We start from the raw sequence: 55,116 nt of genomic DNA, 5'->3' as shown, positions 1-55,116 counted from the left end.
GCTGGGCCGCGAATGCCTTGCCATCGAAGGTCGGGACAGGAACAACGGTCATTCGCTGATCGGCACTTCGCTGAGCACGCCGCTGTCAGGGTCCAGGCGCAGTACGGTGTGGGAATCGGTTTCGGCGATCCACACCGCGCCGGCACCGACGGCCAGGCCGGCCGGGCCATGCAGGCGCCGCGGCAAGGGCTGGGTGGTCAGTTCGCCGCCGCCCAGGCGCAACGTGCGCAGGCGGCCATTGCCGGTATCGGCGATCCACAACAACGGGGCATCCGGGCTCAATGCGATCGCCTGCGGGAACTGCAGGCTGGCCTGCGCACGCGGGCCATCGTCCTCGCCGAAACGCCAGGTGCCCTGCCCGACCAGGGTCTGCACCAGGTCACCGCGCAACTGCAATGAACGGATCGAAGAGCCCAGCGCATCGGCCACGTACAGCACCTGCTGGACCACGGCCACGGCGGTGGGCTGGGCGAACGCGGCCAGATGGCCACTGCCATCGCGCTCGTCGATGGCGCCGCTGCCGGCGCGCCACTGCAGGCTGCGCTGGCCGAGGTGGTAACTCCAGATGCGGTTGTCGCCGGCCATGGCGATGTGCAGCTGGTTTTCGGCGATGGCCAGGCCCACCGGATGATCCAGCGACACCTGCCGTGGCTGCGTCACCGGCCCTTCCACGGGGGCGCCCGGACGGCCGTTGCCGCACAGGGTGTCGACCAGCCCGGTCAGCAGGTTGATGCGGCGCACCGCATGATTGCCGGTGTCGGCCACGTACAGCGACTCGCGCTCCAGCGCCAGCGCCTGCGGCCGGTGGAAAGCGGCTTCGGCGAGGTTGCCGTCCATGAAGTCGGCGGTACCCAAGCCGAACTGACGCAGCACGCGGCCGCCATGACTGCATTCCAGGATGCGGTGGTGGCCGCTGTCGGCGATGTACAACCGTTCCTGGTTCACCGCCAGACCCATCGGGAATCGCAGCGCCTGGCGCGGTTCGGGGTGCAGCTCGCTGCCGCCACGCGAAGGGGCTGACGGCGCACCCTCGCAGAGGGCATTCAGGGCCCGCTCCAGCTCGCCGGGCACGCCCTGGCCGATCAAGCGCTGCTGTTCGCGACCCTGCGCGTCCAGCAGCACCATGGTCGGCCAGGCGCTGACGCCGAAGCGGCGCCAGCCATCCCAATCGGCATCAAGCAGCACCGGCATGGTCAGGCCCTGGCGGCGCAGCAGTTTCAGCGCAGCCGTGGCATCACGCTCGAAGTCGAAGCGCGGCACCTGCAGCACCAGAGGTTGCAGCTTGCCGGGGTGGCGTGACAGCCACTGGCTGAACTCGGCCAGCCGTTGCGCGCTCCATGCGGAAGCCGCGTTGACGAACAACAGCGCGACCGGCCGGCCACGCAGTTCGGTCAGGGTGCAGGGCGCGGCATTGAGCCAGGCGGCGAACTCGGGCAGGTCCGGGACGGGCTGGATGTTCATGACCCGATTATGCCGGAGTCGGCGTGATGCAACAGGCGTGCCACGGTGCGTTCGGCAGCAGCGTCGACCAGCGACCAGACCTGTTCGAAATGATCGCTGCCACCGGTATAGGGATCGGGAATCGCACGTTCGCCCTGCCCGCCCGACCACGGCAGGTACAGCGCCAGGCGCTCGCGCTGGGTGGCAGTGGCGAGGCGTGCGGCGTCACGCAGGTTGGCCTCGTCGGCGCACAGGATCCAGTCGAAAGCGTCGAAGTCCTGCCGCTGCAACTGCCGCGCGCGCAGGCCGCCAAGGTCCACCCCGTGTCCGGCCGCGCATGCAATGGCACGCCGGTCGGGTGGCTGGCCCACGTGCCAGTCGCCGGTACCGGCCGAATCGACCTGTACCCGCCCAGCCAGCGCCGAGGCATCCAGGCGGGCACGCAGCGCGCCTTCGGCCATCGGCGAGCGGCAGATGTTGCCGAGGCAGACGACCAGCAGCCTCATCGCGCGGCCATCGCCTGCAGCAGCGTTTCGGCGCGCTGCAGATCTTCAGGGGTGTCGATGCCCGGCGGGAAGGGTTCGGGCGAGATCGCCACGGCAATCGGGTAGCCCGCTTCCAGCACGCGCAACTGCTCCAGCGATTCCACCTGTTCCAGCGTGCCCGGCCGCATCGAGGCGAACTGCTGCAGGAAACCGGCACGGTAGCCATAGATGCCGATGTGGCGCAGCCACTGATGGCCTTCGGGCAGGGTGTCGCGGCTGCGGGCGAAGCCATCGCGATGCCAGGCGATGGGCGCACGGCTGAAGTACAGGGCCTCGTTGCGCACGTTGCGCACCAGCTTGACCACGTTGGGGTCGAACAACGTGTGGGCATCCTCGACCGGCGTGGCCAGGGTCGACATCGGTGCGCTGCCCGCCACCAGTGCCTCGGCCACGGCGCGGATGCCGGCAGCCGGCGCGAACGGTTCATCGCCCTGCAGGTTGACCACCACGGTGTCATCGGACCAGCCCGCGATGCGCGCGCACTCGGCCAGGCGATCGGTACCCGAGGCATGCGAAGCAGCGGTCATCGCCACTTTCACTTCCGCCAGGCCGGACAATGCGTCGGCAATGCGCTGGTCGTCGGTCGCGACCCATACCTCACCTGCGCCGGCCTGCAGCGCGCGGCGGGCCACATGCAGCACCATGGGCTCTCCGCCCAGCAGGCGCAGCGGCTTGCCCGGCAGCCGCGAAGCGGCATAGCGGGCCGGGATGGCAACAACGAAGTCGGTCATGCGGGCGGTACTCGGCAGGCGCGATACAGCAGGAATGCGGCCGGCGGCGTCCATTTGCAAGCGCCGCACGGCCCCTCAGTTCGGTCGCAGCTTGTCCAGGCGATCGGTCAACGCGATCCAGAAAGCAGCAGGCATCTCGGCACGCAGCGGCACCGCGTACTGCCAGTCATTGGCGAACGCGCGGCACTTCACGGCATCCTTTTCGGTCATCAGCACCGGCAACTGGCTGCCAAAGGACAGATCCTGCGGCTGGTAGGCATGATGGTCGGCGAAGGCGTGCGGCACCACGCCGATCGCACGCGCGCGCAGCATGTCGAAGAAGCGTTGCGGATGGGCGATGCCGGCCACGGCATGCACGCGCTGGCCCGCGAAGTACGAAAGGGGACGTGCGCGCCCGCCGGCCAGCGGCTGTGCACTGTCGATGTGCAGGGCCATCGGCCATTGGCCGAAGCCACAGGCCTGGGCAGCCGCCGCTCCATCCGCCTGGCCCAGGTTGACCACCCGGAAATCGCATTCCGCTGCGCGGCTGACCGGCTCGCGCAGCGGGCCGGCGGGAATCATCCGGCCATTGCCATAGCGGCGCTGGGCATCAACCACCTCGATCTCGATGTCGCGCGCCAGCCGGTAGTGCTGCAGGCCGTCATCGCAGACGATCACGTCGCAGCCGGCGGCGATCAGCGCCTTGCCCGCTGCCACGCGGTCACTGTCCACGCGTACCGGCACGCCGGTTTTCCAGGCGATCAGCACCGGCTCGTCGCCCCCCAGGGCGGTCGGCGTATCGGCTTCCACCCAACGTGCCTTGTCCGCTTGCTCACGGCCGTAGCCGCGGCTGGCGACACCGGGCTTCCAGCCTGCGGCCCGCAGGCGCTCGACCAGGGCGATGGTCAGCGGCGTCTTGCCGGTGCCGCCGGCGGTGATGTTGCCAACCACGATGACCGGCACCGCCAGCGCATGGCGCTTGCGCCAGCCACGCCGGTACAGGCGCCGGCGCAGCGCGGTGACACCGGCATACAGCGGCGCCAGCAGTCGCATCGGCCACGGAGCCGGGCTGCCGTCGTACCAGTACGGCGGGGTCTGGGTACCTTTGCCCGCCATCAGTCCTGCCTTTCGCGGAACTGCATGTTGTGCAGGTGCTGGTACAGGCCGCCCATCGACAGCAGCTCTTGGTGGGTGCCGCGTTCAACGATGCGGCCATGGTCCATCACCAGCACCTGGTCGGCATGCTCGATGGTCGACAGGCGATGCGCGATCACCAGCGTGGTGCGCTCGGGCATCAAGCGCTGCAGCGCATCCTGCACCAGGCGCTCGGATTCGTTGTCCAGCGCCGCGGTGGCCTCGTCCAGGATCAGGATCGGTGCGTCGCGCAGGATCGCGCGGGCGATCGCCAGGCGCTGGCGCTGGCCGCCGGACAGCAGCGCGCCATTCTCGCCTACCGGCGTCTGCAACTGCTGCGGCATGCGTGCGATGAACTCCCAGGCATTGGCCGCCTCGGCAGCTGCACGGATCTGCTCGTCGGTGGCATCCATGCCGTAGGCGATGTTGGCCGCGATGGTGTCGTCGAACAGCATGACCTTCTGGCCGACGATGGCCACCTGCCGGCGCAGATCGGCCAACGGATACTCATCCAGGGCAACGCCGTCGAGCAGGATGCGGCCACCGTTGGGTTCGTAGAAGCGCGGCACCAGCCGGATCAGGCTGGTCTTGCCGCTGCCGGAACGACCGACGATGGCGGTGACCGTGCCCGGCCTGGCAACGAAGCTGATGTCGTCCAGGGCGATGCCACTGTCTTCACGGTAACGCAGCATGACGTGCTCGAAGGCCAGTTCGCCGCGTACGCGCTGCACCGCGTGCTTGCCCTCGTCGCGCTCGACCGGCATGTCGATGATGCCGAACAGGCGCTCGGCCGCAGCCACACCGCGCGAGATCGAAGTCTGCACGCTGGTCAGCCGCCGCAGCGACGGAATGATGGCCATCATCGACGTCATCAGGCCCATGAACTGGCCCGCATTGAGCTTGCCGGCCAGTGCCTCGCGGGTGGACACCCAGACGATGACTGCCAGCGCCAGCGCCGCCAGGAACTGGACCACGCTGGAGGCCGCCGCGCGGGTCACTTCCACCTTCATGTTCAGCGCCAGCATGCGGTTGGCCAGGCGCGAGTAGCGCGAGATCTCGTGCTGCTGGGTGCCATGCACCTTCACTTCCTGCTGCGCGGCCAGCGACTGCTCGGCGGTCTGCGCCATGGTGCCCATGCCGTCCTGGATGCCGCGGCTGATGCGCCGGTAGCGCTTGCCCACGTAGGACACGATCACGCCGATCAGCGGCACCACCACCAGCATCGCCAGGGTCACCTTGACGCTCATCTGCAGCATCACCGCCAGCATGGCGATGATGGTCAGGGTATCGGCCACCACGGTCTTCAGCGCGTCGGCACTGGCCTGGGTGACCTGTTCGGTGTCGAAGTTCAGGCGGCTGACCATCACCGGCGTCGCCTCGGCATCGAAATGCGAGGACGGCAGGTGCAGGTACTTCTGCAGCACCTGTTCACGCAGGTCGCGGACCACGCTGCGGCCGGTCTTGGCCAGCGTGTAGTCGCTGACCCAGGTGGCCACGCTGCGCATCAGGAACAGGCCGAGAATGGTCAGCGGCAGGATCACCGCCATGCGCGGCTCGGGGTTGACGAACCCGCGGTTGACCAGCGGCTCCATCAGCTTGGTGAAGTGATAGCCGGCCAGGGCTTCGACCACCATGGCGATGACCGCGCCGATCATGAACACCCAGTAGGTGCGGGTATAGCCCAGCAGTCGTTTGTAGATCGGCCACACTGGCGCGTGATGGGAACTCATGGACGCACCTCTGGCGCTGTTGCAATGGCGATACGGCGGAAGCCGAGCTGGCCCAGCGCGTCCTGCGCGGTGACCACGGCCTGATAGGGAGTGCGCGCGTCGGCACGCAGCAGCACGGTCTGTTCGCGGTCGCTGCCGGCGACGGCCGCAATGGTCTGCTTGACCGACTCGACGTCGCTGCGCAGCACTTCCTGATCGTTGACGAAGTAGCGGCCGTCAGCGTTGATCAGCACGCTCAGCGAGCGCGGCGGCTCGTTGGTCTGCTGCTGGCTGGCGGTCGGCAGCTGCACCTGCAGGGTCGAACGCGCGTCGAAGGTGGTGGTGACCACGAAGAAGATGATCAGCACCAGGATGACGTCGATCAGCGGCACCAGGTCGATATGCGGCTCATCCTGGGACCGGTCGTTGCCGATACGCATCGATCAGGCCTTTGCCGTAGCGGCGGAAGACGCGCGCGCAGCGGGGGCCGGGGTCATCACCCCGGGGCGACCGTCCAGCGTATCCAGCAGCGCGCTGGCTTCCTGCTCCATCTCCACCACGTAGCCGTGGATGCGGCCCTTGAAGAAGCGGTGGAACATCAGCGCCGGGATCGCCACGATCATGCCGGTGGCGGTGCACACCAGTGCCTTGCCGATACCGCCGGCAAGCTGGTTCACATCACCCACGCCGTGGTCGAGGATGCCCAGGAACATCTGGATCATGCCGACCACGGTGCCCAGCAGGCCCAGCAACGGGCCGGCCGAGGCGATGGTGCCCAGCGCGTTGAGGAAACGCTCCATGCGGTGCACCAGATGGCGACCGGTGTCCTCGATGCGCTCGCGGATCTGGTCGCGCGGGCGGTTGCGCGCTTCCAGCGCGGCGGCCAGCAGGGCACCCAACGGTGAATTGGCACGCAGGGTCTGCAGGTGCGCCGGGTCCAGCTTGCCGCGCGCGGCCCAGTTGCGGACCTCCTGGCCCAGGCCAGGCGGCAGCACCTCGTTACGCCGCAAGGACCAGAAACGCTCCAGGACGATCGCCAAAGCCAGTACGCCCAACAGCAGCAGCGGCACCATCGGCCAGCCACCGGCCTTGACCAGTTCCCACACGTTTCAACCCTCCGGCCCAGCGGCCGCTTGTTCGATCGGCGATAGGATAGCAGCCGACCGAGCTCGCCCAGCGGCATCCCACCACCGGGCGGCGTGGATACGCTGTTCACGCAGCTGCAGGCCTTGTGCGCCAAGCCATACGCGGATCGCGCCCGACTCGGCGGTGGACAGCACTTCGGCGCCCGCCGCCTGCCAGCGCCGCACCACGTCACGTTTCGGGTGGCCAAAGTGGTTCCGGTGCCCGGCCGAGACCAGCGCCAGCCGCGGCGCCACCGCCTTCACCCAGTCCGGCGTGGAACTGCCTCCGCTGCCGTGATGGGGCACCAGCACCACGTCCGCACGCAGCATATCGGCAGCGCCCGCCAGCAGCGCCTGCTCGCCTTGCCGGCCGATGTCACCGGGCAGCAGCACTACCCCGTGCGCGCCAGCAACCCGCAGCACGCAACTGGCTTCGTTGTCGGCGCCCTTCCCGCCAAAGGCAGGGAACGCGGCGGGCGGATGCAGCACCTGGAAATCGACCCCGTCCCATTGCCAGCGCAGGCCCTGTTGGCAGCTGCCGGTCGTGGCAATCGCACTGCCCGGTGGAGCCAGGACGTGCAGTCCCGGCAGTTGCTGGCGCAGCGCGGCGAGGTTGCCGCTGTGGTCCAGGTGGTCGTGACTGATCATCAGCTGTGCCGGCGGCTCCTGTCCCAACGCCCGCAACGTCGGCAGCAGCATCCGCTCCTCGCCCCCGCTGCCGGCTGGCGGGCCGACGTCATACCAGAGTGCGTGCCGGGCGGTCCGCAGCAGCACCGCCGCGCCCTGGCCGACATCGTGCACCACCAGTTCCAGCTCACCCTGCTGCGGCCCCGACCGTGCCGGCCACAGCAACGGCAGGCACAGCAGAGAACCGGCAAGCCCGGCCCCGGCACCGCGTGGCAACAGCCACCAGAACACCCCCAGCAAGGCCGCCGGCAACGCCCAGGCCGGCCCCTGCGCCAGCCACCACATCGCCTGGGGGTGCTCGGCCAAGGGTTGCAGCAGCTGCCAACTGGCCTCGAACACCCAGGCAGCCGTGCGCCAAGGCCACTGCCCTGCCCCGGTGCGCAGGGCCTCCAGAGCGGTTCCCAGCAGAGCCAGAGGCACCACCAGCAGGCTCCACAGTGGAATGATCGGCAGGTTCACCAGCGGCCCCAGCCGTGCGCTGCCACCGAACAGTGCCACCGCCAGCGGCAGCAGAGCGACGCTGGCCACCCCCTGCCCTGCCAGAGCGCCGCGCAGCATCGCGGCGAACCCCTTCGGCCGCCCCTGCGGCAGGCACCACAGCAACCACAGCACCCCACCGAAACTGAGCCAGAAGCCCGCAGACAGCACCGACAGCGGTGCCGGCAGCAGCATCGCCAGCGCGGCCAGCGCCAGCCCCTGCGCTACCGTCACAGGACGGCGGGCAACGCGCGCCAGGGCCAGCACCGCGATCATCAGCGCAGTACGCACGGTCGGCAGCTCGCTGCCTGCAACAACGGCATAGCCGGCTGCTGCCGCCGCCGCCGCACAGGCCGCCGCCTGCGGTCGTGGCCAGAACCGGGCAAGCCCCGGCCAGGATCGCCAGAGCGCAGAACACAGCAATGCGGCGAAGCCCGCGACCAGGCCGACATGGAAGCCGGAGATGGCGATCAGGTGGGTCAGGCCCAGCGCGCGCAGCTGCGCCCAATCGACGTCGGACATGCCACGCGTATCGCCCAGTGCCAAGGCCTGGATGAACCGCGCCGACGGGTATGCGATCTGCCTGGCAATGGCGGCACTGGTGCGCTCGCGCCACGCAGGTAGGCCATGCGCAGGACGCAGCTGTCGCGTGGAATTCGAATCGCGCACGCTGGCGTTCCCTGCCAGCCCACGCAGCAGCGCTTGCCGCTCGCCATCGAAGCCCCCCGGGTTGATGCGTGAACGTGGCGGTCGCACGCGCAGCGACAGCTGCCAGTCAGCTCCGGCGTGCAGGTGATGTCTCTGATCAACCTCGGCCTCGGTCGGCCCACCGCGTGGCGCGTGCCAGAGCACCTGCAGCCGCTTTCCACGCAGCGTCGGCATCGCATCGGACGCATCCACCCGGAACTCGAAGCGGGTGTATGCAGGCGTTTCCTTCGGCAGATCGATGACCTGCCCCCGGACAAGTACATCCTGCGCGGCAGAACCGGCCGGCAGCTGCGTCTGCATTGCCCAATACCCGTGGCAGCAAGTCCAGGCCAAGCCGAACAGCAACACAGCCGCCGCGCGTCCGCGCCAGCGCAACACCCAGCCCAACGCGGCCACGACGGTCGCCGCAACAGAAGCCCACAGCGGTGGCAAAACCGGCAACAACACGCAGACCAACGCACCGGCAACCAGAGCGGCAGCGCACGCGGGGCCAAACAGGGGCGACAAGGTCCGATCGGCAGCCATCGACACAGCGTGCCGAGGCGCGGCCTCACCCAACCATCAGGCAACGCCGTGCAGCGTTGTCAGCGCCCGGCTAGCGACGCACGCTGCCGCGGTGGAAGTTGACCCGGAAGCTCGCGCCGCCCCCAACGGCCTCGCCCACGCTCACCGTGCCGCCGTGGTGCTGCACGATCTCCTTGACCAGATGCAGGCCGAGGCCGCTGCCACTGCCAGCAGCACGCAGGCGGTGGAACGGCTCGAAGATCGCCTCGCGGTCACCGACCGGCACGCCGGCGCCCTGGTCGCTGACTTCCAGCAGGCCCTGCCGGTCCAGACGCACGCAGATGGTGCCGCGCCCGCCGCCATGGACGATGGCGTTGTGCACCAGGTTGGCGATCACCCGCCCCAGGGCGAGGCCATCGCCATGGATCCATACCGGCGTCTCCGGCGCATCCACTTCAAAGCCGTAGCCGGCGCCAACGACCAGAGGCGCAAGGTCGGCGGCCGCTTCGCGCACGACATGCGCAAGGTCCAGGCGCTGCAGCGCTGCGACGTTCCGGTCCAGGCGCTGCAGGTCGAGCAGGTGCTCGGCGACGTTGCCGAGACGGGCGACATCGGTCAACAGCTGCGATTTGAGCTCCCCCTGCGGCAACTGCGACAAGCGCGCCTGTACCACCGCAATCGGTACCCGCAGTTCATGGGCGGCGTCGGCCAGGAATTTATCGCGTGCTGCGTAGCCCTGCTGCACCTTGTCGATCGCATCGTTGAACGCTTCGACCAGAGGCGCGACCTCGGTCGATACCAGCTGCGCGTCCAGGCGCGCACCGGGCTGGCCGATATCCAGCTCCTTGGCCTGCTGCGCGGACCGGCGCACGCCACGCATGGCGCGATGGATCACCGTCGGCATCACCAGCAGCGTGACCACGATCAACGGCAGGAAGAACCACAGGCCGATCAGCCGCAGCACCATCAATGCGCCATCCAGCAGGCCGCCCTTCGGCGCCCCGCCCACCATCACCGTGATGCGGCGGCCGTCTTCGTTGCGGATCATCACCCGCGCCACATCCAGGTACGGCGGTACCAGCGAACCCAGCTCGGTGGCACCCAGTGTCGGCAGGCGGGCCAGCAGCGGCGCGTGGATGGCAGGCAGCGTGCCGCGCTGCAGCCATGCACCGCGATCGTCCACCGCCGCGAACCACAGGTTGCCACCGGCACGCGCATCGAGCTTCTGCCAGCGTGCTTCGTCCAGCACCAGACGGCCGCCTTCGCTGTGCACCGCATTGGCTGCGCTCTCGGCCATGAACATGTCCATACCCCAGGTGTCCTTGTCGCCCCAAGTCAGGATCAGCGCGACGACGGCGAACAACACCGTGAAGGCCTGCGCCAGGAACAGCCGCCACGCCAGTCCAAGGGTGATCGAACGAATCGGTCGTGCCATCTCAGGCCTCCGCCAGCAGATAGCCGACGCCGCGGATCACGTGGATCTCCACGCCTGCCCCGGCCTGCTGCAGCGCCTTGCGCAGTTTTGAAATATGCGCATCGAGCGCATTGGACTGGATCTCATCATCGAATCCGTACACCGCCGATTCCAGCGCGCTGCGGGTGACCGTGCGCCCCTGCCGCATCGCCAGCGCCTGCAGCACCAGCACCTGCCGCCGCGGCAGCGCAACCGGCTGGCCGTCCACCTGCGCCTGCAGCGATTCGAAATCGAACTCCAGCCGGCCCAGCCGCAACCGGGGGGTCACCATCGCCGACGGTCGACGCGAGACGGCGCGGATGCGCGCCATCAGCTCTTCGATCGCCACCGGCTTGACCAGGTAGTCATCGGCACCGACATCCAGCCCCTCCACCTTGTCCGACAGCCCACCCTTGGCAGTGAGCATGATCACCGCCAGGTTCGGCCGCAGCGCACGGGCAGTCGCCACGAAGCCCACGCCATCACCATCGGGCAGCTGCCGATCGAGCAGCATCAGCTGATGCACCGGCTCACGCAGGGCGAGCGCAGCCTCGGCCAGGCTGCCGACCACGTCGGCGACCACACCCTGGCGCTCAAGCCCGGACTGCAGGGCTCGCGAGAGATCGGGGTCATCTTCGACCAGGAGAATGCGCATCGGGGGCTCGGCAACCGGAAACGGTGCCGATCATAGTGCCTTCGGCGTGCAGGTGGCGGCGATGCCAGCAGATTGCGCCTGCGCAATGTTCCGACAATGTTGCGCGCGCAGCATGCATCGCCATCCCTGCAACGCACTACATCGATGACCTCACTGTCCCCCGCCCTGCTGCGCCCCCTGCTGTGCACCGTCGCTCTCTCCACGCCGCTGCTGGCCACCGCGCAGGAACAGGCTCCGGGGGTACAGGCCGGCATCACCTTCGGCGCGACCACTGGCGCCTACGCGCACTATGACGACAAGCCGCTGGTGCTGCCGGCGCTGTCCTGGCAGGGCAAGCGATTCTTTGCCAGCCCCGGTTCGCTTGGCATGAACCTCTACAAGGCCGACGGCCTGCGCCTGTCGGCGGTGGCGACGCCCTACACGTTGCGCTTCAAGACCGACGACGTGAACGATCCGCAGCTGCGCCGCCTGCACAGCCGGCAGATGTCGGCGATGGTCGGCATCAATGCCGACTACAGCGCCGACTGGGGCGCGGTGGCGGCCAGCGTGAAGCGCGAGGTGAGCGGACACGGCGGCGGCGTTGAATCCAGCCTGCATTACAGCTATCCGATCCAGGCCGGCCGCTTCACCTGGGTGCCGCGCGTGGGCGTGGTGCATTCCAGCGCCCGCCTGCTCGACTACTACTACGGCATCAGCGACGAGGAAGCACTGCGCTCCGGGCTGGCGGCCTACAAGCCCGGCAGTGCCACCTCGCCGAGCCTGCAGATCGCGGTCAGCACGCCCCTGGGTACGAAATGGCGCGCAACTGGCGTCGTCGCCAACCAGTGGTTCGGTGATGCCGTCGAAGACAGCCCGATGGCACGGCGCAGCAGCCAGACCTCCGCTTTCATCTCGCTGATGCGCGCGTTCTGACCGAACCTGCATCCGCCCCACGGACAACAAGGATCCCGCATGGCCGCTGTCACCCCCACCGCCGATGCCAACGCGATCCTGCGCGCGCCGGATCTGGACAGCGCCGAGCGCGCCTACCTGGGCCTGCTGCCGGACATGGATCATGTGGACGCGTTGACCCGACGTGCACTTGGCCTGTCACGCGCTGCCGATGCTGCGCGCGGATACGCACTGTCGATGACCCTGGTCGGCCTGCGCCTGCAGGAGCTGGAAATGGGCGAGCCGTGTGCGGCCGAATATCGCCAGGCGACGCTGCGCAGCCTGCGCCAGGCCTTCACTGCGGCCTGAGCGTCCCGTCAGCGGAAGGTCGTCCAGGCCAGCACCGCAGACAGCAGTGCGACCCAGATCACGGCCTAGAAGGTGCCTTCCAGCATGTTGCCGCCGAACAGCAGTTCGATGATCGGGTTAGGCCGGGAAACGGGAGCATGGTCACTCATGGTGGCGTCCTGAGGTTTGGGAACTGCGTCACCGATGATACAAAAGCTTGACATTCCTGTTGCTGTTTCCGGTATGGTCGATGCAACGCGGCGTTCAAGGATGATCGATGCTCAAGCGTGCACTGTTTCCCGTAGTCGCCCTGCTGCTGGCCGCACTGGTCATCATGCTCTCCTGGCAGAACCGCCAGTTGCGGCAGGTCAACGAACAGATGGCGGCGCAGCTGCAGCAGACGCAGCTGGACGCGCATGGTCTTGCCACCGGCACCCGGCCTGAACTGTTGACCCTGCGGACGACGCAGCAGACCCATGTCGATATCGGTGGCGCGCGCGGCGTGCCGCAGATCCTCTACTTCTTCTCTACCGCCTGCCGTTACTGCCTGGCCTCGGTGCCACAACTGCAGCAGATCGCGGCTGCGCGAGGCAGTGCCGAGCTGGTGGGCGTGGGCCTGCCACCGTACGACCAGCTTGCCGACTACGCAGGCAAGCACGCGCTGGCGTTTCCGATCGCCGTCGACGATCAGGGCGAAGTCTCCAAGCGCTACCGCGCCACGCTGACACCGATGCTGATGGTGCTGGCCGCAGATGGCAGCATCGCCTACAAGCATGTCGGCCAGCTCGACACCGGGACGGTGCAGGCCGTCGCCAACGCAATGAATCCGGGAAGCCACACCAACTGAAGGAGATACACATGATCGGGAAGAAAACGCTGTTCTCGTCCGTCGCCGGTATCGTCATCGTTGCTGCAATGTCATTCGGGGCCGCACAGGCCTTCGCCACACCGGTGAAGACCGGCTTTGCACCGGGTTGCGTGGATACCCCCGGATGCATGTTCGGCGGCAATGGCCGCGCCGGCGGCACGCGCATCTGCTGCGTCGCCAACTGATCCCGCTTCGACACCGCCCCGCACGCGGTGACTTCATGTTCCATCGCCATTCCAAGGAGATACACATGATCGGAAAGAAGAAGCTGTTCTCGTCCATTGCCGGCATCGTCGTGGTGGCCGCCATGTCATTCGGCGCCGCGCAGGCCTTCGCCACTCCGGTGAAGACCGGCTTCGCGCCGGGCTGCAAGGAACATCCGAGCTGCCCCTATGGCAACGCAGGCTCCCACGGCCTGCTGGTCTGCTGCGACCCCATGTAACCCGCCTCGAAGCTCTGCAAAGGAGATACAGATGATCGGAAAGAAGAAGCTGTTCTCGTCCATTGCCGGCCTCGTCGTGGTGGCCGCCATGTCATTCGGTGCCGCGCAGGCCTTCGCGACCACCCCGGCCAAGGCCGGGTTCGCACCGGGCTGTGAGTACACGCCGGGCTGTCCTTACGGCGGCAACGGCCGCTGGAGCGGCGGACGCGTCTGCTGCCAGGTTCCCTGATCCACCCCATCCAGCGCAGGACCTGACTTCGGCTTCCCGGCCACAGTTCCTGCATGGATGAGGCGCCCCATCTGCACTGGGCGTTGCACCGGGCCGTCCGATTGGGCGGCCCTTTTTTCTGCGGCCCGGATTCATCCTTGCAGACGGCACTTGGCACGCGCTTTTCCGGTCTTCGTCGCATGCCGATTTCACAGCGCAGGCCACAGTGCAACGCTGGGCTCCCTTCTCCGGAGCACCGTGCCATGCCGATGCTTGCCCTGCTGCTGTTGATGGCCGGTCTGTGCAACCGCGACGGCGGTACCGGAAGCGATTCGCTGCGGATGCAGATCCTGCAGGCCGACGCCCAACGTGCCGCCCGCGCGCCTGCCAGCTACGGCCAGACGGACAGCCAGAGCGTGCAGATCCTGCGCCTGAGTGCGGATCGCGTACTGCAGGTGGCCCACGCTCGCGTGCACGGTGATGCCGACGGTAAACAGCGCGGGCAATCGCACGCCCGGGGAATGCTGCAACTGTGGCAGCGTGTGAATGGTCATTGGCAGCTGCAGCGCAGCGCCAGTGTCGAGCAACGCGGTTGACGCTGGCAGCAGCCGGCCAGGCTGGAACGAGCGCGGATCGCAGGCACAAAAAAACCGGCCCAGGGCCGGCTTTCATCGTTTCCACCGCTGCTCCGGCCATGCCGGGAACCGGTGGTGGGCGGTACAGGGTTCGAACCTGTGACCCCTACCATGTCAAGGTAGTGCTCTACCGCTGAGCTAACCGCCCAAATATTCCGTGCAGCCCGCAGGCTGGTGCTTCTACGTAAAAACCCGGCGCCAGGGCCGGGCTTTTCATGCTCACGACAGCCCCCTGGGGGACTTCGTGGTGGGCGGTACAGGGTTCGAACCTGTGACCCCTACCATGTCAAGGTAGTGCTCTACCGCTGAGCTAACCGCCCGTTTGTTGCTTCTGCAGCGCCGCGATTGCGTCGGTGCAGGCCGCGTATATTACGGACGACGACCGGCAAGCGCAATACTTTTGTGAAGAAAAGCCGCTTTACCGCGTTCAGCCCAGGCTGGCTTCCTTCAGCTGCCTGATCTGGTCGCGCACCCGGGCGGCATCCTCGAATTCCAGGTCCTTGGCATGCTGGTACATCCGCTGCTCCAGGGCCTTGAGGCGAGCGGCCAGCTGCGCCGGACTGAGCGAACGGTAGTCGATCGTGTCCTCTGCCACCCCGGAACGGCCTTTGCCCTTGCCCTTGCGGGACTCCTTCTCGGCGGCGTCCGAGCGTGCGCCCTCCAGCACGTCGACGATCGGCCGCGCCACGGAGCGCGGAGTGATGCCGTGCTCCAGGTTGTACTCGACCTGCTTGGTGCGGCGGCGATCGGTCTCATCGATCGCTGCCTGCATCGAACGGGTGATCTTGTCCGCATACAGGATCGCCTTGCCGCGCACGTTGCGCGCCGCACGGCCGATGGTCTGGATCAACGAGCCGGTCGAGCGCAGGAAGCCCTCCTTGTCCGCATCCAGGATCGCCACCAGCGAGACCTCGGGCATGTCCAGCCCCTCGCGCAGCAGGTTGATGCCGACCAGCACATCGAACTTGCCCAGACGCAGGTCACGGATGATCTCCACGCGTTCAACGGTATCGATGTCCGAGTGCAGGTAGCGCACGCGGATGCCGTGCTCGGTCAGGTACTCGGTGAGGTTTTCGGCCATGCGCTTGGTCAGGGTGGTGACCAGCACGCGGTCACCGGCCTTGATCCGCTCGTTGGCCTCGCTCATCAGGTCATCGACCTGGGTGCCGACCGGGCGGATCTCCACCACGGGGTCGATCAGCCCGGTCGGGCGCACGACCAGCTCGGCCATGTCCTCTCCGGCCTCGCGGAATTCATACGGACCCGGTGTCGCCGACACATAGATGCTGCGCGGGCAGCGCGCCTCCCACTCCTCGAAGCGCAGCGGACGGTTGTCCAGCGCCGACGGCAGGCGGAAGCCGAACTCGACCAGGGTTTCCTTGCGCGACCGGTCACCCTTGAACATGGCACCGATCTGCGGAATGGTCACGTGCGATTCGTCGATCACCAGCAGCGCATCAGCCGGCAGGTAATCGAACAGGGTCGGCGGCGGCTCGCCCGCGTTCTTGCCGGTCAAATGCCGCGAGTAGTTCTCGATGCCGTTGCAGAAACCGACTTCGGCCATCATTTCGAGGTCGAACTGGGTGCGCTGGGCCAGGCGCTGCGCCTCGACCAGCTTGTTCTGCGCGTACAGCTGCTCCAACCGCTCCTTCAGCTCGACCTTGATGGTCTCCACCGCCGCCAGCACCCGTTCACGCGTGGTCGCGTAGTGGGTCTTCGGGTACACGGTGAAGCGCATGAGGTTGCGCATGGTCTCGCCGGTGAGCGGATCGAACATCGTGATCTTTTCCACCTCGCCATCGAACAGTTCGATGCGCAGGGCCTCACTGTCCGACTCCGCCGGGAACACGTCGATCACTTCACCACGCACGCGGAAGGTACCGCGCTGCAGCTCGTATTCGTTGCGCGTGTACTGCAGCTGGGTCAGGTGATTGATCAGGTCGCGCTGGTCGATGCGCTCGCCCTTGGACAGGATCAGGCGCAGCGACAGGTAGTCTTCCGGCGCACCCAGGCCGTAGATGGCCGAAACGGTCGCCACCACGATCGCATCCGGCCGTGACAGCAGGGTCTTGGTCGCTGCCAGCCGCATCTGTTCGATGTGTTCGTTGATCGAACTGTCCTTCTCGATGAAGGTGTCCGACGACGGCACGTAGGCTTCCGGCTGGTAGTAATCGTAATAGCTGACGAAGTACTCCACCGCGTTGTGCGGGAAGAACGCCTTGAACTCACCGTACAGCTGCGCTGCCAGGGTCTTGTTCGGCGCCATGATCAGCGTCGGCTTCTGCACCTGCTGGATGACGTTGGCGATGGTGTAGGTCTTGCCCGAGCCGGTGACGCCCAGCAGGGTCTGCTTGGCGACGCCGGCCTCGAAATTGCTGGTCAGCTTGGCGATGGCATCGGGCTGGTCTCCCGCCGGCGAATACGGCGAGACAAGTTGAAAACTGTCGCTCATGGTGTTGCCAGGTCTCGGGGAAGGTAAGTATAGGGGGCGTCCGGTGACGGTCGGCTGAGGGGAAGCCGGGGAGACCGGCAGGGGGATGCCCGATGGCGACCCCCATTGAAAGGGGCGACGCTCGCTCCATGACCGCGCCCTTGAAACGCCCCCCTGTCCCCGGCCCCACCCTTGGCATGCAACTGATTGAACTGGTGACGATTATTGCCGTCCTTTCGGTATTGCTGGCGGCAGGATGGCCGACGTTGCAGTCAACACTGCTGCGCCACCGCGCCGACGCACTGCAGCTGACGCTGCATGCCAGTCTCTCCAGCGCGCGCAGCCAAGCGCTGATCCGGCGTGAACTGATCGGCGTGTGCGCCAGCGAAGACGGGCATCAGTGCACGGACGACTGGAGTGCCGGCTGGATCATCTATCGCAGTGGCCTGCGGCGGGGCCCACCAGCAACGCCGGAAGCCATCCTGGCCCATCACCGTGGCCGCGACGATGTCTCGATCCTGGCACACGCCAGCAGCGGACGGCCGCTCCTGTTTTTCCAGGCGGATGGGCGAAGCCCCGGCGCCAATCTGACCCTGCGCATCTGCGCTGGCAGACACCTGCACGGCAAGCTGGTGGTCAACAATGGCGGGCGTACCCGCAGTGAACGCAGCAACCGCGATCTGCCGTGCTGAACAGAGCAAAGAAAAGCAAAAAGCCGCGATTTCTCGCGGCTTCTGCAGTATCTGGCGCCCGAAGTTGGACTCGAACCAACGACCCCCTGATTAACAGTCAAGTGCTCTAACCGGCTGAGCTATTCGGGCGGGGAGGCGCATTGTACTGGTCGAATCCTGGAAGATCAACACCCACTACCAACAATCGGAAACCGCTCCTTCCGAGGTCTTCCGGTTGGCCTGGTCGAGGGTCAGCTTGCCGCAGCTGTCCTTGACCTGCGTACCCGAGGGAGACGCCGTGATCGTGAACGTGGAACCATCGCCCTTGTAACTCAGGTCGTATCGCGTGGCCCCGCCCTCGCGTGGCGAGACCTTGCTGGGCAGGGCGTAGCCCGAGTAGGAATTGTTGCTGGAGTGATAGCGCTCCGCACGTTGCGCGTACTCGGCCAGGTCCGCTTTGGCTACTGCACGGTGTGATCGAAGTACGTACTGCTGGTACGAAGGAATGGCGATGGCCGCCAGGATGCCGATGACGATCACCACGATCATCAATTCGATCAACGTAAAGCCCGCTGAGCGATGAGGCGCACGGAAAGACTGCATGGATGTGGATCCTCGCACAGGGGTCACTGGAGCTGCCGCCAGGACTGGCGACCGCAGGGATAAGGCAGATACAGCGACTGGCTGCCGGCGGCGCCTACCACCATCCAGCAAGAGCTGCCCCCGGGCGGACCTTCCTTGCCACTACCCAGACGCGGTATGACCGACAGGGATACGTCCTTGACCGGCGCGGTTCCCTCGGTCTTCAACGACAGGCCCGCTGTACCCGACGCCGGCTTGACACCCGTGGGTGAACCGGTCCGGACATTCTCCAGGGCAGGCGCACCGGTCAGCGAGGAAAGACCAAACAGCCAGTTCGAACCACTCGTCGAACAGCCAACGGTTTCCAGATTGGGGACATAGGTCGGCATGAACATGATGCCGCTGACCAGCAGTGGATTACCAACGAACCGTTCACCGTTGCTCGCAGGCAGGTTGATCATCCACCCTCGCGCATTGGCCGGCGCAGTCCCTGCCACAATCCTGCGCGCCTCGGCGCCCGTCGCCGGAGCATCCGCGGTATAGGGCGCCAGATTGGCCGAGGTCAAGGTCGATGTGACCCTCTTCCCGCCAATGTCATTGACCGCATACAACGCCTGTCGCGAGGTGTCGTCCTTGTCACTGTAGAACGAGAAGCTGCCCGTACCGAAATACAGCATCACGCCACCCGATGGACCGGTCGCAGCGGTCATGCCGCCCGTGATCGGCTGGCGGAAGTTCCGCGCGCTGGTGTCCTGGCTGACCTGAGTGGTGAATACGGGAACGGTCAGCGCCGTGTTGGAACTATCAGTGAGGTCGAATTTCCAGATGGCGCCACGCTGATCGGCGGCGTAGACGGTATCGGCAAGACCATCGCGACCGCGCAGGTCCTGGCTGTCGCCACGCCAGCGATCCACCACCACCACGTTGCCCAACCCATTGTCTCCGGAGATATTGGCTCCCGAGGCATTGCTCTCTACCGCCTCGATCATCCGCGTGGCGCCGGACGCCATATCCACGACGAACAGTACGGCCTTGCGGCTGGCACTGTTATAGCCGTTGCCGAAGATCGCCTTCCATGCAACCGTCTTGCCTTCCTTCACCGGCACGATCACCGGCTTGCCCAGCACGAAGCCGATGTTGTTGCGCACGCCCTCGGCCAACGACATGTTCAGGTCGCTGATCTCCCAGAGCGCTTGACGCGTGGTAAACGCTGCCGGGTCACTCACGTCCAGCGCAAATACCGAACGACCACCAGCGCCAGCCGTACCGACCAGTCCCGTCTGCCATGTGCTGCCGACGAGCATGTCCGAGATGGTGATTGCACCGTCGACGAAATAGCGATGGCGGAAGGTCTGATCAGCGGTATCCGGTTTGTACGGGAACAGCAGGTTGGCCATATGGCCCAGCGAGGTTGAGGGAATGTACGCAAAGCGCTCGGTCCCTCCCGTACTGTCCATCTCACCCGATGCCCCCATGCCACCATCGAAGGCATGCAGCATGCCGTCATTGGCACCGACGTACACCGTGTAACGACCACTCTTCGCCTTGGTGTCCAGGTACTTGGCATAGCTGACGGCATAATCTTCGCCGAGCTGGCGATAGCCGTAGTCATCGGTAGGCGAACTGACCACCGGCGCCGAATTGACGATATCGCCCAGCGGCGTGGTGCGGTCGCGGTACTTGCCGCCACTGCGCTTTTCCATCGTCGTATCCGCTTTCAGATAGCGGATGGCCGTGTCGATATCAGCATCAATGGACTTCAGCTTGTCAGTAGAGCACACCAGCATCTCTGCGTACTTGCCATCCGGCTTGCTGCACAGATCGGCCAGGCTGATGTCGGCCGAACCGAAGTCAACCAGCGTACCCGCTTTGTTGGCCACGATGCGGCGACCCGTTGAAGCGAGTTTCGTTGACGCCTCCCAGGCCTCGCTGAACACAGCGACCTGGTCACTGTTGATCTTCACGGTCGACGCCTTCAGCTTGCTCGACCAATCGGTCGCACCATTGCGGATGTCATAGCTTGGCGTCACCGACAGCGAACCTGCGCCAATGCGGGCGCCGGTCATGCCAATGGTTCCCGACGACGACTTGCCGCCGGAAATCGAGGCCAACACACGTCGCATCGCCTCGGTTACATCGGCAGGCGTCTGCGCATTGATGAATTCACCACGGCTGTTGAGTGCGGCGTGCCAGATCTCATCGATGACCGTTCCATCGTCCACCGTCGACGGATCAGGGCTGCCGTTCCAGTTCGGCGGATTCTTGTACGGATCCGCCGTGGCGGCAGCATTCACGCCGTAAATCCGCCCCTGAGCACCAAGCGTGACACCGTAGAAATTCATGTGCAGATCGGCCTGGCAGTCCAGTCGCTTCCACTCCGCGCTGCCTTGGGACAACGTGCCGCAGCGCTCGTCCACCGGCACCTGCCCCTTGGGGAAGCCGGTATCGGAACGAAGCGGCGTCTTGCTGCCCGAGTAATAGGCCGCAGTGATGTCGGCCATCGTATTGCTGTAATTGTCGGCGAAGGGCAGTGTCGGCAGATTCACGGTATTGACCGCGTCCGCGTTGGCGAACGAGCCATTCGGATAGTTCTTGGAATTCGTGTAGCCATCCGTGAACAACATGCCGCCATTGCGCTGGCAGGCGCGGATGACGGGCGCGCCGTCATCGGTACGGCGGAACTGTTCGGCCAGATACTCCACAGCACGACGGTTGGGCGTGCCGCTGATCGGCTTCAATCCGTAGATCTGCTGATAGAGATCGGCGCGGTTGGTCACCAGATCATGCATCTTCACGTTCTTCAGGTCATTGATCGTGAAGTAACCCACCCGCATGTTGTCGACGCCGTACAACGCCTCGGTGGACGCACCGACAATGGCCAGCGTGCGGCTGCGGTGATACTGGAACCAATTGGCGAAGTTCTGCACCGCAGTATCGTAGGCACCATCGATGCTGTAGTTGTCCTTCTTGATCTGATAGCGGCGCAGATTGCACTTGGGCCCACAGGCCCCCTGGATCACCGGTCGATTCGCATCGTCCGACTTGTATCCGTACGGCGCCGGGGAATTCTCCGGCAGGTAGAAGGTCGCCGGGAAGTACTGCACGCCATATTGCACCGCAGAGCCGATGTCACGCGAAGCGGTGCGCCAGGCGTTGTTGCGGTAATACGCATTGTCGGTTCCCGTGAGATCGGGAATCTTCATCCCGTCGACGAACTGGAATCCCTCACCGCTGCTTGAACGGACACTGGTCATGTTGTACGTGATGTCATACCCCGCAAATCCGGAGCGCGGGTCGACACGCGCCGCCGTGGTACTGGCAGGGTTCCAGCGGGTTCCATCGGCCCTCAGCCACGGCTTGTAGCTGACTGACGGGTTGTAGTAGCTGGCGTTGTAGACGTGCGAGCGGGCGAAGCCGAAGATATCCAGCGGCGGGATCGCACGACCATACGAATAGCGCTCGTTGTAGTTGTTGTGCGCGTAAAGGTAAAGATAGCAATCGACTGAACCGGAGTTGCAGTCCTGCCCAACGCTGTAGAAGCTGCCATTGTTGTTGAAGAAGCTGCCAGTCGACGTGCTGAAGATCAACCGCCCGTCACCGCCCGGGAACATGCGCTCGAAGGTCATCGAATTCGAGTCATCCACGGCCATGATGAACGCAGGCGGTGTCTGCACCTGCACGTTCAAGGGCTCCTGCGCCAACACACCCTGCGCCTGCGCGGCCATCAGGGTATGCACCAGGTAGCCGCCAGCGGCGACAACGGCAAGGCCTACGCCCGCCAGGATCCTGCGATTTCGCGTGTTCATGGGTTCCCCACCCTCACAGCTTGAATACGGTGTCGACCGCCGAGCGCGATGTCGCGTCGGTGGCCGTGTCGCCGGCGTACGTCGTGATCTGGTAGACCGGTGTTGCGGCCTCCAACGGCTTGCCCATGTCCAGCGCCCCTTCTCCCTGGATGCAGCCCTGGATCTGCCGGACCTTCACTGCCGGCTTGCTGCCCAGCTTGGTCTTGGCGACCCAGTCCGATGGATCGAAGCCATCGTCGCAGCGTTGATCGATGTCGGCCGAGGTAACCGTCGGGCTGTCACCCGGCGACTGGCGATTGGCAATCTTCTCCACGGCATTCTCGGCACTGCGGGCGGCGCCCTCGGCACTCTGGAAGGCTACGTTGCCGGCACGGTAGCCCGATGCCATGCGCTCCTGCATGCCGGCTACCTGCATGCCTATCACGCCCAGCAGCGCCAGCATGATCAGCAGCATCAGCGCGACGTAGAGCACGGCACCACGCTGCCGGACAGGGGCAGAGAAGGTGCGGCGCGAAGACATCTTGATGGAGCGCATGGTCGTCAATTCCCGAACAGGCGGTTGCGCAACGCAACGGAAACTTCATAGGCGCCACGGTGGCGCTGGTCATAGGGATCGCCCGGCGCGATGGTCACACCAAGCACCCCCAGGTAGGTGGCTGCCGAACCCGGAGCCTGCGCCGACGCCCGCTGCGGGCTGCGCGCAAGCAGCCCCACCTGCACCATGCCGACGCGGCGCCATGCGCCAACAGCGGTCGCATCCGTCGCGGTGCTGACGGCATTGGCAACACGCTGGTCGACGATGCGGCCACTGGGCGGGGTGGAAAGCGAAATATCCGGCGTTGCGTCAAGGCCGTACAGGAGCTGCATGCTCTCGATGCCCTCCACCAGCTCCTCACCGTCACCGTAGCCACCGGCTCCGTTGGCGCGGGCGCGGTACAGGGCAGGCTCATTGTTGCCGTTGCTCGCGATGTAATACACCAGGCCATCGGCGCGATACAGCATCGTCATCGCGTTGTTGACCGAATAGCCGGTCAGATCCAGTTTCTCGATCTTGACGGTGGATCCACTGATGGTGGCCGGGAACACATCGGCGCGGGTGCAATCGGCCAGCGCGAACACGGTCGGAGTGCCGGCAGCACCCGCCTTCAGGCGCGCCATCCCTTCACTGGACACCGTCACTGTGGTTGTAGTGCCATCCACACCGACGCCTGTCACAACCGCCCCTTCCGGGCTCAACAGGCGGAGCACAAGCACATCACTGCCGGGCAGTGGCGCCGGCTTCAGGTTGATGATGCTCTTGGGCACGGATATCGCCGCACTCCACGTGCGCCCCAAGGTCAGTGTATTGGTCGGGGCGGTGCCTGCGGCCTCATACCCCTGCACCGGCACCGAGAAATCCAGCGGATCTCCACTGCCAGCGGCGATACCAAGGTTGTAGCGGACATCGCCGGTGTTCTTGATCACATGCGCCTGGTCGTTCACGCAGCCAAAGTGACCCGCCATGCGCAGGTCACGCTGCAGGAAGTCCAATGCGAAACGTGCATTCTCCTGGGTCCGGGCAGCCCCCTCGGACAGGCGTGAAGCCGCGCGGGACGCGATGAAGATCTGCGTGATGCCCAGCAGAAGGACCAGACCGATGACCATGGCGATCATCAGTTCGATCAGCGACAGGCCGCGGGCTCGTGAAGACGGACTCATGGACGCGCTCACAGGAAAGTGGTCAGGCCGAAGGTGGTGAGGCTGTCGGGCTCCTTCGGATCCCAACGCTGATCACCCCAGGTAATGGCCACGCTGACCCGGCCGGTGCTCTGGGTAAACTGGACCTCTGCGCTGGCCTTTTCACCGAGTGTCTTCACAACCTCACATTGCCAGCGTGCCACGTTGGTCTTCGGCGTCACCGCCGCGCCGGTCGGCCAGGCACAAGCACCATTGGCCGTCACCGCTCCGGCAGCGAACGAGGCCGAAGAGTAGGCCCCGCCGGCAAGCGTATCGGTGCGCTGGGCGCGCATCAGTTCGATCAGGTCGTTGGCCAGGTTGGTCGCCTGGGTCCGGTAATTGGCACTCTGTACGAAGCGCACGCTCGTGGTCTGCAGCAAGGCAAAGCCGAGCAGCCCGAACGCAAGGATCAACAACGCCACCATCACTTCGATCAGGCTGAAGCCACCCTGGGACGAACGCGGAGAGGCAAGGTTGCGGCGATTCATGAGCAGGTTCCCTTGGTCACCCGGACCTGGCCGGACTTGTTGATCGTCAATGTGCTGCGCTGTTCGCCGGCCTTGCAGGACGCCGGGGACAGCACCACCGTCTGATCGTCCGCGGCCTTGCGACGGCCACGGCCATCAAAGGCGATGGTCGCTCCCGGGGGACCAACCACGCTCAATTGCGGGTTGCCCAGGGAGAAGCGCAGCACGCTGTCATTGCTGCCCAGCACGCCATCAGCGTCGAGATCGGACCAGGCCAGCAGCCCCTTGGACCATTCACCGTCACACGCCTGGCCATCGGTACTGCCACAGAGGCCACCACCACGGTTGTTGCGGATGGCCTCGCTGCGCGCGAGGTTGGTCAACGCGATCACTTCGTTGTTGGCAGTTGCCAGCCGGTTCGAACGAATCATGCTGCGGAAGCTCGGATAGGCGATCGACGCCAGGATCACGAAGACGGTCAGGGTGACCATCAACTCAATCAGCGTGAAGCCGTTTTGCCGGCGCAAAGACATTGGACGCTCCCCAGCGTGTTGGTGGCCACGATGGCGCACCGGCCTGCCGCCGGCAAGCGGCGGCAGGATGAACGGTCAGATCCGGGCGACGGGCGTCAAACCCTTGACATCCCGCCCTCCCCCACCGGTCCGGCGCGGTCCCCGCCGCGCCGTCCAGCTACCCTCGCCTCGCTTATGCCAGTACCTGGTAGCAGGGCTGGTATTCGCCAGAGATCTTCATCCGGCGCTGCTCGACGAAGGCACGCAGCAGCGCGTCCAGGGCCTGCATCATGTCGGGGTCGCCATGGATCTGGAACGGCCCGAACTCCTCGATGCGGCGCATGCCGTCTTCCTTCACGTTGCCGGCGACGATGCCCGAGAAGGCCCGGCGCAGGTCGGCTGCCAGCGCATGCGGCGCACGCCCGTGGTGCAGGTCCAGCGCCGCCATCGCCTCGTGGGTCGGCACGAACGGCTGCTGGTATTCCCACGGAATCTCGATGGACCAGTTGAAGAAGAACGAATCCTTCTGCGCCAGGCGATGCTCACGCACGCGCTTGATGCCGGCCGACATCTTCTTGGCCACCGCCACCGGGTCGCCGATGACGATTTCGTAGCGCTCGGCCGCGGCGTCGCCCAGGGTCAGGCGGATGAAACGGTCGATCTGCTCGAAGTACGGCGCAGCGACGGTCGGGCCGGTCAGGATCAGCGGGAACGGCAGGTCCTTGTTCTCCTCGCGCAGCAGGATGCCGAGCAGGTACAGGATCTCTTCGGCGGTACCCACGCCACCGGCGAACACGATGATGCCGTGGCCGATGCGGACGAAGGCCTCAAGGCGCTTCTCGATGTCCGGCATGATCACCAGGTGGTTGACGATCGGGTTCGGCGACTCGGCGGCGATGATGCCCGGCTCGGTCAGGCCGATGTAGCGCGTCACGGTCCGGCGCTGCTTGGCGTGGGCGATGGTGGCGCCCTTCATCGGGCCCTTCATCGCGCCCGGGCCGCAGCCGGTACAGATGTCCAGGCCGCGCAGGCCCAGCTCGTAACCGACCTGCTTGGTATACAGGTACTCGTCGCGCGAAATCGAGTGGCCGCCCCAGCAGACCACCAGGTTCGGGTCACCCGGGTTGAGGATGCGTGCGTTGCGCAGCAGCCCGAACACCGCATTGGTGATGCCCTCGGACGACTCCAGCTCGGCCGCGTAGGCCGGGCCCATCTCGATGGCCATGTACGCCAGGTCACGGACCACCGCGAACAGCAGCTCGGCCACGCCGCGGATGATCTCGCCATCGACGAACGCCATCGCCGGCGCATTGGCCAGGTCGATGCGCACGCCGCGATCCTGCTGTGCGACCTGGATGTCAAAATCGGGGTAAAGATCGCGCGCGGCGCGCGGATCATCGGAGGCACTTCCACTGGTCAGCACGGCCAGCGCGCAGCGGCGCAGCAGCTCGTGCATGCCACCACTGGAGGCGTCGCGCAGGCGCGCAACCTCGGCCCGCGACAGCACATCCAGGCCACCACGCGGGTAGATCCGCGCGTCCTGCACCGGCAGCGTCCGCGCTGCCTTTTCATTCGTTGTCATATCCACTTTTCTGCTTCCTTTAAGGTGTCCGACTGTACTGCCGCCCCCTTAAAAAGCAAAACGGCCGGGAAGCCCGACCGTTGGATAGGTGCGTCCCGCGTTCGCCGCTCCGGGACCGCTTCGGCGGCATCTGCGCCGCGCACGTGTCTGGATGCTACGCCGATGCACCACCTCCCGCAAGGACTTTCGCCTGAACGGAAAACGGCCAGGTTTCCCCGGCCGTTTTCCTTTACTGCATCACGCTCTGACGGATCAGAACTTGTACTTCAGGGTCAGCTGCATCGACCAGCGCGACACACCGGTGTTGCCCTTGTCGTTGTTGTTTTCCTGGATGGTCGGGGTATCGGTGGCGCCGGTGAAGTTGTAGATGTACTTGCCGGTTGCCGGATCGATACCTGCGTAGCTGGCCACGCGGGAGGTGGAGTTGAAACCGTAATCTTCAATACGGCCCCACTTCTTGTTGAGCAGGTTGCCGACATTCATGATGTCCAGCGCCAGCTCACCCTTGTGCTCCTTCACGAAGCCCGGGAATTCCTGGGCGATGTGCAGGTCGAAGCTGTTCACCCACTTGGTACGGAAGGCGTTTGCCGGAGCAATCTCGCCGCGGTACTTCTCCAGCTGCGGGTTGGCGGCAAGCCAGTCGAAGAAGGCCTTCTCCATCGCCGCACCGCCGGTGAACTTGACGTCGCCCGGGCCATTCGGCACGTAGAACAGGTCGTTGAAGTAACCGGCGCCAGTGGTGGCGGCGGCATCGCCGTTCATGTCGTTGTAGTAGATGTAGCTGAACGGACGACCCGAACGACCTTCGTAGAACAGGCCCACGGTGGTGTTGTAGTTGCCGAAGAACGCCTTCTTCCAGTTGATCGAACCGGTCACGCGGTCCTTGATCGCGTAGCGCGAATCATAGGCCACGTTCTCGTTGGCGGTACCGATCAGGGTGCTGCCCCAGTTGGAGGTGTTCTGCGAGCTGGTCAGCGGGCTGACTTCCTTCGCGGCGGTGTAGGTGTAGGCCAGCGACCAGCCCCAGTTCTCGGTCAGCGGCTTGTTCAGACCGGCGGTGAACTGGCGGCTGCTGCCCTTGTCGGTGTTCTTCATGAGCAGCACGTCGCCCATGTCAGAGGGACGATTGAACTTGCCGCCCGCACCGTTGCTGCCTTCACGGATGGAGCAGTTGGCGCCGGCGCACGGCGTGTAGCCCGCCGGATTCCAGTACAGCTCGCGACCATCCTGGCCGATGCGGGTCGCTGCAACGCCCGAAGCGTTGTACAGGTCCAGGCGCTCGAAGTAGATCGCGCTCTTGACCTTGGTGTACAGGAACTCAGCCGACGCAACGATGCCATACCACGGCAGCTCGTGATCGAAGGCGATGTTGGACTTCCACACCGACGGCAGCTTCAGGTCAGGCGCAGCGATGTCCACGTTCTGACGAGCACCGGCACCCGCAGCCGGGATGTACGGCGGATTGGTGTTCGGGGTGAAAATGCCGGTCTGGTTACGAACGGTGTACTCGGTGTAGTTCAGGCCGGTGTTCTGGTAGGCACCTGCCAGCCACACGTTCGGGGCCGCGCCACCGAACAGGCCCACGCCGCCGCGCAGCTGGGTCGGACGATCGCTGTCGAAGGTGTAGTTGAAGCCGAAGCGCGGCTGCACCAGCTTGCTGTCGGGCAGCTGGGTGTTGTCGTAGCCGTACAGTTCCATGATGCGCGGGTTGTACAGCTTCTGCGTGCCGAAGTCCGGCATGTCGACGCGGACGCCGGCCTGCACGGTCAGGTTGCTGTTGATGGCCCAGCTGTCCTGGATGAACAGACCGGTGTTCTTCAGCGTGTACTTGGCCGGGATGTCGTCGTAGCTGCCGCCGGCGCGCGGCGCACGCACAACGTACTGGTTGACGCGACCTGCAGCGAAATCGCTGAGGTTGTTGAACACATACGCGCCGTTGACGTTACGACCGTAGTAGTTCAGCAGGTCGTTGTCGGAGTAGTCGAAGCCGAACTTGACGGTGTGGTCGCCGACGTACCAGGTGGCGGCACCGAAGGCGCTCAGTTCCTTGCTCTCGACCGCGTTGACGTGCGAGTTCTGCTCGGTACCGAAGTACAGCGAGTCATTGCCGCTGGCGCCAAAACCACGGATCTGGATCTGCGGCAGGCTCGACGGCGTGGTACGGACCGAGGTGTATTCCTTGTGCGAGATCTTGAACTCGGTCGAGAAATTCTCGGACCAGTCGCTGAACAGCTCGCCCATCCAGGATTCATAGGTCTTCGGCTGCTGGTACCAGAAGGTGCTCAGCGAAACCGCGCTGTTGCTGATCTGCGGGAAGCGGACAACATTCTGCTCGAGCTTGTTGTAACGCACCGCGGCACGGTGGTTCTCGTTGATGTTCCAGTCGATCTTCAGCGCGTACTCTTCGACCTCGGTCTTGTTGGCCGGGGCGTTGAGCGAACCTGCGTCGAAGCCGTAACCGGTCGCGATCTGCTGCGCGCGGGTGATGTCGGCATCGGTGATGGTGCCCTTGCCGTACGGCGAATCGGTCAGGCTGACGCCCGGGGCCGAACGCTCCATCTTTTCGTAGTTGGCGAAGAAGAACAGCTTGTCCTTGACGATCGGGCCGCCGAAGGTCATGCCGTAGGTCTTTTCGTCATCAAAACCGTTGAAGCGGACATCGTCCAGGTTCTTGCGGACCATGTCCTTGTCGCGGTACGCGTAATACACGGTGCCGCCGAAGTTGTTGGTACCCGACTTGGTCACCGCATTGATCACCGCGCCCGTACCGCCGGCAATGGTGGTGTCGTAGTTGGCGATGTCGATGTTGATTTCCTGGATCGCATCCATCGACACCGGCTGACGCTCGGTCGGCAGGTTGTTGGATTCCAGGCCGAACGGATCGCCGGCACCGATGCCATCGATGCGGATCGCGTTGTAACGGGTGTTCTGGCCACCGACCGAGATCGCACCGTCGGCCTTGCTGACCTGCGAGATGCGCGGATCGAGGCGGATGTAATCCTGGATGTTGCGGTTCACCGACGGCAGCGACTCCAGCGTTTCGCGGTTGACGTTGGTGCCGGTGCCCATCTTGTAGGCGCTGAACAGGTCGCTGCCCACTGCGGCAGCCACGACCTGGACGGCATCCAGATTGGTGGCCGCAACATCGCCGGCCAGGTTGGCGTTGACCGTGTTGACCTGGTTCAGGTTGAGGTACACGCCCTCTTCGGTCTTGGTGCCCTCACCCGGCTTGGTGATGGTGATGGTGTACGGACCACCCACGCGCAGGCCGCGCGCGTTGTAACGACCCGACGCATCGGTGGTCGCACGCGAAACGGTGCCCGATTCGGTGTGGGTGATGGTGACTTCAGCACCAGCAACAGGCGCGCCCGCATTGGACACGACCTGGCCGCCGACACCGGCAGAGGTGCTCTGGGCGAAGGCGGGAGCGGCGGCGAGCGCAGCCACGAGACCAAGGGTGAGCTTGGACATCCGGAATGGGTGAGTCATTGTTCGGTAGCCTCGATGCGAGTTGGCGATGGCGGAAAAAAAGCGCATCCAAGCAGCCTTGCGGGCGGCTGTTCGGACATTTATCTGGGGTTCCCTACCGTGAACGGCAGCTGCCGCAACGGTTAACACTAGATTAACACGCTACGCTTTCAATGTGACGGTTGTGCGACAAACGGCACCGGATCGCAACGCTATCGTGACGGAATCTTCATTCCGCTTTACGAACGTCTTCACTCGTCGATGGCGGATTGCCCGCATCGAGCACCTGCCCGCGCCACGCCAGTCCGGCAGCGGACAACAGGGTCACGGCCGCTGCAGCGGCGGCCTCGGGGCCGCATGCGGCCGGGTCCTGGTCGATCGAATAGGCCCGCGCACGCAGGGCGGTACGCAAGGGGCCGGGATACAGGCCACTCACCCGCACCGGGCTGCGGGCCAGCTCGTCATGCAGGCTGCCGATCAGCCCGCGCAGGCCGTGCTGGGCGACACCGTAGCCGCCCCAGTACGCCTGCCCCACCCGCTCAGGGGCATCCACGGTGAATACCAGCGCCGCGTCTTCACGCTGGCGCAGCAACGGCAGGCAGGCCTGGGCCAGCCAGGCCGGAGCGGTCAGGGTGACGTGCACGGCGCGGGCGAAGCTGGCCGGGTCGGCCAGCTCGAACGGGGTCAGGCCGGGAAAGTGGGCCGCGCAGACCAGCAGGCCATCAAGGCGCCCCAGCTCCTGCGCCACCGCCTGGGCCAGTTCGGCATAGTCGTCGGGACCGGCACCTTCCAGGTCCAACGGGTACAACAGGGGCTCCGGCCCAACCGCCTGCACCTGGGCGTAGACCCGGTCCAGCCTTCGTGGCTTGCGCCCCAGCAGGACCACGGTCGCCCCCGCCTCAGCGGCTGCAACAGCGGCAGCGCTGCCGAGCCCGCCGCCCGCACCGGCAATGAGCACCACACGGTCCTGCAACGGGCGGCCATCGAGCGCCCCGTCTGCCGGTGACGTCGATGGCCAGGCGCTCATCCCTGCGCAGCCTCTTCGACGATGCGCTTGAGCTCGCCGGCTTCGAACAGTTCCATGACGATGTCACAGCCGCCGATCAACTCGCCGTTGATGAACAGCTGCGGGAAAGTAGGCAGATTGGAGAAGCGCGGCAGGTTGGCGCGGATCTCCGGCTCTTCCAGCACATTGACCGTGCGCAGTGCGACGGCGCCTGCGGCCATCAGCGCCTGCACGGCGCGGCTGGAATAGCCGCACATGGGGTACTGCGGGGTGCCCTTCATGAACAGCACGAGCGGGTAACGATCCACCTCGGCCTGGATTTGCTGCATTACCGCCACACCTCACTCCTTGCTTCGCCGGACGAACCAACCGCGATGGTCGGCTAGACTGCCCACGGTAGCCGCCATTGTAAGCCGATGGTACCGGCTGCCGCCGCCCCCTGGCCACGAACCTGTCCATGCCCGTCGAACTGCCCGCCCTGCCCTACCTGCCCTCGTCCCTGCAGCCGCACCTGTCGGCACAGACCGTGGAACTGCATCACGGTCGCCACCATCGCGCCTACATCGAGGCGGTCAATGCCGCCATTGTCGGCACCGAATGGGAAGAAGCCACGCTGGAGGACATCGTCCGCCACGCCCAGGGCGCGCTGTTCGATGCCGCCGCCCAGGCGTGGAACCACGGCTTCTACTGGCAGTGCCTGCGCCCGCGCGGCGGTGGCGAGCCGCAGGGCCGCCTGGGCGAACTGGTCAAGCGCCAGTTCGGCGACGGCCAGCGTCTGCGCGAAGAGTTCAATCGAACCGCGCTTGGCCTGTTCGGCTCCGGCTGGGTGTGGCTGGTGCAGCACCCCGGCGGGCAGCTCGGCCTGCAGGCCACCCGCAATGCGGGTACGCCGCTGACCGGCGACAGCACGCCGCTGCTCTGCTGCGATGTCTGGGAGCACGCGTACTACACCGACTACCAGAATGATCGTGCACGCTATCTGGAAGCATTCTGGCAACTGGTGAACTGGGAATTCGCCGAGAGCCAGCTGCGCTGAGACCGACGGGCATCCGCATCCGCCGGGCATGGCCCGGCGCTACCGGCATCACGCCTGGCCGTGGTGGATGCCCATCCTGGTCGGCCCCGCTCTGGTAGATGCCCACCTTGGTGGGCGTTGCTCTGGTAGATGCCCACCTTGGTGGGCGTCGCCGGCCAGCGGCCGGCACTACCGGGTTCAGCGGCGCCTGCCGGCCGACGGCCGGCATCACCTTGGTCAGCCGTTACGCAACGCGCGTACCGCAGGGGCCACCTGGGCCTGGCGGTCGAGCTCCAGGCCTACCTGCTCCAGCGCATCAGCCAGTGCATCGGCATCATCATCACGCAGGGTGGCGTGACCCACCTTGCGGCCGTCACGCGATTCCTTGCCGTAATCGTGCCAATGGCCACTGGCCTGCTGCAGCACCGGCGTCGGGTCAGGCATTACCCCCAGCCAGTTCAGCATGCAGGCATGGCCGAGCATGCGGGTACTGCCCAGCGGCAGGCCGAGCACCGCACGCAGGTGGTTCTCGAACTGGGAGGTTTCGCTGCCTTCGATGGTCCAGTGCCCGGAATTGTGCACGCGCGGCGCCATCTCGTTGGCCAGCAGTTCACCGTCGCGGCAGAACAGTTCCAGCGCGAACACACCCACGTACTGCAGGTGTTCGGAAACACGACGGGCATAGCCGATCGCTGCTTCGTGCTCGACAGCGGACAGCACCGCCGGTGCCACGCTGGCCGACAGCACGCCGTCGACATGCCAGTTGCCGGTGACCGGCCAAGCCTGGAAGCTGCCATCGCGGCCGCGCACGGCCACCACGCTGACTTCGCGCTGGAAGGCAACAAAGCCCTCGAGGATCAGGCCGGTGCGCTCGACCTGCGCCCCCAGGGCCTGCCATGCCGCATCGATGTCCGCTTCGCTGCGCAGGCGGAACTGGCCCTTGCCGTCGTAGCCCAGGCGGCGGGTCTTGAGGATGCACGGCAGGCCGAATTCGGCGGCCCTGGCAGCCAGCTCATCGCGGCTGCGGATATCGGCGAAGGCCGGCAGCGGAATGCCCAGCTGCTGGAACAGGGTCTTCTCGCTCAACCGGTCCTGGGCCACCGCCAGCGCCGACGGCGGCGGGTAGACCGGCACACGGTCGGCCAGCCATTGCGCGCTGTCCGCCGGCACGTTCTCGAAATCGAAGGTGATCACATCGACTTTGGCGGCGAAGTCCGCCAGTGCCTGGCGATCATCGAAGGCACCGACGGTGAGCGGTGCCAGCGGGCCACTGCAGGCGTCGGCCGCCGGATCATACAGTTCGAAGCGCAGTCCCAGCGGCGCACCGGCCAGGACCATCATGCGGGCGAGCTGGCCGCCGCCGAGGATGCCGACGGTCAGGCTCATTGGCGCGGATCGTCGTGGGCCATCACGTCTTCGGTCTGGCGCGCCCGGAAGCTGTCCAGCGCCTGGCCGATGGCCGGCTGGTCGCTGGCCAGCATCGCGGCGGCAAACAGTGCGGCATTGGACGCGCCGGCATTGCCGATGGCGAAGGTGGCGACCGGGATGCCGGCCGGCATCTGCACGATCGACAGCAGCGAATCCATGCCGTTGAGGGCCTTGGACTGCACCGGCACGCCCAGCACCGGCACCGCGGTCTTGGCCGCGATCATGCCCGGCAGATGCGCGGCACCGCCGGCGCCGGCGATGATCGCGCGCAGCCCGCGCGAACCGGCCTGCTCGGCATAACTGAACAACACATCCGGCGTCCGATGCGCGGACACCACCTTCACTTCGAACGGAACACCCAGAGCTTCAAGCTTCTGGGCGGCGTGCTGCATGGTTTCCCAGTCGGAGCGGGAACCCATGACGATGCCGACAAGCGGCGCGATCGGGTTGGGGGTCATTGGCCGTCACCTGCCTTAAAGACGTATTCTAGCCATCTTCCACGCAAGACGAAGAACCATGGATCGCAAGCTGCTCGACCTGCTGGTATCGCCCGACACCCGCCAGCCCCTGTCCCTGCTGGATGGCAAGGGCCTGGAAGCCCTCAACCGGGCGATCGCCGCCGGTTCCGTCAACCGCGCCGATGGCAACCCGCTGGCGCAGCCGCTGCGCGAAGCCCTGGTCACCCGCGACCGCAAGCAGGTGTTCCGCGTCGACGACGGCATCCCGGTGCTGCTGGCCGAAGAAGCCATCCCGACCGCACAGATCGCCGACTTCCCGGCCGCATGAGCGCGCTGCCGACGCCGGATCCAGCCGTCGTCGCGGCCGATGTCGCCCGCGCGTTGGCCGAGGACCTGGGCAGCGGTGACGTCACCGCCGCCCTGCTGCCCGACCAGCCCGACAGCGCCTACCTGCTGTGCAAGCAGGATGCGGTGATCGCGGGCCGCCCGTGGTTCGACGCCACCCATCGCGCACTCGATGCGGACGTGCAGATCGAGTGGCGGGTGGCCGAAGGCGACAGCGTCAGTGCCGGCACCGTGCTGGCCCTGCTGCACGGACGCAGCCGCAGCCTGGTCAGCGCCGAACGCACCTCGCTGAATTTCCTGCAGACCCTGTCCGGCACCGCCACCACCACGGCCCGCTACGTGGCTGCGGTGGAAGGCACAGGTACGCGCATCCTTGATACCCGCAAGACCCTGCCCGGCCTGCGCCTGGCCCAGAAATACGCGGTGCGGTGCGGGGGTGGCGACAACCACCGCTTCGGCCTGTACGACACGGTGATGCTGAAGGAGAACCACATCCGCGCGGCCGGTTCACTGGCTGCCGCTGTGTCGGCCGCCCGCCAGCAATGGCCACAGCTGCCGCTGGTGGTCGAGGTCGAGGACCTGGAACAGCTGCGGCAGGCGCTGGAAGCCGGCTGTGAACGCATCCTCCTGGACGACTTCAGCCCGGAACTGCGGCGCGAAGCGGTGCGCATCACCGAAGGCCGCATTCCACTGGAGGTGTCCGGCAGCGTCGGCCTCGGCGGCCTGCGCTCGATCGCCGAAGATGGGGTGGACTGCATTTCCATCGGCGGCCTGACCAAGCACGTGCAGGCAATCGACCTGTCGTTGAAACTGGGTCCGCCACCGGGTTGAGGGTGGATTCGCGGATCGTGATGTTGCCGGCCAGCGGCCGGCACCACCGTTCTCACACCCGGCGTTCACAACGGCGCTGCGACGCTGCGGCCATCCCCCACAGGAGCCGCGCATGCGCCGGATGCTCTTGCCTGCCTGCCTGCTGCTGGCGACGCCTTTCTCGGGCGCCGCTGTCGAAGCCTGCGATGTCCCACCGCGTTTCGGCCTGAGCCCATTGGCGGTCGCCATCCGCAACACCGCCTGCAACGAGCATCGGCTCTGGTATCGCCCCTTCATCGACCGTGACGGCCGCGCCGCCAGCCTCAGTGTCACCGAGGCCGAAGGCGATCATCTGGCCGACAACGGCCTGATCGCCTGGCAACGGGTCACCAGCTACTGGCGCGAAAGCGGCACGCTCAACGCGCTGGGCAGCCAGCCCGGCGCCAGCAGCTGCCTGGCGCCGCTGGGCACGCGTTACACCGACAGCGATTGCCGCGCCTTCCTGATCGACAATCCGTGGTCGGCGGCCTTCATTTCCTGGGTGATGGTGCGTGCCGGCGTACCCGGCTTCAATACTTCCCCACGCCATATCGACTACATCCGCGCCGCCTACCAGGCAGGCCCTTCCGGCGTGCCCTACCGCCTGGTGGACCCGGCCACCGCCAAGCCTGCGCCGGGCGATCTGCTGTGCTTCCTGCGCGACCGCAGCAGCACGCTCAGTTACAGCGGATTGGTGCAGGCCCTGGGCAACGGCTCGGTCGGCCATTGGAAATCGCATTGCGAAGTGGTGGTGGCAGCCAACCTCGGTGGCGACCAGACGCTCTACCTGGTGGGCGGCAATGTCATGAACACCGTGGCGATGCGCCTGCTGCAACTGGATCGCACCGGCACGATCAAGCTGCCGCCGCCGCGCGAGCGCGACACCACCGGCATCGACCCGACCTGCACACCGGGCCGTGAGGACGAATGCAGCTTCAACCGGCAGGATTGGGCCGCGCTGCTGCAGTTGAATGCCACTGCGCCGCGGGTCGCACCGCTTCCGCCGGCGATACCCGCTGCGCCGACACCGGTGCCGCTGCAGCCGACAACGGAGCCTGGCAACAATCGCTGAGCAGATGCCGCTTGATCCGGTCGCCATTCGTCGCCATCTTTGGCGGATCGACACCTGACGGCTGATGCCATGCCCACCCTGCTGTTCCTGCTCATTGCCGGCGGTATCGTCTACTTCTTCTGGAACGCAGCGCGTTCGGCCGCCGAACGTGCGATCGAGCTGGGCCGCAACGCCTGCCGTGCCGCCGATGTGCAGTGGCTGGACCAGGCGGTGCACGCCACGGGCCTGCGCTTGTCGCGCGGGGAAGACGGACGCCTCGGCTTCGAACGCACCTTCAAGTTCGAGTATTCCTACGACGGCATCGATCGCCATGTCGGCCGCATGGTGCTGCGCGGCGACCAGCTGGTTTCATTTACCGGCCCGGGCGCGGCACGGATCAGCCAGATCCGTGCGGACAACGAAGAGGCCGAGGATGTGTAGGGGCTGAAGGTGTGCCGACCAACGGTCGGCCCCACCATTACTTGACCACGCGCAGCGTCGGACGGCCTTTCGGCGGCGGACCAGCGGGCGGCGTGTCGTCCGGCGGCGTCTGCTCATCGTCGTGCAGCAGCTCATCACTGGCCGGCGCCGGCTCGCCACCGGGAATGTCATCCGGCAGGGCCATGCCCTGCCCGGTTTCGCGGGCATATACCGCCAGTACGGCGCTGATCGGCACCTGCACCGGATAGCTGGTGCCGGAGAAGCGCGCCGAGAAGCTCACCGACTCGTTGTCGATCACCAGCCGTACCACCGCGCGTTCGGCGATGTTGAGCACCACCCGGCCATCCTTGATGGCTGAAGGCGGAACCTGCACGCCGGGAACGCCGGCGTCGACCAGGATGTGCGGCGTCAGCTGGTTGTCATTGATCCATTCCACCAGGGCCCGCAACAGGTACGGTCGGTGGCTGGTCATGTGGAAGAAGTCTTCGGTCATGCGTGAAGTGTAGCGCCCGACGCCCCGGCCGGGGCGGATCGCCTGCACGCCGGTCGGCGTGCAGACGGGAAAGCGGATGGCGGATCAGCCCGGCAGATCGCGCAGTTTCTTTTCCTGATCGGTCAGGCTGCGGACGAAACCGGGGTGGCGGAAGATCCGGTTGCCATAGTCCTCGATCGCCTTGCCGTCCTTCGGCAACGGCACATCCAGCGACTGCAGGCGCCAGATGATCGGCGCCATCGCGCAGTCGGCCAGGCTCATTTCCGGGTTGAGGAAGAACTTGCTGGCCTTGAACAACGGCAGCGAGGCCGTCAACAGTTCCTTCAGCCGCTTTCGCCCTGCCTCGGCCTGGGTCTTGTTGCCCAGCTGGATCGCCTGCACCTGCGGCACCCAGTCGTGCTCGATACGCAGCATGGCCAGGCGGATGCGCGCGCGCGACAGCGGGTCGACCGGCATCAGCGGCGGATGCGGATAGCGCTCGTCCAGATACTCGCTGACCACCGACGCGGCATACAGCACCAGCTCGCGCTCGACCAGGGTCGGCACCGAGTGGTACGGATTGAGATCGATCAGATCTTCCGGCGGGTTCTGTGGATCCACCGGTACGAAGTCGAAACTCACGCCCTTGGCCGCCAGCACCAGGCGCACACGGTGGCACAGTACATCGTCGTTCGAGGAAAACAGCGTCAGTGTATTGCGCATGCGTACGCTCGCCGCCATCAAAGGCTCTCCTACGACAGGAGACCGCCTGCCGTATCGGCGCCGCCAGCACCGTGCTGACGGTCGACTCCTCCCCGAGTGTGCAACCGACCATCACAAAAGCCAATAGGCCCGTTGCGATGGCCGGCCCTGGATCAGTGCACGTCCTTCCAGTATTCCTTCTTCAACAGGTACACCAGGAAGGTCAGCAGGGCCAGGAACAGGATCACCCAGACACCGAGCTGCTGCCGCTTCAGCGCGGCCGGCTCGCCGGCGTATTCAAGGAAGTTGGTGATGTCGCGCACGGCCTGGTCGTACTGCGCCGCATCGACCGAACCCGGGCTTTCGATGCGCAGGCCCGTCACCGGCGGGTCCATGCCCGCTGCTTCGGCCTTGCCATGTACCGCATGCTGCAGGCCCTGCATCTCCCACAACGGATTGGGCATGGATGCGTTGGCGAACAGCGCATTGTTCCAGCCCAGCGGGCGGCTGCTGTCCAGGTAGAACGACTTCAGGTAGGTGTAGATCCAGTCGCTGCCGCGCACCCGGGAAATCAGGCTCAGGTCCGGCGGCATCTTGCCGAACCACTTTTCGGCCTGCTCCTTGGGCATCGCCACCGGCACCGGATCGCCGATCGCCGAGCCGGTGAAGTTGAGGTTGTTCATCACCTCTTCCTCGCTCAGCCCCAGGTCCTCGCCCATCCGCGAATAGCGCAGGTACTTCAGTGCATGACAGCCACTGCAGTAGTTCATGTACAACTGGGCGCCGCGCTGCAGCGACGCCCGGTCACCCAGGTCGTTACCGGCCTGCAGGAGCTTGGTGCCGCCCTCGGCGGCCATGGCCAGGGTACTGCCCAGCATCAGGGCGGCCGCCAGGGCCAGCCGGACCATCCAGCGCTCAGTCATGCGTGGTCACCCTTTCCGGTACCGGCTTGGTCTTGTCCAGCCTTGTCCATATCGGCATGGTGATGAAGAAGGCGAAGTACAGGAAGGTCAGCACCCGCCCGACATAGGTCTCGTGTGCATCGGTACCAGGACCGGAACCGATCACCATCAGCCACGCAAAGCACACCACGAACATGCCCAGCAGGCCGCGCGACAGCCAGCCGCGGTAGCGGTAGGACTTGACCTTGGCCCGGTCCAGCCAGGGCACGAGGAACAAGATGGCGATGGCCGAGAACATCACGATCACGCCACCCAGCTTGTTGGGCACCACCCGCAACATCGCGTAGTACGGCGTGTAGTACCAGACCGGCTTGATGTGCTCGGGGGTGACCAGGCGATTGGCTTCGGTGAAGTTGTCGTGTTCCAGGAACAGGCCACCGAAGGCCGGTGCGAAGAAGATGATGAAGGCCGCGATGATCAGCAGGAAGCCCGCACCGACGCCGTCCTTGAGTGTGTAGTAGGGATGGAACGGGATACCGTCGGTCGGCGCGTTCGGCGACCAGCGGTTGCCCTTCGGGCCCTTCTTGATCTCCACGCCATCGGGATTGTTCGATCCCACTTCATGCAGCGCGCCCAGGTGCAGCACCACCAGCAGCAGCAGGACCAGCGGCAGCGCGATCACGTGCAGTGCGAAGAACCGGTTGAGCGTGGCGTCGCTGGGCAGGTAATCGCCCATGATCCATTCGGTCAGGCCGTTGCCGATCACCGGAATGGCGCCGAACAGCGAGATGATCACCTTGGCGCCCCAGAACGACATCTGGCCCCACGGCAGCACGTAGCCCATGAAGGCTTCGGCCATCAACACCAGGTAGATCAGCATGCCCAGGATCCACACCAGTTCGCGTGGCTTCTGGTAGCTGCCGTACAGCAGCCCGCGGAACATGTGCAGGTAGACCACGATGAAGAACAGCGAGGCACCGGTGGAGTGCATGTAGCGGATCAGCCAGCCCCACTCCACGTCACGCATGATGTATTCGATGGAGGCGAATGCTTCGGCGGCATTCGTCTTGTAGTGCATGGTCAGGAAGATGCCGGTGACGATCTGGTTGACCAGCACCAGCAGCGCCAGCGAGCCGAAGTAGTACCAGATGTTGAAGTTCTTCGGCGCGTAGTACTCGCTGACGTGCTTGCGGTAGATCGGCATCAACCCCGGCGCGCGGGCATTGATCCAGTCGGCCACGCCGGTGGCGGTACGGCTGAGGATGTTGGACATCAGGCAGCCCCCTGCGGATCGACACCGATGATGATGGTGTTGTCGTCCTGGTAGTGGTGCGCGGGCACCTTCAGGTTGATGGGTGCGGGCACGTCCTTGAAGACGCGGCCGGACATGTCGAAGCGCGACTTGTGGCAGGGGCAGAAATAGCCGCCCTTCCATTGCGGATCGTAGGGCTCGGGGCGGATTTCACCCACCATTTCCGGCGAACAGCCCAGGTGCGTGCAGAGACCGACCAGCACCGAGATCTCGGGCTTGATCGAGCGCAGCTCCGGGTTCTGCTTGAGCACGTACTCCGGCTGCTGGTCCTTCTCGCCGGACTCGGGGTCCTTCAAGCGGCCATCCAGCCCATGCAGCGCGTCAAGGATCGCCTTGGACCGTTTGACGATCCAGATCGGCTGGCCACGCCATTCCACGATCAGGCGTTGGCCTTCCTGCAGGGCGCTGATGTCGGCCACCACCGGTGCGCCGGCAAGCTTGGCGCGGGCACTGGGGTTCCAGGATTTGATGAAAGGAACTGCGGTGAATCCGACGCCGACGGCGCCCACCACGGCTGTGGTGGCAGTAAGAAAACGCCGACGTCCGGTGTTGACTGGATCGTGTACCCCATCGTTGGCCATCCGGCACTCCGATATTGATTAGGTAGCTTTAAGGCTGCCAGCGGTTCCGGTGGGGGCCAGAGCCGCATTGAATCTCGGTCGAGTGTAGCGGAACCGTTGCGCGCCACACAACGCATTGCAACAACATAGTTTGCGGGGTTGCCGGCCAGCGGCCGGCACTACCTGTTCAAAGGTGTGCCGACTGACAGTCGGCACCTACCTGTTAACGGTGGGCCGACCAACGGTCGGCACCTACTGCTTGCTCAGCACCGTGCGATAGCGCTCGGCCAGCTGGCCGACCCGGCGCACGTAATACTGGGTCTCGCTGTAGGGCGGCACGCCGCGATGGCGATCGACCGCGCCCTCGCCCGCGTTGTAGCCGGCAGCGGCCAGGGTCAGGTCTCCATTGAAACGCTTCAACAGCCACGCCAGATACTGCACACCGCCACGGATGTTCTGCCCCGCGTCGTAGGAATCGCTGACGCCGAAGCGCGCGGCGGTGGGCGGCATCAGCTGCATCAGGCCCTGGGCGCCGGCACGGCTGAGTGCGGTCGGGTTGTAGGCCGACTCGGCATGGATGATCGCGCGTACCACTGCCTCTTCCACCCCGAATTCGCGTGCGGCCGAGGTGATCTCGCTCTGGAAGGCCGTGGTGTTCAGGCGCACGCTGCCGAAATCGACGCGCGGATTGACCCCGCAGGCGTAACAGCGCTCCATGAAGCTGTAGCGGATGGTCCGCACCGGGCCGAGGTTGGCGACCTGGGTCGGGCGTGCGCTGGTGTAGTGGCGCACCCCGTCCTGCATGTACGAATAGACCTGTCCGCTGACCATCCTGCCGCCGCGTGGACTGGCCGGCGTAGAGGTCGTTGCGGGTGCCGGGGTCGCTGCGACAGCGGGACTGGCCGCAGCGGCGGCGACCGCGACCGCGACCGGATTACGCTCGGCGCTGGCCACCACTGCAGCAGGTGCCGCAGGTGCTGGTAGCGGCGCCGGCGCCGGCGTGGCAACGGGAGCACGCGCTGCCCTGCCCGCGCTGCGGGTGTAGCTGATGGTGCTGCATTGGGCACCGGCCACCCGCTTGCTGACATAGCTGGTGACACCGTCGGCGCCGAGGCACTTGTACAGGGTACCGCCGCTGGCCGGCGCAGCGGTCAGCGCAGCGATGATGATCGCCGTTATCCCCAGTCTCCCCTTCATGGCCGCGAGTGTCCCAGCTTCGCTGCGGCTTGCCAAGGGCGCCGGCTCAGACCGTGACGGCGGGCACGGCCAGGACCTGGCCAAGCCCGGTCAGGCGCTGGGCCAGCTCCTCGCGCAGCTCGGCCGGCGTGGTCCACACCGCCACCGGCAGGCGATCCAGGCTGAGGATCTGCGCCAGCATCATGCCGCGGCTCTCCGCGCCCATCCGCAACAGGCAATGTTCTGGCCCGTCGGCCTCCAGCACACCGCACCAAGGCGGAATGCGCCCGGTCAGCTCCGCTTCGCTGCCGGCCAGGCGCAGGACGGCCTGCAGCGCGAACGGCGCCTGGCTGACCGCCTGCCGCACCATCACATCCGGTGGCGCCGGAGTGCGCCGATGCAGGCCAGGCTCTGGCAGCGGACGCACTGCGCCCATCCGGTCCACGCGCAGCGTGCGCCAGTCCTGCCGCCCCAGGTCCCAGGCCAGCAGATACCAGCGCCGTCCGTAGTTGACCAGGTGCTGGGCCTCGACTTCGCGTTGCGTCACCGCGTCCTGCGCGCTGCGGTATTCGAAGGCCAGCCGCGCGGCCTGCCGGCAATGCTGGGCCAGCCGCCCGAGCAGGCGCGCGTCGGTGGACGGCAGGTCGGAGAGGGTTGCGGTGGCGGCATGTACTTCGCCGGCCTGCTGGCGGCGGCGCGCCGGCACCAGCGGGTCGAGCTTGGACAGCAGGCCGCGTGCGGTGTCGTCGATGCCGGACACCGTGGCCGACGCCGCGCGCAGGGCAATCGCCAGTGTGGTGGCCTCCTCCTCATCCAGCAGCATCGGCAGCACCGGCGCACCGGCGCCCAGCCGGTAGCCGCCACCTACACCGGCCGAGGCCTGTACCGGATACCCCAGCTCACGCAGGCGCTCGACATCGCGACGGATGCTGCGCCGATCCACGCCCATGCGCTCGGCCAGCTCGGCGCCGGACCAGTGACGGCGGGCCTGCAGCAGGGAAATCAGGCGAAGCAGGCGATGGGCGGTATGGCGCATGACGGATCGCGGACAGAAGTCGTCCGCAATTGTGCCCCAGCATGGGCCCCACTTCACCACCACCTGCAGGGAGCAATGCCATGACGTCACGCCAGATCACCCTCTACCACGCCGCCCGTTCACGCTCGAGCGGCGCTGTCGCCCTGCTCGAAGCGCTGGGCGCCGACTACCGCATGCAGGTGCTGGACCTGAAGGCCGGTGCCAACCTGGCCCCGGCCTATCTGGCGATCAACCCGATGGGCAAGGTGCCGGCCATCGTCCACAACGGCGCCCTGGTGACCGAGCAGGTGGCGATCTATCTGTACCTGGCCGACCTGTACCCGGAAGCCGGGCTGGCACCGCCGATCGGCGACGCCCTGCGCGGCCCTTACCTGCGCTGGATGGCCTTCTATGGCGCCTGTTTCGAGCCGGCGATGATCGACCGGGCGATGCGCCGCGATCCGCCGCCGCATGCGATGTCGCCCTATAACGATGCCGATACGGTGCTGCAGGTGATCGAAGCGCAGCTCGCGCAGGGACCGTACCTGCTGGGCGAGGTGATGAGTGCGGCCGACGTGCTGTGGGGCAATGCGTTGGCATGGACCAGTGCGTTCGGCCTGGTGCAGCCAGCACCGGCGACGGCCGCCTACATCGATCGGATGAGCGCGATGACCGCGTTTGATCGTTCGCGGCAGATCGATGCGGAGCTGATCGCGGCGTGAGGGCACCCGGCCCGGCCCGGCGCCGCCGAAGGGGACGGGATGCAGGTAGCGCGGGGCCATGCCCCGCGAGCGCCCAGCGCGGCGCCGCTGGCGTTGCGCCGGGCGCACGCCCTGGGATGCGGGTAGAATCGCCCCCTTTCCCGCCACCCGAATGGATTAAGCGCCATGAACGGGACGCCAGACGTCTTTCCGCCCGCCGCCCAGGGCGGCACTCCGCTCGTTGCCCTGCCCTCTGGTCCGCGCAAGCCTGACCAGGTGAAAGGCAAGCTGTACATCAAGACCCACGGTTGCCAGATGAACGAGTACGACTCGGCCAAGATGGCCGACGTGCTCGCCGCCAGCGATGGCCTGGAACTGACCGATCGCCCGGAAGACGCCGACGTCATCCTGGTCAACACCTGCTCGATCCGCGAAAAGGCGCAGGAGAAGGTGTTCAGCCAGCTGGGCATCTGGAAGAGCCTGAAGAACCAAGGCCGCGAGGTCATCATCGGCGTAGGCGGTTGCGTGGCGTCGCAGGAAGGCGAGGCGATCATCAAGCGTGCGCCGTTCGTCGACCTGGTGTTCGGCCCGCAGACGCTGCACCGTCTGCCGGAACTGATCCGCGCCCGTCGCGAGCAGCAGCGCCCGCAGGTGGACATCAGCTTCCCGGAAATCGAGAAGTTCGATCGCATGCCCGAACCACGTGCCGATGGCGCATCGGCATTCGTATCGATCATGGAAGGCTGCTCCAAGTACTGTTCGTTCTGCGTGGTGCCCTACACGCGTGGTACCGAAGTCAGCCGCCCGTTCGAAGACGTTGTGGTGGAAGTGGCACAGCTTGCGGCACAGGGCGTGCGCGAGATCAATCTGCTCGGCCAGAACGTCAACGCCTACCGTGGCCCCTATGGTGATGGCGAGCTCGCCGACCTCGGCCTGCTGATCCGCACCATCGCCGAGATCGACGGCATCGGTCGCATCCGCTTCACCACCTCGCATCCACTGGAGTTCAGCGATTCGTTGATCGACGCGTTCCGCGACGTGCCGCAGCTGGCCAACTTCCTGCACCTGCCGGTGCAGGCAGGCAGCGACCGCGTGCTGTCAGCGATGAAGCGCGGTTACACCGCACTGGAATTCAAGTCGAAGATCCGCAAGCTGCGTGCGGTGCGCCCCGATATCTCGATCAGTTCGGACTTCATCGTCGGTTTTCCCGGCGAGACCGATGCTGATTTCGAGAAGACCATGAAGCTGATCGAGGATATCGGCTTCGACCACAGCTTCTCCTTCATCTATTCGCGTCGCCCGGGCACGCCGGCTGCAGACCTGGAAGACACGATCAGCGACGCGGAAAAGCATGCGCGCCTGTCGCGGCTGCAGGAACGGATCAACGCGCATGCCGCGCAGATCTCCGAAAAGATGGTCGGCAGCGTACAGACCGTGCTGGTGGAAGGCCCCTCGCGCAAGAACCCCAACGAGCTGACCGGCAAGACCGAGAACATGCGTTCGGTGAACTTCCCGGCGCACCCGCGCCTGATCGGCCAGTTCGTGGACGTGGTGATCACCGAAGCGATGACCAACTCGCTGCGCGGGCGCGTGGTGACGGAATAAGGTGTGCCGACCAACGGTCGGCACCCACCGAGGGATTGAGGTGTGCCGACCAGCGGTCCGCACCTACCGGGGTTGATGCCGACCGTTGGTCGGCGTGCTTCAATCCAGGCGTTTGCGGAAGCGCAGGATGGCCAGGGTCATCATCGCCACGATGAACACCAGCAGCGCCAGCGCGTCCGGCCACAGCTCCCACAGCGAAGCACCGCGCAGCATGATGCCGCGTACCAGGCGCAGGAAATGGGTCAGCGGCAATACTTCAGCCAGCCACTGCACCGGCCGGGGTATGCCGGCGAACGGGAACATGAAGCCCGACAGCAGGATGGAGGGCAGGAACAGGAACAGGGTCATCTGCATGGCCTGGAACTGCGAACGCGCCCGGGTTGAAATCAACAGGCCCAGCGCCAGGTTGGCCAGCACCAGAAGCACGGCGGCCAGATAGACATCCAGCAGGCTGCCGCGGATCGGGACCTCGAACAACCACGTGCCCAGCAGCAGCACCAGGGTGGTCTGCAGCAGACCGATCGCTGCGTATGGCAATACCTTGCCGACCATCAGTTCGCTGCGCGACACCGGCGTGGCGATCAGCAGCTCCATGTTGCCGCGTTCGCGCTCGCGTACCACCGCCACTGCAGTGAACATCACCAGGGTCATGGTCAGGATCACCCCGATCAGGCCGGGCACGATGTTCACCGCTGACCGTCGTTGCGGATTGTAGAAGCTGATGACGCTTACCGGCCCGCTGGCAATACTGCCCTCGCGCAGCGGCCGCGTGTTGCTGGTCGGGCGCGTGTCCAGCGGTACCTGCGCCAACTGGATCGCCGCGCTTTGCACCACCGTATCGCTGCCGTCGACCAGCACCTGCACCGCCTCGTGGCCTTCGTAGCGGCGTCGTTCGAAATCGGCGGGAATCACGATGCCCACGCTGATCCGGCCCCGTCGCAACGCCTCCATCAGCTGGTCGGGCGTATAGGCCTGTGCGCGCGGGGCGATCACACCGGTGGCGACCATGTCCTGCACCAGCGCGCGAGAAGCCGCACTGTTGGCCTGGTCGGCGATGCCTGCATCCAGGTGCCGCAGGTTGAGGTTGATCGCATAGCCGAACAGCAGCAGCTGCATCACCGGGATGCCGATGATCATCGCCAGGGTGATCCGGTCGCGGCGCAGCTGGCGCAGCTCCTTGAGCATGATCGCCCACAGCCGTCGCAGGCTCATGCCGCCGGCTCCCGGCCGCGGCCACGGGTAGCGGAAACGAAGACGTCTTCCAGGTTGGGCGCCACCGGTTCGATGCTGGCCTGCGGATCGGCGGTGGCAAGGGCCTGCGCCAGCACGGCGGTATGGGCCGCGCCCTCGCTGCACAGCACACGCAGCTCGGTGCCGATCTGCGCCACGCTGAGCACGCCCGGCAGCGCCGCCAACGCGCGGCTGGCCTGCCGGGGTTGCGCGGTGGTGACGGCCAGGGTGCGACCCTGCAGCTGCGCGCACAGTTCGGCCGGCGTGCCATCGGCTACCAGGGCACCGCGATCAAGGATCGCCAGCCGGTGGCAGCGTTCGGCCTCGTCCATGTAGTGGGTGGACACCAGCACCGTGGTGCCGGCATCGGCGAGTTCGAACAGCGCCTCCCAGAAATCGCGACGCGACTCGGGATCGACCGCACTGGTCGGCTCATCCAGGAACAGCAGTTCCGGCGCATGGATCACCGCACCGGCCAGCGCCAGCCGCTGCTTCTGCCCACCACTGAGGGTGCCGGCCAACTGCACCTGGCGGTCCTGCAGGCGATACTGCAGCAGCAGCGCATCGACCCGTTGCCGCGCCTGCGCGCGTGGCAGATCCTGGATGGCGGCAAGGAATTCCAGGTTCTCCCGCACCGACAGGTCTTCGTACAACGAAAAACGCTGGGTCATGTAGCCGATGCGGCGGCGCAACGCCTCGGCCTGCGCCGGGATCGCCAGGCCCAGCACGTCGATCTCGCCCGCGCTCGGCTCAAGCAGCCCGCACAGCATGCGGATGGTGGTCGATTTGCCCGAGCCGTTCGGGCCGAGGAAACCGTATACCTGCCCACGCGGCACCTGCAGATCGACGTTGTCCACCGCCAGCAGGTCGCCGAAACGGCGGCTCAGGCCCCGCGCACGCACGGCGATGTCATCGACCGGGTTCAGAAGCGCACCTGCACCGGCAGCCCGGCGGGCAGCGCCTGCATGTCGGCACTCTCGTCGATCTCGATCTCGGCCAGGTAGCTCAACCGCGAGACGTCATCACCAGTCAACGCGTAATAGGGGGTAAAGGAAGGTTCGCTGCGGATCGACCGCACATGCCCTTTCAGTACGGTGTTGGCGCCGTCCAGCTGCACCAGCGCGGCCTGCCCGACCTTCACCTGCAGGCGCAACGGCTGCGGCAGGTACACGCGCGCATACGGCCGTTCGCCCACCAGCATCACCACCAACGGCGCACCGATCGGTGCCTGGTCGCCTTGCCTGTAGGGCAACGCATCAACCATGCCATCGCGCGGCGCACGCAGCTGCAGTTTCTGCAGATTGACGGCCTGCACGACCTCCTGTGCCTGTGTCGCCCTGGAGGTAGCCTGGCCCTGGGCGATGTCCTCACGACGGTTGCCGCGCTGCAGCTGCAGCCACGCCTGTTCGGCAGCACGCACGCTGGCCACGGCGTTGTCGGCGGCCGCGCGGGCCCGGTCCAGATCAGCGGCAGCCACCAACCGCTGACGGGCCAGCGGTTGCACCCGGCGGTAGTAAGCGGTGGCTTCCGCCGCCTGCGCGCGCAGCGCGGTGAGCTGTGCCTGCGCCTGGGCGGTCTGCTCCGGACGCGGGCCCACCTGCAGTTCCTCGAGCTGTGCCTGCGCGCGGGCCGTTTCGGCCTGTGCGGCGTCGAGCTGGGCTGCGCCACGGACAGGGTCCAGGCGCATCAGCAGCGCGCCCGCCTTGACCGCCTGCCCCTCGCGCACGTCAACGGTACTGATCACTTCAGCCGCCGGTGCGGGCACGCTGATCCGGTCCCATTCAAGCGTACCCAGTGCTGCTGGTGGTGCTTCGCCGCACCCCGCCAGCAGGCTGCTGCCCAGCAACCCCATCCTGCGCACCCACGTGCCCACGGCCATGCGCCACCTCCTGCGATGGCGCCACGGTGCCATGCCCCCTGTGCACCCGCAATGATCCAGATCAGCGCTGGCCAATAATTGATCAGTCGCTGCCAAGGCCACTGCCGCAAGGCTCGCTGCCACCTATCCACAGGTTCGTGGCAACACCGTCCACACCGCATGTGGAAAACCCTGCAGGCACTGGCACAATTTTCACCACGGCATCATCTTCCTTGTGGCACAAGCCCTGCGAAGGTCTATCCACAGGTTTCTTCGGCGCCGGTCCACACCCGGTGTGGAGAACTGTCGTCATGCCGGCTTGCGCGTTACCCTTGTCGTCCCTGACTCCATCGCGGTGGACGGCGACCCCGCCCCACCCCAAGCAATGAAAAGCATCGAGCATCGAGACTTCACCCTGTCGCCGGAAGACAACGCGCAGCTGGCCAACCTGTGCGGCCCGTTCGACGGCCACCTTCGCCAGATCGAACTGAAGCTTGGCGTGGAAATCGCCAACCGCGGCTTCGTGTTCCGCATCAGCGGCCCGGCCGAGGCCAGCGCCGAGGCGCAGAAACTGATCGAAGCGCTGTACGAAGAAGCCGCCGAGACCACCTTCGACAACCACGCCATTCACCTGCGGCTGAACGCGGCCAACATCGAACAGATCGCCGACCGCTCCTACGAAGCGCAGGACGTGGCGATCAAGGTCAAGCGCGGAACCGTGCGCGGCCGGGGTTCCAACCAGAGCCGCTACCTGCACCAGATCGTCAGCCACGACATCAACTTCGGCATCGGCCCGGCCGGTACCGGCAAGACCTTCCTGGCCGTGGCCAGCGCGGTGGAAGCACTGAACGAATCGCGCGTACAGCGCCTGATCCTGGTGCGTCCGGCGGTCGAGGCCGGCGAGAAGCTGGGCTTCCTGCCCGGCGACCTGAGCCAGAAGGTCGACCCGTACCTGCGCCCACTGTACGACGCCCTGTATGAAATGCTGGGCGTGGAAAAGGTGCTCAAGCTGCTGGAAAAGAACGTCATCGAGATCGCGCCGCTGGCCTACATGCGCGGCCGCACGCTCAACGATGCGTTCGTGATCCTGGACGAAGCGCAGAACACCACCATCGAACAGATGAAGATGTTCCTGACCCGTCTGGGCTTCGGTTCCACCGCCGTGGTCACCGGCGACCTGACCCAGACCGACCTGCCCAAGCATGTGAAGTCCGGCCTGCGCGATGCGATCGACGTGCTGCGCGACGTGGAGGGCGTCAGCTTCACCTTCTTCGAAGCCCGCGACGTGGTCCGCCACCCGCTGGTGGCGCGCATCGTCAGTGCCTACGACCGCCGCGACCTGCATGAGATCCAACCTGGAGCGACTCCATGACCCGTGGTCCCGTACGACTGGATGTCGCCGTCAGCTACGCCCTGCCCCGTGCCGGGCTGCCCTCGGCCGTCAGCTTCCGCAAGTGGGTGGCGGCTGCGCTGAAGGGCCGCATCCGCGAGGCCGACCTGGCCATCCGCGTGGTCGACAGCAAGGAAGGGCAGTCGCTGAACCGGCATTACCGGGGCAAGGACTACGCCACCAACGTGCTGAGCTTCCCGGCCGACGTGCCGGAAGGCCTGCCCAAGGGCGTCAAGTTCCCGCTGCTGGGCGACCTGGTGATCTGCGCACCGGTGGTGGCGCGTGAGGCCGGAGAGCAGGGCAAAGTGCTCAACGCCCACTACGCGCACCTGACCGTGCACGGCGTGCTGCACCTGCTCGGCTGGGACCATGAGGACGACAAGGAAGCCGAGGCGATGGAACAGCTGGAGCGCGAGATCCTGGCCGAGCTTGGCATCGACGACCCGTACGCGGGCGAGCGCTGAGCCGGGGACAGCGCTATCCTGCGCCTGCAACCTCCCCGGAGACATGGATGATGATGGGCGACATGGGGCCGCTGCTGGCCGGAAGTGCAATCTTCTCCCTGCTGCTGGTCGTGACCGCCAACGTGGTGCGCCGCGTCAGCGCCAACCACCCCGACGGCCGGCACTGGCTGCTGGGCACACTGGCCCTGTTGTCGCCCACCAGCCTGCTTGCAGGCGTGGCCGTGGGTGTGGTCGGGCCGCACCTGCTCAGCGGAAGTGGCCCGGTGAGCAGTACGTCGGCGATCTGGATGACCGCGATGGCGCTGATCCTGATCGGCGCGCTCTCCGCACCGGTGAGCTGGCGCGTGGTCCTGCAGCAGCGCCTCGGGCGCGCAAGCGGCAGCCAGCCGTTCTTTTACGCAACGCGTGCGCAGCTGTGGGCGCTGTTCCTGCTCGCAGTGGTGTACATGAGCACTATCCACCTGGCGAGCACGAACCTGCCGGACTGGCTGCTGGAACCGGGTGCACTGCCGGTTGCGGTCCGCGCAGTGATGCAACTGGTCCACGTGGCACTGCTCTCGGCGATGCTGACCCTGCCGGCGATGGCGTTGCGCACTGTGGCCAATCGTTCGGTACGACGTGTGCGGGCGCTGCTGCACCGGACACCGCAGGGCTGACACCGCCCTTTGCAACGGGTGATGCTGCCTCGGGAGCACCAATGACCTTGATGTCCGCACTATTGCTCTCCACCCTGCTGCAGTCCGGGGCAGGCCTGATGCCCGATCCTGACCGGCCCTCACCGTTTCCCGCCAGTGACAGTGAGGCCGACATCAGTGCCAAGGTCGCCGAGCTGCGCGCTTTTTTCGGCAGCAGCGAGCAGGACACCCGCAACACCGTCGCCACCGCCCAGCAACGGGCGCTGATCGAGCGCCTGGAAGCCAGGCACGCGGCGCGGCTGGCGGGTATCTGGGTGGACAACGATCCGGGCTGGCACGTCGTGGTGCGACTGACCGGTGATGAACCGGTAGCAGATGAGGTACATGGCGGCGCAGATGGCCCGCAGTACGTGCACTTCCGCACCGGCGCTGCGCTGACGGAGGCGGAGATGCAGCGCCGCATGCGGGCGCAACACCCCTGGATCCGCAGTCAGATCCCGCACCTGGACGCTCTGGCGTTGGACGTCAGAACCGGCGAGCTGGTGCTGGATGTGGAAGAGGGCCACGAGGCCCGGGCAACGGTGACCACCGTTCGTGATCACCTGGAAGCGCAATTGGGCTTCCCGGTCAGGGTCCGCTGGCAGCCCGCCTCCAGTCAACGCTACCCACCCTGACCCACGCTCCCTGCTCGCCGCCCGCCTGCATCGTCGTTACCATGCACCGCTTCCATCCTGCCGACGGGGTGCTCCCGCCATGTCACCGCTGCGTCTCCTGCCCATGTTGCTGGTCGTCGCCCCAACCGCTTCCGCCGCGCCACTGGACCTGCCTGCGCTGATCGAATGCCGCCAGGGCGTGGCCGAGCACGCCGCGCTGGCACCGCTGCTGGCCGATCCGCTGAAGGCCGTGGCGCATGGCCTGCAGCCGCTGCCGCAGGGCAACCAGTTCATGAGCGAGTACCGCCTGGCCAGCCCGATCACCGTGTTCGGCCAGCAGACCGAGCGTGTGGCCGTGGCCGGCGCCAGCATCATGGCCGTGCTCGACCAGGCCGATCCGCGGCCGCTGGCCAGGCAGCTGGCCCTGGAGATCGGCTACGACCAGGACGGCAAGTTCATGGCCGGGCGCGAGCTGGTCAGCCGCGATGTGACCGACCCGAAGACCGGGGAGGCGCAGATCGAGTCGATCATCCTCAGCGTATCCACCGTCGCCAGTCACCCGGGCAGGACCCTGGCCGGCTGCACCTACAGCCTGGACCTGCCGGCCGAGGAAGAGGGCCCGGCCGCCACCGCCCCGGCGGCCGACGGTCACTGACAGGCCCCCACATCCTGCTAGACTTGGGTCATCGCCCGGCCTGCCGGGTGCCTTTTTTCCAGAGATGTCAGAAGACGACAGTAGTAGCTCCTCCGTGGAGCACAGTGAAAAGAAGCGCGGCTGGCTTGAACGCCTGACGTCTGCTTTTTCCGGCGAACCCCACACCCGCGACGAGCTGGTCGCTGTCCTGCACACCGCGCAGGAAGAAGGGTTGATCGCCGCAGATACCCTGAAGATGATGGAAGGTGCCATTTCGGTGGCCGAGCTGACCGTGGGCGACGTGATGATCTCGCGTTCGCAGATGGTCTCGCTGCCGGTGGAGGCGCCCTTCCTGGAGCTGATGAAGCAGGTGGTCGAGTCCGGCCATTCGCGCTTCCCGGTGCATGGCGAGAACAAGGACGACATCCTTGGCGTGTTGCTGGCCAAGGACCTGCTGCGCGGCGTGGTTGCCGACAACGGTCCGGGCAACGTGCGTGAGCTGCTGCGCCCGGCGGTGCTGATTCCGGAAGCGAAGAAGCTCAACGTGCTGCTGAAGGAATTCCGCCTGTCGCGCAACCACATGGCGATCGTGGTGGACGAGTACGGCGGTGTCGCCGGCCTGGTCACCATCGAGGACGTGCTGGAGCAGATCGTCGGCGAGATCGACGACGAGCACGACGAGGCCGAGGACTTCTCGGCGCAGATCGCCATCCAGGCCGATGGCCAGTACGTGGTGGATGCACTGACGCCGATCGGCGATTTCAACGAACGCTTCGGTGCCACCTTCTCCGATGAGGACTACGACACCATCGGTGGCCTGGTGACCGAAGCGGTGGGTCATCTGCCGGAAGTCGGTGACGAACTGGCGCTGGACCGCTTCATGTTCCGCGTAGCCCGCGCCGATGCGCGCCGGGTCCAGGCCTTCCATGTAACGGTGCTGGCACCGGACGCGCAGGACGACGCTTGAAGCACCGTGGCCTGATCCTGACGGTGTGGCTGGCACTTTGCGTGCTGGCCACGACCCTGCCACTGACCGCGTTCGCGCAGGCGGCGCCACCGGTCGTTTCGACGGCCAGTGATGCCCCTGCCCCGCGCGTTGGTGTGGTCACCATGCAGCCCGGCACCGTGTTCTTCGAGCGCTTCGGCCACGATGCCATCGTCGTGCTGGACCCGGTGAGCGGCGAGGCGATCTCGTACAACTTCGGCTACTTCGATCCGTCCGAACAGGATTTCATCGGCCGCTTCGTGCGTGGCGACATGATGTACTACCTGGTGGCGCTGCCACTGCAGCAGGACCTGTCGTACTACGACGAGACCGGCCGCGGTGCCAGCGTGCAGTGGCTGGATATCACCCCTGACCAGGCGCGCTCGCTGGCCGCCGACCTGGCCGAACGGGCCAAGCCGGAAAACGCGCGCTACCACTACGATTACTACACCGCCAACTGCGCGACGATGGTGCGCGACACGCTGGACAAGGCGCTGGGCGGCGGCCTGCACTCGCAGCTTTCGGGCCGTTCGCGTGGCAACACCTATCGCAGCGAGTCGGTACGGCTGGCGTCCCCGGCCCCGTGGATGTGGCTGGGCTTCGATATCGGCCTGGGCCCGTTTGCCGACCAGCCGCTGTCGCGCTGGCAGGAAGCCTTCGTGCCGATGCGCCTGGCCGATGCCCTGCGGCAGGCCCGCAACAGCGACGGCCGCCCGCTGGTGCAGTCCGAGCAGGAACTGCTGCCGCACCGCATCGATCCCGAACCGAAGGAATTCGCGCGCCACTGGTGGCCGTGGCTGCTGTGTGGCCTGGTGATTGCGGTCGGCGTGCTGGCGCTGCGCAGGCGTACGCGCCTGCTGGCCGGCCTGGCCTTGCCGCTGTGGCTGCTGTGCACCATCGCCGGTGGCCTGCTGGTGTTCCTGTGGGGCTTCAGCACGCACTACGCTGCCTGGGCCAACCGCAACCTGCTGCTGCTGTCGCCGCTGTGCGTGCTGCTGTTGCCGGGGGCGATCAGCCTGCTGCGGCGGCGCGTGCCCGGCCGCATGTTCAGGATCGTGCTGTGGCTGGTAGCGGTGCAGGCCGTGGCTGCGCTGGTGCTGCACTGGCTGAGCCTGCAGGCGCAGTACAACGTGCAGTGGATCGTGCTGCTGCTGCCGGTCCACGCGGCGCTGGCCTGGGTGCTGGGGCGCCGTCCTCACTTGTCGGAAACGCAGCACTGACGCACGATGGCGGGCATGTCATTGCCCGCCCCACTGCCCGCCCCTGCTGCCGCCTCCGCCGCAGCCAATCCCACCTGCGTCATCAACTGCGTCCACTACGATGACGACGGCAAACGCCACGACATCAGCCTGGATGCCATCAGCGATGTCATCGCCAGCAACAATGGTTTCGTCTGGGTCGGCCTGTACGATCCGAACGAAGATGTACTGCTGAAGCTGCAGGAAGAATTCTGCCTGCACGACCTGGCCGTCGAAGATGCGCGCAACGCGCACCAGCGCCCCAAGGTGGAGGCCTACGGCAACTCGTTGTTCGTGGTGGTGACCACCGCGCAGATGGTTGACGAGCGCATCCAGTACGGCGAGACCCACGCCTTCCTCGGCCCACGGTTCCTGGTGACCGTTCGCCATGGCGCCTCGCTCTCGTACGCACCGGTGCGCGCGCGCGTGGAGCGCGAACCACAGCTGCTGAAAATGGGCCCCTCGTACTGCCTGTACGCCGTGGCCGACTTCGTGGTCGACAATTACCTGCCCATCACCAACCGCTTCCGCGACACCCTGGAACTGCTGGAGAAGGACATCTTCGCCGACAGCTACAAGCGCAGCACGGTGGTGCGCCTGTATGAGCTCAAGCGCGAGTTGAACAAGATGCGGATGGCGGTGGCGCCTCTGCAGGATGTACTGGCACAGCTGCGCCGCTACCAGGGCGAGCTGTTCCCGGACGAAGTGAAGCTGTATATCCGCGACGTGCACGACCATGCGGTGCGCATCAGCGATGTCATCGATACGCTGCGCGAGATGCTGGGCACGGCCCTGAGCGTGAACCTGTCACTGGTGACGCTGGCGCAGGGTGAGACGGTGAAGCGGCTGGGTGCATGGGCCGCGCTGCTGGCCGCACCGACGCTGATCACCAGCTGGTATGGCATGAATTTCAGCCACATGCCGGAATTGAACCAGCCGTGGGCCTACCCGCTGATGATTGTCGCTGTCGGTGGCATCTGCGTTGGCCTGTACCGGCTGTTCAAGCGGGTGAAGTGGTTGTAGGGCGTATCGACCAACGGTCGATACCCACCGAACCGGTAGGCCACGACCGTTGGTCGTGGCACATGACCTGCCTTGGGTAGTGCCGGGCCCCGGGCCGCCCCCCCCCCCCCCCCCCCCCCCCCCCCCCCCCCCCGGGGGGGGGGGGGGGGCCGGCCGCGGGCCCCCCCCCCCGGCGGAGGGCGCCCCACACCCCGCACCCCCCCAAAAGCCACAAAA

Annotated in this window: 57 protein-coding genes and 3 tRNA genes (1 of these 60 only partly in view); 23 read left to right on the top strand and 37 right to left on the bottom strand. The window is 66.1% G+C overall.

Going from position 1 to position 55,116, the window contains the following annotated elements; all coding sequences use genetic code 11:
- The 11 genes from uvrC to ABIA73_RS14005 all read right to left on the bottom strand — a co-directional run.
- On the bottom strand, positions 1-52 hold the 5' portion of the coding sequence (gene uvrC, locus ABIA73_RS14055) for an excinuclease ABC subunit UvrC (RefSeq protein ID WP_354275938.1). It extends 1,793 nt beyond the left edge of the window; only the first 52 of its 1,845 coding nucleotides appear in the window; its start codon is at positions 50-52; its stop codon lies beyond the left edge, outside the window.
- Entirely contained in the window at positions 49-1,461 is a 1,413-nt protein-coding gene (locus ABIA73_RS14050; protein ID WP_032975725.1) for a nhl repeat protein, read from the bottom strand. Before ABIA73_RS14050 ends, uvrC begins: the two co-directional genes overlap by 4 nt.
- Positions 1,458-1,946, bottom strand: a complete 489-nt coding sequence (locus ABIA73_RS14045) for a low molecular weight protein-tyrosine-phosphatase (RefSeq protein ID WP_025875211.1) — start codon at positions 1,944-1,946, stop codon at positions 1,458-1,460. The genes ABIA73_RS14050 and ABIA73_RS14045 overlap by 4 nt, the downstream gene beginning before the upstream one ends.
- Positions 1,943-2,716 carry a 3-deoxy-manno-octulosonate cytidylyltransferase gene (gene kdsB, locus ABIA73_RS14040; RefSeq protein ID WP_025875212.1) on the bottom strand — a complete coding sequence of 258 codons (774 nt, stop codon included), beginning with the start codon at positions 2,714-2,716 and terminating at the stop codon, positions 1,943-1,945. Before kdsB ends, ABIA73_RS14045 begins: the two co-directional genes overlap by 4 nt.
- A 75-nt stretch (positions 2,717-2,791) precedes the next feature.
- The gene (gene lpxK / locus ABIA73_RS14035) at positions 2,792-3,811 is read right to left on the bottom strand and encodes a tetraacyldisaccharide 4'-kinase (RefSeq protein ID WP_025875213.1); all 1,020 of its coding nucleotides are present in this window, start codon (positions 3,809-3,811) and stop codon (positions 2,792-2,794) included.
- On the bottom strand, positions 3,811-5,559 hold the full coding sequence (gene msbA, locus ABIA73_RS14030; protein WP_025875215.1) for a lipid A export permease/ATP-binding protein MsbA: 1,749 nt from the start codon (positions 5,557-5,559) through the stop codon (positions 3,811-3,813). Before msbA ends, lpxK begins: the two co-directional genes overlap by 1 nt.
- On the bottom strand, positions 5,556-5,978 hold the full coding sequence (locus ABIA73_RS14025) for an ExbD/TolR family protein (RefSeq protein ID WP_025875217.1): 423 nt from the start codon (positions 5,976-5,978) through the stop codon (positions 5,556-5,558). Before ABIA73_RS14025 ends, msbA begins: the two co-directional genes overlap by 4 nt.
- 3 nt (positions 5,979-5,981) lie before the next feature.
- Positions 5,982-6,644 carry a MotA/TolQ/ExbB proton channel family protein gene (locus ABIA73_RS14020; RefSeq protein WP_025875219.1) on the bottom strand — a complete coding sequence of 221 codons (663 nt, stop codon included), beginning with the start codon at positions 6,642-6,644 and terminating at the stop codon, positions 5,982-5,984.
- A 3-nt stretch (positions 6,645-6,647) separates the two neighbouring features.
- Positions 6,648-9,059, bottom strand: coding sequence for a DNA internalization-related competence protein ComEC/Rec2 (locus tag ABIA73_RS14015; RefSeq protein ID WP_354275937.1), 2,412 nt, complete (start codon positions 9,057-9,059; stop codon positions 6,648-6,650).
- A gap of 70 nt (positions 9,060-9,129) precedes the next feature.
- Positions 9,130-10,473 (bottom strand): sensor histidine kinase, encoded by a 1,344-nt coding sequence (locus ABIA73_RS14010; protein WP_032975720.1) that lies wholly within the window; start codon positions 10,471-10,473, stop codon positions 9,130-9,132.
- 1 nt (position 10,474) lies between these two features.
- Entirely contained in the window at positions 10,475-11,146 is a 672-nt protein-coding gene (locus ABIA73_RS14005) for a response regulator transcription factor (RefSeq protein ID WP_032975718.1), read from the bottom strand.
- 144 nt (positions 11,147-11,290) lie between these two features.
- On the opposite strand from ABIA73_RS14005, the gene ABIA73_RS14000 reads away from it, so the two are divergent.
- The 7 genes from ABIA73_RS14000 (at position 11,291) to ABIA73_RS13970 (ending at position 14,478) form a co-directional block, all read left to right on the top strand.
- Positions 11,291-12,058, top strand: a complete 768-nt coding sequence (locus tag ABIA73_RS14000) for a MipA/OmpV family protein (RefSeq protein ID WP_025875227.1) — start codon at positions 11,291-11,293, stop codon at positions 12,056-12,058.
- A 39-nt stretch (positions 12,059-12,097) separates the two neighbouring features.
- Positions 12,098-12,385: a hypothetical protein gene (locus tag ABIA73_RS13995; protein WP_025875229.1), complete on the top strand. Its 288-nt coding sequence runs from the start codon at positions 12,098-12,100 to the stop codon at positions 12,383-12,385.
- 256 nt (positions 12,386-12,641) lie between these two features.
- Positions 12,642-13,211 (top strand): peroxiredoxin family protein, encoded by a 570-nt coding sequence (locus ABIA73_RS13990; protein ID WP_025875231.1) that lies wholly within the window; start codon positions 12,642-12,644, stop codon positions 13,209-13,211.
- An 11-nt stretch (positions 13,212-13,222) separates the two neighbouring features.
- Positions 13,223-13,417 (top strand): hypothetical protein, encoded by a 195-nt coding sequence (locus tag ABIA73_RS13985; RefSeq protein WP_025875233.1) that lies wholly within the window; start codon positions 13,223-13,225, stop codon positions 13,415-13,417.
- A 65-nt stretch (positions 13,418-13,482) separates the two neighbouring features.
- Positions 13,483-13,674, top strand: coding sequence for a hypothetical protein (locus ABIA73_RS13980; RefSeq protein WP_032975717.1), 192 nt, complete (start codon positions 13,483-13,485; stop codon positions 13,672-13,674).
- Between the two features lie 31 nt (positions 13,675-13,705).
- Positions 13,706-13,903, top strand: a complete 198-nt coding sequence (locus ABIA73_RS13975; RefSeq protein ID WP_025875237.1) for a hypothetical protein — start codon at positions 13,706-13,708, stop codon at positions 13,901-13,903.
- 242 nt (positions 13,904-14,145) lie between these two features.
- Positions 14,146-14,478 (top strand): hypothetical protein, encoded by a 333-nt coding sequence (locus ABIA73_RS13970; protein ID WP_033830769.1) that lies wholly within the window; start codon positions 14,146-14,148, stop codon positions 14,476-14,478.
- Between the two features lie 112 nt (positions 14,479-14,590).
- Here ABIA73_RS13970 and ABIA73_RS13965 read toward each other — a convergent pair.
- From ABIA73_RS13965 to uvrB, 3 genes are all read right to left on the bottom strand, one after another.
- A tRNA-Val gene (locus ABIA73_RS13965) sits at positions 14,591-14,665 on the bottom strand.
- Between the two features lie 97 nt (positions 14,666-14,762).
- Positions 14,763-14,837: transfer RNA gene (locus ABIA73_RS13960), tRNA-Val, on the bottom strand.
- A 107-nt stretch (positions 14,838-14,944) separates the two neighbouring features.
- Positions 14,945-16,969, bottom strand: a complete 2,025-nt coding sequence (gene uvrB, locus ABIA73_RS13955; protein ID WP_025875241.1) for an excinuclease ABC subunit UvrB — start codon at positions 16,967-16,969, stop codon at positions 14,945-14,947.
- Positions 16,970-17,145: 176 nt separating this feature from the next.
- Between uvrB and ABIA73_RS13950 the strand changes: the two genes are divergently transcribed.
- Positions 17,146-17,640, top strand: a complete 495-nt coding sequence (locus ABIA73_RS13950; RefSeq protein ID WP_059063703.1) for a GspH/FimT family pseudopilin — start codon at positions 17,146-17,148, stop codon at positions 17,638-17,640.
- A 52-nt stretch (positions 17,641-17,692) separates the two neighbouring features.
- On the opposite strand, the gene ABIA73_RS13945 is transcribed toward ABIA73_RS13950, so the two are convergent.
- From ABIA73_RS13945 to grxD, 11 genes are all read right to left on the bottom strand, one after another.
- Positions 17,693-17,769, bottom strand: a tRNA-Asn gene (locus ABIA73_RS13945).
- 45 nt (positions 17,770-17,814) lie between these two features.
- Positions 17,815-18,222: a type IV pilin protein gene (locus tag ABIA73_RS13940; protein WP_059063701.1), complete on the bottom strand. Its 408-nt coding sequence runs from the start codon at positions 18,220-18,222 to the stop codon at positions 17,815-17,817.
- Positions 18,223-18,245: 23 nt separating this feature from the next.
- The gene (locus ABIA73_RS13935; RefSeq protein WP_099783492.1) at positions 18,246-22,007 is read right to left on the bottom strand and encodes a pilus assembly protein; all 3,762 of its coding nucleotides are present in this window, start codon (positions 22,005-22,007) and stop codon (positions 18,246-18,248) included.
- Positions 22,008-22,020: 13 nt separating this feature from the next.
- Positions 22,021-22,542, bottom strand: a complete 522-nt coding sequence (locus ABIA73_RS13930; RefSeq protein ID WP_032951805.1) for a pilus assembly PilX family protein — start codon at positions 22,540-22,542, stop codon at positions 22,021-22,023.
- A 5-nt stretch (positions 22,543-22,547) separates the two neighbouring features.
- The gene (locus tag ABIA73_RS13925) at positions 22,548-23,705 is read right to left on the bottom strand and encodes a PilW family protein (RefSeq protein ID WP_025875252.1); all 1,158 of its coding nucleotides are present in this window, start codon (positions 23,703-23,705) and stop codon (positions 22,548-22,550) included.
- A gap of 8 nt (positions 23,706-23,713) precedes the next feature.
- Positions 23,714-24,211: a type IV pilus modification protein PilV gene (pilV, locus tag ABIA73_RS13920; RefSeq protein WP_025875254.1), complete on the bottom strand. Its 498-nt coding sequence runs from the start codon at positions 24,209-24,211 to the stop codon at positions 23,714-23,716.
- On the bottom strand, positions 24,208-24,723 hold the full coding sequence (locus ABIA73_RS13915) for a GspH/FimT family pseudopilin (protein WP_025875256.1): 516 nt from the start codon (positions 24,721-24,723) through the stop codon (positions 24,208-24,210). Before ABIA73_RS13915 ends, pilV begins: the two co-directional genes overlap by 4 nt.
- A 172-nt stretch (positions 24,724-24,895) precedes the next feature.
- Positions 24,896-26,284, bottom strand: a complete 1,389-nt coding sequence (gene ppnN, locus ABIA73_RS13910) for a nucleotide 5'-monophosphate nucleosidase PpnN (RefSeq protein WP_025875258.1) — start codon at positions 26,282-26,284, stop codon at positions 24,896-24,898.
- 252 nt (positions 26,285-26,536) lie between these two features.
- Positions 26,537-29,773, bottom strand: coding sequence for a TonB-dependent receptor (locus ABIA73_RS13905; protein WP_033830765.1), 3,237 nt, complete (start codon positions 29,771-29,773; stop codon positions 26,537-26,539).
- Between the two features lie 208 nt (positions 29,774-29,981).
- Entirely contained in the window at positions 29,982-30,779 is a 798-nt protein-coding gene (locus ABIA73_RS13900) for an SDR family NAD(P)-dependent oxidoreductase (protein ID WP_025875262.1), read from the bottom strand.
- On the bottom strand, positions 30,776-31,096 hold the full coding sequence (grxD, locus tag ABIA73_RS13895; protein WP_025875264.1) for a Grx4 family monothiol glutaredoxin: 321 nt from the start codon (positions 31,094-31,096) through the stop codon (positions 30,776-30,778). Before grxD ends, ABIA73_RS13900 begins: the two co-directional genes overlap by 4 nt.
- A 119-nt stretch (positions 31,097-31,215) precedes the next feature.
- On the opposite strand from grxD, the gene ABIA73_RS13890 reads away from it, so the two are divergent.
- Positions 31,216-31,794, top strand: a complete 579-nt coding sequence (locus ABIA73_RS13890) for a superoxide dismutase (protein WP_032975704.1) — start codon at positions 31,216-31,218, stop codon at positions 31,792-31,794.
- Between the two features lie 216 nt (positions 31,795-32,010).
- Here ABIA73_RS13890 and ABIA73_RS13885 read toward each other — a convergent pair whose 3' ends face one another.
- Both ABIA73_RS13885 and purE read right to left on the bottom strand, forming a co-directional pair.
- A complete protein-coding gene (locus ABIA73_RS13885; protein ID WP_354275936.1) occupies positions 32,011-33,159 on the bottom strand; it encodes a 5-(carboxyamino)imidazole ribonucleotide synthase in 1,149 nt (382 codons plus the stop codon).
- On the bottom strand, positions 33,156-33,659 hold the full coding sequence (purE, locus tag ABIA73_RS13880; protein ID WP_025875268.1) for a 5-(carboxyamino)imidazole ribonucleotide mutase: 504 nt from the start codon (positions 33,657-33,659) through the stop codon (positions 33,156-33,158). Before purE ends, ABIA73_RS13885 begins: the two co-directional genes overlap by 4 nt.
- Positions 33,660-33,717: 58 nt before the next feature.
- On the opposite strand from purE, the gene ABIA73_RS13875 reads away from it, so the two are divergent.
- The 4 genes from ABIA73_RS13875 (at position 33,718) to ABIA73_RS13860 (ending at position 36,345) form a co-directional block, all read left to right on the top strand.
- Positions 33,718-33,987: a Trm112 family protein gene (locus ABIA73_RS13875; RefSeq protein ID WP_025875269.1), complete on the top strand. Its 270-nt coding sequence runs from the start codon at positions 33,718-33,720 to the stop codon at positions 33,985-33,987.
- The gene (gene nadC, locus ABIA73_RS13870; protein WP_025875271.1) at positions 33,984-34,835 is read left to right on the top strand and encodes a carboxylating nicotinate-nucleotide diphosphorylase; all 852 of its coding nucleotides are present in this window, start codon (positions 33,984-33,986) and stop codon (positions 34,833-34,835) included. The genes ABIA73_RS13875 and nadC overlap by 4 nt, the downstream gene beginning before the upstream one ends.
- A gap of 112 nt (positions 34,836-34,947) precedes the next feature.
- Positions 34,948-35,925, top strand: coding sequence for a DUF2272 domain-containing protein (locus tag ABIA73_RS13865; RefSeq protein ID WP_354275935.1), 978 nt, complete (start codon positions 34,948-34,950; stop codon positions 35,923-35,925).
- Positions 35,926-35,994: 69 nt separating this feature from the next.
- On the top strand, positions 35,995-36,345 hold the full coding sequence (locus tag ABIA73_RS13860; protein WP_025875275.1) for a DUF3301 domain-containing protein: 351 nt from the start codon (positions 35,995-35,997) through the stop codon (positions 36,343-36,345).
- Positions 36,346-36,382: 37 nt separating this feature from the next.
- Here the strand turns inward: ABIA73_RS13860 and ABIA73_RS13855 are convergent, their stop codons facing one another.
- From ABIA73_RS13855 to ABIA73_RS13825, 7 genes are all read right to left on the bottom strand, one after another.
- Positions 36,383-36,838 carry a ClpXP protease specificity-enhancing factor gene (locus ABIA73_RS13855; RefSeq protein ID WP_025875278.1) on the bottom strand — a complete coding sequence of 152 codons (456 nt, stop codon included), beginning with the start codon at positions 36,836-36,838 and terminating at the stop codon, positions 36,383-36,385.
- Positions 36,839-36,922: 84 nt separating this feature from the next.
- Positions 36,923-37,558, bottom strand: coding sequence for a glutathione S-transferase N-terminal domain-containing protein (locus ABIA73_RS13850; RefSeq protein ID WP_025875280.1), 636 nt, complete (start codon positions 37,556-37,558; stop codon positions 36,923-36,925).
- A gap of 134 nt (positions 37,559-37,692) precedes the next feature.
- Positions 37,693-38,442, bottom strand: coding sequence for a cytochrome c1 (locus tag ABIA73_RS13845; RefSeq protein ID WP_025875282.1), 750 nt, complete (start codon positions 38,440-38,442; stop codon positions 37,693-37,695).
- Entirely contained in the window at positions 38,435-39,694 is a 1,260-nt protein-coding gene (locus tag ABIA73_RS13840; protein WP_313282415.1) for a cytochrome b, read from the bottom strand. The genes ABIA73_RS13845 and ABIA73_RS13840 overlap by 8 nt, the downstream gene beginning before the upstream one ends.
- Positions 39,694-40,314, bottom strand: a complete 621-nt coding sequence (gene petA / locus ABIA73_RS13835; RefSeq protein WP_025875286.1) for a ubiquinol-cytochrome c reductase iron-sulfur subunit — start codon at positions 40,312-40,314, stop codon at positions 39,694-39,696. Before petA ends, ABIA73_RS13840 begins: the two co-directional genes overlap by 1 nt.
- Before the next feature lie 231 nt (positions 40,315-40,545).
- Entirely contained in the window at positions 40,546-41,490 is a 945-nt protein-coding gene (locus tag ABIA73_RS13830) for a lytic transglycosylase domain-containing protein (RefSeq protein WP_354275934.1), read from the bottom strand.
- A 46-nt stretch (positions 41,491-41,536) separates the two neighbouring features.
- The gene (locus tag ABIA73_RS13825; protein WP_134832261.1) at positions 41,537-42,505 is read right to left on the bottom strand and encodes a helix-turn-helix transcriptional regulator; all 969 of its coding nucleotides are present in this window, start codon (positions 42,503-42,505) and stop codon (positions 41,537-41,539) included.
- An 80-nt stretch (positions 42,506-42,585) separates the two neighbouring features.
- Here ABIA73_RS13825 and ABIA73_RS13820 point away from each other — a divergent pair, with 80 nt between their 5' ends.
- Entirely contained in the window at positions 42,586-43,206 is a 621-nt protein-coding gene (locus ABIA73_RS13820) for a glutathione S-transferase family protein (protein ID WP_025875290.1), read from the top strand.
- A 165-nt stretch (positions 43,207-43,371) separates the two neighbouring features.
- Positions 43,372-44,790 carry a tRNA (N6-isopentenyl adenosine(37)-C2)-methylthiotransferase MiaB gene (miaB, locus tag ABIA73_RS13815; RefSeq protein WP_049466958.1) on the top strand — a complete coding sequence of 473 codons (1,419 nt, stop codon included), beginning with the start codon at positions 43,372-43,374 and terminating at the stop codon, positions 44,788-44,790.
- 99 nt (positions 44,791-44,889) lie between these two features.
- On the opposite strand, the gene ABIA73_RS13810 is transcribed toward miaB, so the two are convergent.
- Genes ABIA73_RS13810 through ABIA73_RS13800 form a run of 3 tightly spaced genes read right to left on the bottom strand, consistent with a single transcriptional unit; the run spans position 44,890 to position 47,899 of the window.
- On the bottom strand, positions 44,890-46,002 hold the full coding sequence (locus ABIA73_RS13810) for a DUF2705 family protein (protein WP_354275933.1): 1,113 nt from the start codon (positions 46,000-46,002) through the stop codon (positions 44,890-44,892).
- A complete protein-coding gene (locus ABIA73_RS13805; protein WP_218789046.1) occupies positions 45,999-46,922 on the bottom strand; it encodes an ABC transporter ATP-binding protein in 924 nt (307 codons plus the stop codon). Before ABIA73_RS13805 ends, ABIA73_RS13810 begins: the two co-directional genes overlap by 4 nt.
- Before the next feature lie 20 nt (positions 46,923-46,942).
- Entirely contained in the window at positions 46,943-47,899 is a 957-nt protein-coding gene (locus tag ABIA73_RS13800; protein WP_354275932.1) for an HlyD family secretion protein, read from the bottom strand.
- A gap of 364 nt (positions 47,900-48,263) precedes the next feature.
- Between ABIA73_RS13800 and ABIA73_RS13795 the strand changes: the two genes are divergently transcribed.
- The 8 genes from ABIA73_RS13795 (at position 48,264) to ABIA73_RS13760 (ending at position 54,900) form a co-directional block, all read left to right on the top strand.
- A complete protein-coding gene (locus tag ABIA73_RS13795) occupies positions 48,264-49,250 on the top strand; it encodes a PhoH family protein (RefSeq protein ID WP_025875300.1) in 987 nt (328 codons plus the stop codon).
- Entirely contained in the window at positions 49,247-49,732 is a 486-nt protein-coding gene (gene ybeY / locus ABIA73_RS13790) for an rRNA maturation RNase YbeY (protein ID WP_140226526.1), read from the top strand. The genes ABIA73_RS13795 and ybeY overlap by 4 nt, the downstream gene beginning before the upstream one ends.
- A 47-nt stretch (positions 49,733-49,779) precedes the next feature.
- Entirely contained in the window at positions 49,780-50,388 is a 609-nt protein-coding gene (locus ABIA73_RS13785) for a hypothetical protein (protein ID WP_354275931.1), read from the top strand.
- 41 nt (positions 50,389-50,429) lie between these two features.
- The gene (locus tag ABIA73_RS13780) at positions 50,430-51,041 is read left to right on the top strand and encodes a hypothetical protein (protein WP_080149302.1); all 612 of its coding nucleotides are present in this window, start codon (positions 50,430-50,432) and stop codon (positions 51,039-51,041) included.
- A 79-nt stretch (positions 51,042-51,120) separates the two neighbouring features.
- Complete coding sequence (locus ABIA73_RS13775; RefSeq protein WP_313282405.1) at positions 51,121-51,675, top strand: hypothetical protein; 555 nt, start codon at positions 51,121-51,123, stop codon at positions 51,673-51,675.
- 64 nt (positions 51,676-51,739) lie between these two features.
- Complete coding sequence (locus ABIA73_RS13770; RefSeq protein ID WP_033830752.1) at positions 51,740-52,621, top strand: CorC family transporter; 882 nt, start codon at positions 51,740-51,742, stop codon at positions 52,619-52,621.
- Positions 52,618-53,859, top strand: coding sequence for a lipoprotein N-acyltransferase Lnb domain-containing protein (locus ABIA73_RS13765; protein WP_154879793.1), 1,242 nt, complete (start codon positions 52,618-52,620; stop codon positions 53,857-53,859). The genes ABIA73_RS13770 and ABIA73_RS13765 overlap by 4 nt, the downstream gene beginning before the upstream one ends.
- A gap of 6 nt (positions 53,860-53,865) precedes the next feature.
- Entirely contained in the window at positions 53,866-54,900 is a 1,035-nt protein-coding gene (locus tag ABIA73_RS13760; RefSeq protein ID WP_051501564.1) for a magnesium and cobalt transport protein CorA, read from the top strand.
- The last annotated feature ends 216 nt before the right edge of the window (positions 54,901-55,116 follow it).

This window comes from Stenotrophomonas sp. 2694, from assembly GCF_040548715.1.
In the GTDB taxonomy this organism is placed as follows: Bacteria; Pseudomonadota; Gammaproteobacteria; order Xanthomonadales; family Xanthomonadaceae; genus Stenotrophomonas; species Stenotrophomonas indicatrix.
The sequence above is the reverse complement of the archived record's forward strand: the minus strand, read 5'-3'. Positions and strand labels throughout refer to the sequence as shown.

Coding starts and splice junctions, on each gene's coding strand:
- ABIA73_RS14050 (WP_032975725.1), bottom strand. CDS start 1,461: ATGAACATCCAGCCCGTCCCGGACCTGCCCGAGTTCGCCGCCTGGCTC.
- ABIA73_RS14045 (WP_025875211.1), bottom strand. CDS start 1,946: ATGAGGCTGCTGGTCGTCTGCCTCGGCAACATCTGCCGCTCGCCGATG.
- kdsB (WP_025875212.1), bottom strand. CDS start 2,716: ATGACCGACTTCGTTGTTGCCATCCCGGCCCGCTATGCCGCTTCGCGG.
- lpxK (WP_025875213.1), bottom strand. CDS start 3,811: ATGGCGGGCAAAGGTACCCAGACCCCGCCGTACTGGTACGACGGCAGC.
- msbA (WP_025875215.1), bottom strand. CDS start 5,559: ATGAGTTCCCATCACGCGCCAGTGTGGCCGATCTACAAACGACTGCTG.
- ABIA73_RS14025 (WP_025875217.1), bottom strand. CDS start 5,978: ATGCGTATCGGCAACGACCGGTCCCAGGATGAGCCGCATATCGACCTG.
- ABIA73_RS14015 (WP_354275937.1), bottom strand. CDS start 9,059: ATGGCTGCCGATCGGACCTTGTCGCCCCTGTTTGGCCCCGCGTGCGCT.
- ABIA73_RS14010 (WP_032975720.1), bottom strand. CDS start 10,473: ATGGCACGACCGATTCGTTCGATCACCCTTGGACTGGCGTGGCGGCTG.
- ABIA73_RS14005 (WP_032975718.1), bottom strand. CDS start 11,146: ATGCGCATTCTCCTGGTCGAAGATGACCCCGATCTCTCGCGAGCCCTG.
- ABIA73_RS14000 (WP_025875227.1), top strand. CDS start 11,291: ATGACCTCACTGTCCCCCGCCCTGCTGCGCCCCCTGCTGTGCACCGTC.
- ABIA73_RS13995 (WP_025875229.1), top strand. CDS start 12,098: ATGGCCGCTGTCACCCCCACCGCCGATGCCAACGCGATCCTGCGCGCG.
- ABIA73_RS13990 (WP_025875231.1), top strand. CDS start 12,642: ATGCTCAAGCGTGCACTGTTTCCCGTAGTCGCCCTGCTGCTGGCCGCA.
- ABIA73_RS13985 (WP_025875233.1), top strand. CDS start 13,223: ATGATCGGGAAGAAAACGCTGTTCTCGTCCGTCGCCGGTATCGTCATC.
- ABIA73_RS13980 (WP_032975717.1), top strand. CDS start 13,483: ATGATCGGAAAGAAGAAGCTGTTCTCGTCCATTGCCGGCATCGTCGTG.
- ABIA73_RS13975 (WP_025875237.1), top strand. CDS start 13,706: ATGATCGGAAAGAAGAAGCTGTTCTCGTCCATTGCCGGCCTCGTCGTG.
- ABIA73_RS13970 (WP_033830769.1), top strand. CDS start 14,146: ATGCCGATGCTTGCCCTGCTGCTGTTGATGGCCGGTCTGTGCAACCGC.
- uvrB (WP_025875241.1), bottom strand. CDS start 16,969: ATGAGCGACAGTTTTCAACTTGTCTCGCCGTATTCGCCGGCGGGAGAC.
- ABIA73_RS13950 (WP_059063703.1), top strand. CDS start 17,146: ATGCAACTGATTGAACTGGTGACGATTATTGCCGTCCTTTCGGTATTG.
- ABIA73_RS13940 (WP_059063701.1), bottom strand. CDS start 18,222: ATGCAGTCTTTCCGTGCGCCTCATCGCTCAGCGGGCTTTACGTTGATC.
- ABIA73_RS13935 (WP_099783492.1), bottom strand. CDS start 22,007: ATGAACACGCGAAATCGCAGGATCCTGGCGGGCGTAGGCCTTGCCGTT.
- ABIA73_RS13930 (WP_032951805.1), bottom strand. CDS start 22,542: ATGCGCTCCATCAAGATGTCTTCGCGCCGCACCTTCTCTGCCCCTGTC.
- ABIA73_RS13925 (WP_025875252.1), bottom strand. CDS start 23,705: ATGAGTCCGTCTTCACGAGCCCGCGGCCTGTCGCTGATCGAACTGATG.
- pilV (WP_025875254.1), bottom strand. CDS start 24,211: ATGAATCGCCGCAACCTTGCCTCTCCGCGTTCGTCCCAGGGTGGCTTC.
- ABIA73_RS13915 (WP_025875256.1), bottom strand. CDS start 24,723: ATGTCTTTGCGCCGGCAAAACGGCTTCACGCTGATTGAGTTGATGGTC.
- ppnN (WP_025875258.1), bottom strand. CDS start 26,284: ATGACAACGAATGAAAAGGCAGCGCGGACGCTGCCGGTGCAGGACGCG.
- ABIA73_RS13905 (WP_033830765.1), bottom strand. CDS start 29,773: ATGACTCACCCATTCCGGATGTCCAAGCTCACCCTTGGTCTCGTGGCT.
- ABIA73_RS13900 (WP_025875262.1), bottom strand. CDS start 30,779: ATGAGCGCCTGGCCATCGACGTCACCGGCAGACGGGGCGCTCGATGGC.
- ABIA73_RS13890 (WP_032975704.1), top strand. CDS start 31,216: ATGCCCGTCGAACTGCCCGCCCTGCCCTACCTGCCCTCGTCCCTGCAG.
- ABIA73_RS13885 (WP_354275936.1), bottom strand. CDS start 33,159: ATGAGCCTGACCGTCGGCATCCTCGGCGGCGGCCAGCTCGCCCGCATG.
- purE (WP_025875268.1), bottom strand. CDS start 33,659: ATGACCCCCAACCCGATCGCGCCGCTTGTCGGCATCGTCATGGGTTCC.
- ABIA73_RS13875 (WP_025875269.1), top strand. CDS start 33,718: ATGGATCGCAAGCTGCTCGACCTGCTGGTATCGCCCGACACCCGCCAG.
- nadC (WP_025875271.1), top strand. CDS start 33,984: ATGAGCGCGCTGCCGACGCCGGATCCAGCCGTCGTCGCGGCCGATGTC.
- ABIA73_RS13865 (WP_354275935.1), top strand. CDS start 34,948: ATGCGCCGGATGCTCTTGCCTGCCTGCCTGCTGCTGGCGACGCCTTTC.
- ABIA73_RS13860 (WP_025875275.1), top strand. CDS start 35,995: ATGCCCACCCTGCTGTTCCTGCTCATTGCCGGCGGTATCGTCTACTTC.
- ABIA73_RS13855 (WP_025875278.1), bottom strand. CDS start 36,838: ATGACCGAAGACTTCTTCCACATGACCAGCCACCGACCGTACCTGTTG.
- ABIA73_RS13850 (WP_025875280.1), bottom strand. CDS start 37,558: ATGGCGGCGAGCGTACGCATGCGCAATACACTGACGCTGTTTTCCTCG.
- ABIA73_RS13845 (WP_025875282.1), bottom strand. CDS start 38,442: ATGACTGAGCGCTGGATGGTCCGGCTGGCCCTGGCGGCCGCCCTGATG.
- ABIA73_RS13840 (WP_313282415.1), bottom strand. CDS start 39,694: ATGTCCAACATCCTCAGCCGTACCGCCACCGGCGTGGCCGACTGGATC.
- petA (WP_025875286.1), bottom strand. CDS start 40,314: ATGGCCAACGATGGGGTACACGATCCAGTCAACACCGGACGTCGGCGT.
- ABIA73_RS13830 (WP_354275934.1), bottom strand. CDS start 41,490: ATGAAGGGGAGACTGGGGATAACGGCGATCATCATCGCTGCGCTGACC.
- ABIA73_RS13825 (WP_134832261.1), bottom strand. CDS start 42,505: ATGCGCCATACCGCCCATCGCCTGCTTCGCCTGATTTCCCTGCTGCAG.
- ABIA73_RS13820 (WP_025875290.1), top strand. CDS start 42,586: ATGACGTCACGCCAGATCACCCTCTACCACGCCGCCCGTTCACGCTCG.
- miaB (WP_049466958.1), top strand. CDS start 43,372: ATGAACGGGACGCCAGACGTCTTTCCGCCCGCCGCCCAGGGCGGCACT.
- ABIA73_RS13810 (WP_354275933.1), bottom strand. CDS start 46,002: ATGAGCCTGCGACGGCTGTGGGCGATCATGCTCAAGGAGCTGCGCCAG.
- ABIA73_RS13800 (WP_354275932.1), bottom strand. CDS start 47,899: ATGGCCGTGGGCACGTGGGTGCGCAGGATGGGGTTGCTGGGCAGCAGC.
- ABIA73_RS13795 (WP_025875300.1), top strand. CDS start 48,264: ATGAAAAGCATCGAGCATCGAGACTTCACCCTGTCGCCGGAAGACAAC.
- ybeY (WP_140226526.1), top strand. CDS start 49,247: ATGACCCGTGGTCCCGTACGACTGGATGTCGCCGTCAGCTACGCCCTG.
- ABIA73_RS13785 (WP_354275931.1), top strand. CDS start 49,780: ATGATGATGGGCGACATGGGGCCGCTGCTGGCCGGAAGTGCAATCTTC.
- ABIA73_RS13780 (WP_080149302.1), top strand. CDS start 50,430: ATGACCTTGATGTCCGCACTATTGCTCTCCACCCTGCTGCAGTCCGGG.
- ABIA73_RS13775 (WP_313282405.1), top strand. CDS start 51,121: ATGTCACCGCTGCGTCTCCTGCCCATGTTGCTGGTCGTCGCCCCAACC.
- ABIA73_RS13770 (WP_033830752.1), top strand. CDS start 51,740: ATGTCAGAAGACGACAGTAGTAGCTCCTCCGTGGAGCACAGTGAAAAG.
- ABIA73_RS13760 (WP_051501564.1), top strand. CDS start 53,866: ATGGCGGGCATGTCATTGCCCGCCCCACTGCCCGCCCCTGCTGCCGCC.